The sequence below is a fragment of the Serratia sp. HNCC26DJ244 genome (genome assembly GCF_057180565.1).
The window spans coordinates 57,672-115,342 of sequence record NZ_JBXUGO010000003.1 but is presented as its reverse complement, the minus strand read 5'-3'; the positions used below and the strand labels follow the sequence as shown (position 1 = coordinate 115,342).

Genomic DNA, 57,671 nt, shown 5'->3' with positions numbered 1-57,671 from the left:
CAATACTCAGGGTAAATCACCCACCAAAAAGCAAAGGTTATAAATAATTCCATATGTATAAATATATCTGCGAGCACATCATTTATAATATATTTTAATAATCTACTCATATTCACATTGATTTAATTTTATTTGGTTATTGAGCATAAATTTGAGATAATTACTCTAACGGTAAAAATATAAATATCATTATTCCAAAACTGCATGATTTTCAAACTCGAACAGTATGATAGATTGCATCTCATAACCTGTTAGCGTATCTATCAATCATTTTTGTCATGATAAAAATCATTACGTATGACAAACTGTCAGATAACGCGATCAGTGTCACCCTCAATGGATTGGCGGCAAACCATAGGAAAAACAAAACAGGTAGCGCGTGAGATGATTCTTATCACAGTGTTACCTCTTAAAAAATAGTGTTCAAGACAGCCCAGGGGATTAATGAACCTCTTCCATGAGGTTCACCCTTCGGGCCAACGCAAGCGCTGTGCATAACGCTTTGCGTTTTGTCCTGCAACTCGAATTATTTAGTCTATAGCCTGTTTTTGGACGCCAGGCTGAGCTCTATTTAAATGGAATTGCAAAGAGACTGTTATTATCAAATAAAGGAAATCCAGCAGCCCCTTCACTTTTAAAGGTAACTTTCCAGCAGCCTTGATTATAAATATTAGCTTGTATATCTATAGGGTCACGACCACATTTTTCCACATCAAAGATGGCATTTGTTTGATCAGCCGGTCCACTTTGAGGGATGAAAATTAGGTTTTTACCGGTTAAATCAGATGGAATATCACTGCCTGATTGACCACCTAATGTTATAGCCGCAAGAAACTTCCCTGGTTCTTTAATTTCACCAGAAAATCCATCTGCCAAGCCTTCAACAACAGTGCTTTGCATAGCATAAATAGTTTCTTCCTTACTAAGACCAGAGGGTGAACCTATCACCTGGCCTACATCGGCTATTGGGCTTAAAGCTGTATCAGTTTGAATAGTAACAATGTCTCCCGCTTTTAAATTACGATCTGCGGTCCACATGAACACGCCTTCATTTAATGCAGGCTTGGCTTTTTTCCTATCCCAAAATGTATTTTTAACACTATAATAATCACGATCCGTAAAAATAATTCCCGTACCTCCGTTGATATCTTTCATCAACATAAATGCTATCGCATCTGGTGCTTCAGCATTAGCTGCTACAAACTGAATATCCCCAACCTCAAGTTTTGTTGGTTCACCCGCCGTAACGAAAGTACCAAGCTCCTTACCGTTAAAATCATTACCTGCACTATCTTTAACTAATGTATCTTCAATACGTAATGAGTACGATTTAGCGTTTTCAAGCTTTGTTGTTGGCCGAATGACTAAACGATTAAATACCACTGAAACTTCAGAGCTTTCATTATTGTAAGAAGAAAATAACTGATTGCCTTGATAGATTGCTAATTTACCATTGCCTAGAGTGACCCCTTCGTCAAAAATGAGCTCAATACGAGTATCCGTGTTAACGCCAACAACCCCATCGGCTGGGAATTGCTTGACTAAGTTAGGTGCTTGTTGGTCCTCTAACTGTTGGCCTACCTGCATATATGCCCCTTGAAACTGTTGTTCATTGGCAGGTAAATCTTTAGAAATAGCTGTTCGGCCTGGCCAAATAGTATCACCATTATCTAATAGAAACTGTAAATTATCTTCTTTGCTAACCGTCTGTACGATAGACTCAATACTGCCTTTATTTATCGCCCTTAACTGTTCCAAGTCATTATCAAGCATAATGGGTTGATCACTACCACCATACCATTTGAATAAGACAAAGTTTTGCTTCACTTCAGTAGTGGATAGACCTGAAGGACCACTAACAATAAGATAGTAGTCATCCCTACGTATAATATCCCGTACCCCTCGACCACCCAGGTTTAATTCAAAAGGCTCGCCAAATTGCGCTGTCGATGCTGTACCATTTATTAAATCTATGTAGTTAGTTACCGGTAATATCAGGGCCTTATTACGTGCTCGCTGATCCATCTGTGGAGCTCGAAATCCTAACAACAATGTATCTCCATTGATAGTAGCACCTTCAATCGAAAAACCACTGACACTTTCAGGTACACTACCCGCAGCAGCTGAGCGATTAAAGCCAAAATAGCCAACACCTTTCCCATGTATATTATTGTTATCCCAACTTATAAGATCTTGTTCTAACCCTGAGTATTTATTAATGTATTCAAATGTTGTTTCTGAGCCCGTACCTTTTACATTAACGGCAAACAGATGCCCACGATCCGCTACTGCCTCTCCACCATCTTGCTTGTTACTATGTGAACCAATAACCAATAATTTCCCAGGCTGATACCAAGCTAATGCTTCGACATCTAACTCTTTAGTCAACCCAGTCAATACGCTGTAATCCCACTCGTTAACAGCATTAATTGCTTGAGTAGACTCCGTGGTAGAACGCGGATAAACTCTCAAGACATTAGCTTCATCGTCTGCCACTATCATATAGTTACTGTCTAATGCTACTGCGCCAGATGCATCAGAACTACCAAATTCAGATGCGGCAGTATAAGTTGATATAACGACAGGTTCTTTTTTTTCTTTCTCTTCCGGGTCAGTCTTTTCTTTCTCTTCCGGATCGGTCTTTTCTTTCTCTTCCGGATCAGTCTTTTCTTTCTCTTCCGGATCGGTCTTTTCTTTCTCTTCGGGGTTTGTTTTTTCTTCAGACGTCTTTTCTTCTTCTGCCACAGAAATTGTTCTTGAACCACCGTCTGAATCACAAGCTGACAAAATTGAAATAATAAAGGCGAAAACAGTCATTTTTTTCAGTATGTTCATGTCTAACTCGCTTAATAAACTATACCCGTCATACTTCAAATTGCTTGGTTGTTGGCTGCATCCTTGCGCACCAGTCCCATAGTTGACTATGCTCTTGGCGCCCCTCGGACTTGCCGCCTATAGGCAAATCGAATTATTAAGGGGTCTTGGAATTTAAATTAGTTTTGCTATCAGGGTGATGAATTACCCCTGGCTGCTGATAATATCATAACTTGATAAGGGCTTTGCAATAACAAAAATTGAATAATTTCACTTAAAAAACGAAATCATAATTTCTTTTTGTTTCAATTCTATTTCATTTTAATTCTCCTCCCAAAATACTTCGCTTTGCTTACGCAAACTTGTTATCAGTGAAGATGTCGATTATGCCCTTCATACTTCGCAAGTACATACGAAAAAAACGCGATTCGGTTGACCTTGCACCAATAAAAATCCCACTCAGCATGTCACCGAGTGGGATCGATCACTCACTGTTATTAACGCAGGTCTGGTGTTGCGCCGCGCGCTGCGCGCAATTGCCTTTCCTGCTGTAGTGCTTGCAAATCTGCCGGGCGGACCAAGGTTAATGCCTTGGTTGGGCACACTTCGACGCACGCCGGGCCACCACTGCGGTCTTTGCACAGATCACATTTATTCGCCTGTACCTGTTGCTGACCGTTAGCGGTAGCGCAGACCACCACCTCCATCGCACCATAAGGGCAGACCGATACACAGCTTTTGCAGCCAATACAACGTAATTGCTGCACCTGAACACTGTCATCCTGATGGTAAATCGCACTATTAGGGCAAGCATTCAAACAAGGCGCCGCCTCACACTGGCGGCACAATATCGGCACACTGACATTATGCGTTTTGATTACCTTCAAGCGAGGATTAAAATTCTCTGCTGTCATTGGCAGTGAATCCTCATCGCTATGAGCCATAACGCAAGCGATCTCACAAGTGCGACAACCAATACAGAGCTTCATATCGGCGATAACAAATTGATTCATCCCGTCACTCCTTGGGCTGCATTACAGCACATTAAGATAATAACCAATGCTTTCCGCAGCTTTGCGCCCTTCAGCAATAGCGGTCACAATCAAGTCTGCCCCGCGCACAATGTCGCCACCTGCAAATATTTTGTGATTACTGGTTTGGTATGGATAGCCAGCCACCGTTGGCGCAACCACCCGCCCTTGCCGGTCCAGTTGCACATTATGCTCCGCCAGCCAGCCCATGCGGTGTGGACTAAAGCCAAAGGCCATGATCACTGCATCCGCAGGGACGATATGCTCAGACCCTGCCACAGGTACCGCCTGCCGACGGCCTTGACTATCTGGGGCCCCCATTTCGGTACGGCGCATCTGAATACCGCTCACGTTGCCTTCTTTATCAACCACAATACTCAGCGGTTGCAGGTTAAACATAAATTCCGCCCCCTCTTCGCGGGCATTTTTCACCTCCTTCTTCGAACCGGGCATACTCTTTTCATCACGGCGATAAGCGCAAATCACCTGCTCCGCACCATGGCGCAACGAGGTACGCACGCAGTCCATCGCGGTGTCACCACCACCCAGCACTACCACCCGTTTACCCGCCATATTGATGTAGGGGCTCTTCGGGTTGTCGTCATAGCCCATTAAGTGTTGGGTATTGGCAATCAGGAAAGGTAATGCCTCATAAACCCCCGGCGCATCTTCATTTTCCAGGCCGGAACGCATTGACTTATAAGTGCCTACGCCAAGGAACAGGGCATCGTAATCATTGAGCAATGTTTCCATCGAGATGTCTTTACCGATTTCGGTATTCAGCCGGAATTCCACCCCCATTGAGCTGAAAATTTCACGCCGTCTGACCATCACATCTTTGCTCAGCTTAAACGCCGGGATACCAAAGGTCAGCAGGCCACCAATTTCCGGGTAGCGATCAAACACCACTGGCTTGATGCCATTGCGTACCAGAATATCGGCACACCCTAAACCAGCAGGGCCGGCGCCAATAATCGCCACCCGCTTGCCGCTCTGTTTTACTGCGGACATATCTGGCCGCCAGCCCAGTTCAAAGGCGGTTTCGGTAATATAGCGTTCGATATTACCAATGGTGACGGCACCCCCATGGTCATTAAGGGTACAGGATTGTTCACACAACCTATCTTGTGGACAAACACGGCCACAGACCTCTGGCAAGCTACTGGTCTGGTGCGACAATTCTGCCGCTTCCCAAATGCGCCCTTGCTCCGCCAGTTTGATCCATTGCGGGATCTGGTTATGTAAAGGACAAGTCCAGGAGCAAATGCTCTGTTTGCCACAACTCAAACAACGCTCAGCCTGCTGCTCAACCTGCTGTTCATTAAATGGCTTATAGATCTCGGCAAAGGTGGTTTTACGTGCTTCAAGGGGAATTTTGCTGGCTTCCAGGCGTGGAGCACGCGGTTGTTGCAATAAATCGAGGATCGGTTTTGGCTGGGCACTGCCCCCCTGCTGTTTGGCACTGCTGCCAAACGGTTGGCCTGGTGTATTACAACCCGCAGCGCGCAAGCGCTTTTCCTGCTGCTGATCCGCCAGCATTTGCTGATCAACCAAGCGTAATGCGTGGGTCGGGCAGGCTTGCACACAGGACGGGCCATGATTGAGTTCATTACAGAGGTCGCACTTCTGCGCCTCGATTTTTTGATAGCTGTCCGCAAGCCGATGATTAGGCGGTTGCACGGTTTCAGTCACCACCGTCATCATGCCAAACGGGCAAGCCACCGCACAGGATTTACAGCCAATGCATTTTTCCTGGCTGACCAGTATGCTGCTGTTGCTTTGTACAATCGCCCCGGTCGGGCAAACATTGGCACAAGGTGCATCTTCGCAGTTATGACAAAACACCGCGGTATTGGCACTTGCCCCGCGAATGACTTTCACCCGTGGGGTAAAGTACTCCCGTTTACTGGGGTATTCCCCCTGGTTGTGCGCTGTGACACAAGCGACTTCACAGCTTCGGCAACCAATGCAAGCTTCAGATTCTGCAACGATAAATTGATTCATAGACATCCCTTCCAAACAAGCTGATTGGGAACAAACATCATTTGTTCAGGCTGGTGACCAATAACGTTGATTAACCAGAGGGTGCTAACGGGGCACCTGGCACAGAGGACCCGGGCTAAAAAGTGATTGAGTCACAATCTTAGTGATTGACGTTATACTCTTATATGGCTGGCGTAGGCAGGTATCAGTAAGATTATAACCTTGTTAATTTAATAGTCATATTTGGTGAGATTCCATGACATTTCGCATGAAAATGACATATCACCTCAATGGAAGTGACATATTGCACGAATAACATGTTATTCAATTGCCATTCACAGAACTCCCCTTGTCTGGTCTATGATTAAACAATATACACGTTGACACCCAAGGCGAGCACCATGGCAGAACAGAAGCGCGGATTCAGCAAACGCTACCCTTTGCATATCCAAATTGCTGCTCTTTTTACTTTGCTAATTGTCTCAATCGGCAGTGCAATCGTTTTCTTCAGCCATCAGCAACTGACTAAACTCACTGAAGCCAGCACCAACAGACAGAACCAGAAAGCCAGTGAGATCATTGCGGCGGAGTTAAATTCCATTACTGGCAGCATGAGGATGTCAGTCAATATTCTTGCTGGTACTCGCATCATGCAAGCGACGACACTTGAGCAACGAATCAATACCATTCCTTTGATGCTCTCGGTGCTGCAACAGAATGATTATGCCTATGCCATCTATAGCGCTTACCCCAATGGGGACTTTTTTATTCTGCGCCGTCTTACTGACGGTAACCGCACGTTATTCCAGGCACCAGACAATGCTAAATGGCTGGCGCAGAGTAACCGTTTTTTAGACAGTGAGCCGGAAACCAAGGCAATATTTTTAGATAGCAAGCAGCAGGTTATCATGACGAAAAACCTGCCGTTTAACCATTTTGACCCCCGGGAACGGCCTTGGTATCAACTTGCTGCCCAGGCACAAAATCTGGTGACCTCCCCTCTGTACACCTTTAAAGCTAGCGGTGAAACCGGCTTTACTTACAGCATACAGGATAAACATAGCGGTGCTATTATCGGCCTGGACGTTTCACTGGCGTCACTTTCCCTGTTTCTTGAACGCAATCTGCCACCCAATAGCCAAGCGGCGGTGATCAATTTTGCCAATGAAATTCTCGCCAGCCAGCCACCATTGAAACAGTTGGCCGCGAGCAGTAGTGAACAATTACGCGATATTGCCAAGATCCCGGTGTTACAAACGTTGCTCAGCACGCAGCAGGATGAACATAGCGGTAACAGCATCCTGTTTACTGCCCAAGGTCAAAGCTGGTATGGCTCGGTGATCAAACTTGATGATCACGATAAACACTACATGCTGGTCACCTCTACCCCATCGGCCTATCTGACCGCAGATGCTAACGCTATCCGTAACCGCTCAACGTTAATCGCCCTGAGTTTGCTGCTGCTCAGCCTGCTGCTGGTCTGGTATTTTTCATTACATATCTCCAGGCCACTGATCCGTTTGCGCCAAGATGCCGACGCGATCAGTAATTTGCATTTCGACGATCAGCCAGAAAAGCCGTCAGTAATTGAAGAAGTTGACGATTTACATAACGCCATGTCAAAAATGAAGCTGACACTAAAACAGTTTATCTCGATGGGTAGCCTGTTGTCGGTTAAAGATGACTTTCCGCAGCAGATGCAAGGGCTGCTTAATGAAACCAGTAAAATCGCCGCAATGAATGGGGGAATTGTTTTTTTATCTGACAAGGAGCTGGGCTATTTTTCCCCTATTGCGTTCAACTGGGCAGGTGAAAACCCGCATATATCAACCATCGCAGCGCTACAACTTGATCAGCAGCATTCAGGCCCGCTTGGGCAGATATTGTCTGGCCAAACCGTGGCTGGGGTATTTGATAATGATAACCTCCCCAGTCAATTGCTCAATTTTATGCAACCCCATTTACCCCTGCGCTATATCGCGGTGCCGATGCAAACGCATGAACAACAGTTGATGGGGTTCTTACTGCTATTTTGCCCCTATGAATTAAGCAACGAAGAAGAAAGCAGCAAAATACAGCTGGTCAACGCCCTGGTAGGGAGTTTGTCGGTGGCGATAGAAACCCAATATCTGTTGCAAGAGCAAAAAAATCTGTTGGCAGCCTTTATTGAGCTGATCGCCGGGGCGATTGACGCCAAAAGTGCCTATACCGGCGGCCATTGCCAACGGGTACCGGTAATTACCACTATGTTGGCTAAAGCCGCCGTTGAAACTAAAGCAGGGCCTTTTGCCGACTTTACGCTTTCGCCCAATGAATGGGAGGAATTACACATCGCCAGTTGGCTACATGACTGCGGGAAAATCACCACACCAGAAGCGGTGGTGGATAAAGCGACCAAGCTGGAGATGATTTATGACCGCATTCATGAAGTGCGTATGCGCTTTGAAGTTCTGAAGCGCGAAAAAGAGATTAACTACCTGCGCCAGCACGCGGTAATCACGGCAACACCCCAAGATGAGCAGCAGTTACATGATGAACTGCAGCAATTGGATGAGGATTTTTACTTTATTGCCCAATCTAATGTGGGTGGTGAATTTCTCTCTGACAGTGCAGTCGCCCGTATTCAACAAATTGCGCAATACTCTTGGACTCGCACCCTTGATGACAGTGCCGGTGTGGCGTTAGAAGAGCAGGCACGGAAAAAACGCCGCCCAGCAATCACCCTGCCGGTGCAGGAAAAACTACTGGCGGATAAAGAAGAACATGTCGTTTATCGGGATGACAAAAATCGCTTACCCGAGAGTTACAACTTCAAAGTAAAAGAGCCGACTTTATTGTATAACCACGGGGAGATTTATAACCTGAGTATCAGGAAAGGCACCCTGAATGAAGAAGAGCGTTACAAAATTAATGAGCACATTATCCAAACCATTGTGATGCTGAAAAAATTGCCGTTCCCGCACACCATGGCGAATGTTGCCACCATTGCGGGAGGGCACCATGAACGTATGGATGGCAAAGGTTACCCTTATCAATTGACCCGCCAGCAAATGATTATTCCAGCGCGCATAATGGCTATCGCCGACGTGTTTGAAGCCCTCACCGCCGCTGACCGACCTTACAAACCCGGCAAGCTATTGTCAGAATCACTCAACATCATGACTAATATGGCGAACGAAAACCATCTGGACCGCGAGTTGTTTATGCTCTTTTTACAATCGGGTGTTTGGTATGAGTACGCAAAATCCTATCTGCAGCCGGATAATATCGACCCTGTTGATATTACTGCGTTACTCAGCAAGCTAGGCCAAACGCAACAATAAAGGCCTAAGCCAGGTTCCTTAGGATGGGTGAGTTAAAAAACCACCTGAAAGCTTCAGCGCTTGCAGGTGGCTTTTCTCATTGCAGTCCATAACATGCGGGTCCGCTGGTCAATTATCGCTCCGTTTTAAACATGGGGATAACCTTACCGCTAAACGACACGTAGCGGCCCCGTAGGGCCGCAATATCGCGACTATTCGGGTCTAAAAACCTTAATCAATTTTGTACCGCACCTTCTGCATCTTCCGCATTATTGACATCATCTTCTTCTGGTTTTTTCTCTGGGTGATAACCATTGAAGTACAGATTCAGCACCACTGCCGCGACTGATGAAAGCAAAATGCCGCTATGTAACAGCGGTTGCAAAGACTGCGGCATCTGGTTAAAGAAATCACCTGCTACTACCGGGATCATGCCAAGCCCCAGACTGATAGCAACAATGTAGGCGTTATAACGGTTAGCGTTAAAGTTGACCCTGGCGAGGATTTTGATTCCGGTGGCTAAGACCATACCAAACATCACGATACCGGCCCCCCCTAATACAAACTGGGGAATGGAGGCCACAACAATAGACATTTTCGGGATCAGACCGAACAGTATCAAAATAACCCCGGCCATAACACATACCCAACGGCTGGAGACACGTGTGATACTGACTAAACCAATATTTTGTGAGAACGAGGTATGCGGAAAAGTATTAAAAATGCCACCGATGATAGTTCCTATACCATCAACCCGTAACCCACGTATTACATCTGGTTTGGTGGTCGGGCGGCCCACAATTTCACCCAACGCCATAAACATGCCCATCGACTCAATAAATACGATCAGCATCACGATCGTCAGGGTGACAATGGAAGCAGCATCAAAGGTTGGCCAACCAAAGGCAAAGGGGCGCACCACCGCAAACCAATCTGCATTGTCCAAACCGGCAAAACTGACCTCGCCCATAAAAAGCGCTACCACAAAACCAAAGGCGATACCCAACAGTACCGAAATATTAGAGATAAAGCCTTTACTGAAACGTGTGATAAGCAGAATAAAGACCAGCACCATTAACGAGACACCGATATAGGCAGGGTGACCATAATTGGGATTCCCCCGACCGCCAGCAGCCCAGTCAATCCCAACCCGCACGATACTTAGCCCAATAGAGGTGATCACTATTCCGGTAACCAATGTAGGGAACAGGCACATTAAGCGCCCCATAAGCGGCACCATTAATGTGGTGATTACACCAGCGGCAATGGTGGCGCCAAAAATACCCGTCAAACCGATGTTCGGGTTTGCCCCAATGGCCAACATGGGGGTCACGGCAGCGAAGGTCACCGACATAATGACCGGCAAACGGATACCTGCAAAGCGCCCAATACCAATACATTGCAACAGGGTCACAATGCCACAACAGAATAGATCGGAACTGATCAAATAGGCTATTTGCGCTTTATCCAACCCCAGACTGCCACCAATCATCAAGGGGACGGCGACTGCCCCTGCATACATGACGAGCACATGTTGCAGCCCCAAGGTAAATAAGTGTGCAAAGGGTAAAATCTCTTCTACTTTATCAATGGGTTTATCAACGGCTTGTTCAATCGCTTGCGTCTTTTGGTTCGGCAAAACGTCATTCATGTTGGTCATTAGACATCACTCCTTTACGGCCCAATTCAGGGTGTTCAACCTATGGGCTACGATTCGAGAGCGGACATACCCATCATCCTTCATGTTGCAATGCTGTTCACTGCGATACACTGCCCCTCCTGGACTTACCCTTTCGGGCCGCGGCCTCAGTGAAAATCTGCAACTTAAATAAACTTGGGTATATCCCTCCCTTACAATTGATGTACTCAACATCTGATCTTTTAACTCTTGCTGAAGGTCATAACCTGGCAGTGATTGAACAAAGCACCCAATTAACACGCTGCTGGATTCGTGCCAGAATCACACTAGGCTGTTCTCAGACTAGAAAAGTGTATGCATATTTTGTGCAAGGGAATGTGGCAACCTGGTGATATCAGGGAGAGATATAATTAAATGAGAAAGCCATCACAGATGGGTATTGATCAGTTTAGATATTATTAACATTATCTTTTGCTAAAAATAACATTTCCGGTTAGTCATGCATAAATAACACCCAACGCAATCGATTAAATTACCAATTTGATTCATTTTACATCAACTATCGTCTCAATTTGAGACAACTTAGTTGACATGGCACTCTTAAGCAGCAAAGGAAATATAAGTTATCAAGATATAATGTCGCCTACGAGACGTTGTTAGGCCTACAGAAAACTGTGTTTTTCTCTGACAAATTTGGGGATAGCGCAGACTGCCGGGTACTTGTTTGCAAGCCAACCAACGCAGACTCTAGCCGCTGACACTGCCAATGGCGACTCGGCAGTTATCATTATGGTATGTGATAGATTTGAATTTTATAGAGGTCGCGGAGTGCCAGCATATTGCCGGTTATCTCTCTACCAGCGTCATTGAACATTGCCACTGGCTTGGCTGCCCTGGCTGCTGCCCACAGTATCAAGCACTGCCACCCCCTCAGTACCCTTATCGTCGGTATTAAAGCGGCGTTTCCACAAAGCGAAATTGTGTGACATCAAATAACCCCATGCTGGTTAATTTCAACGCAGGAATCACCGGCAGTGAAAGAAAGGCCATCTGGATAAAGGGCTCATTAAGTTTAATGCCACATGCCAGGCAAGCCGCCTTAAGCTCAGTGATAGATTGAGCAATCTCTGTTGTTGATAGATCGCTCATCAAGCCAGCAATGGGTAACGCCAGATGGCTCTGGACCTGGTGATTATTCACTACACACAACCCCCCGCCATACTCAATCAATTGATTAATGGCCAGTGCCATCTCTTCTGGCCGATGACCAATCACCACCAGATTATGGCTATCATGACTCACACTGGCTGCCAGTGCGCCTTGTTGTAGCTCGAACCCCTGTAATAACCCCAAGGCTGGCGGATGATTTTTGCCATAGCGCTCTAACACCGCGATGCGGCAGATATCAGGCAGGCTAAACCTATCACCTAACCACTCCGCCTGCTGCTGATGGGTGATTAATTCATTGGGCACCACCTGGATAACTCGGTAGCGGTGGCCGGTGGTCAATGGCAGCGTCAACGCCGTGGCAGTGACCGGTTGCCGATCAATAGTATTCTGCAATGGCGGTTGAGTGAGCTGTTGACGTTGTTGGTGGGTAGATTGTAACTCTTCATTGTTCAGTCGCTCGCCCCTGATAATCACTTGGCGTATAGAAACTTGGTTGAGGTCATCCAGTAATACGATATCCGCCTGCTTGCCGGGTGCCAGCAGCCCCAGGCGTTTAAGGCCAAAATGCCGTGCCGCTGACCAACTGGCAACCCGATAAGCCACATGTGCAGGAATATGATGTTGATTGATCAAGCGATGGATCAGCGAATTAATATGGCCTTCGTGAGTAATCTCCCAAGGGTTGCGATCATCGGTACATAACATACATTGCGGGCTGTTAAATTCATTGATCAACGGTGCCAACGTATCCAGATTGCGGGCCACAGACCCTTCGCGGATCATCAACGCCATCCCCAGAGAGAGCTTTTCCCGGCCTTCTGCCCGCAGTAAGGTTTCATGGCAGTTCTCGATACCTGCGGCAATATAGCCATTGAGATCTTTACCGGTGAGCAGCGGGCAGTGACCATCCAGCGTCAAATCACGAAATGTGTCTAGCTTATCCAGTATCGCGCTATTTCCTGCAATCACGCCGGGGTAATCCATCATTTCTGCCAGCCCAAGCACATGGGGGTGGTCATGGTAGGCCTGCATTTGCTCCACCGGAAACTCTGCGCCGTTAATATCGCACCCCACCAGTGCCGGCACACAGGAGCTGATTTGAATAAACTGATTTTGCCTGGCCTGTTCTGCGCTGCGTAAAAACCACGCCAAGCCCGTTTGCCCCATCACATTGATGATTTCATGGGGATCACAAACAATGGTGGTAACTCCCAATGGTAACGTGGCACTTTCAAACGTCACTGGGGTCATCATGCTGGATTCAATATGCAGATGCGCATCGATAAACCCCGGCACTGCAATCGCATTATGTGCATCAATACGCTGAAGTGCTGCAGCCCCTTGATAGGCTGGGCCAATACCGGCAATGGTATTACCGCTGATAACAATCGGCCCCACTATTTCTCCACCGTTGATTAAATCGAGGATGCGGACATTTTCAATCATCATGTCGGCCACCGCTTCGCCACGGGAAACCGCCAACAAGCGACCGGTCTGCTCACGGGTGAGTGATTGTGTCTGTTTCGCCATCGACTTGTCCTTATTGATTGTTATCACCTATGATAAATGCAGTTATCATTTTGATATTTAATACATTTAACTCTTATCTAGTGTAGCCTGCAAAACGGATACCGTAGTGTGTGAGATGTCACTAATTGTTATTATCGGCAAAGAAAATGCCTGTAGGGTTTGAGTGCCAATTTTGAGGGTCAATATTGAAGGCCAATGTTGAAGGCCAATGTTGAAGGCAAATAGTGTTAAAACTTGATCTAACCGCTTCGCCCAGACAGCCAACGCTGGTTTGAATGTTTCTGTTCGACTCAATGATAGTCAAAAGATATGACTACGCACGATAAGCAACCATGATGAATTGTCATCGATTCGGAGCCTGATGAGAGACGTTCCTGTGACGCTCTTTAGCTAAGCAGATACCCATATTCAGTTCGTTTTTCAGATATTCCAACCAGTAAAAATTATTTAATATCAAGACATAAACAATAATAATACAAACCCATTACAGACCAATAATATTTGGCTAAAATGCATAACATTTTACTGTGCTACACTGTTTGATAGATTTAACACACCAAAGAAATATTTATGAATAAGAATGATGACACTGACTTGAACAAAGTAAAATGCTTGGAATGTGGCAAGTTTTTTGATTTTTTAGCACCACATGTCAATAGAGCCCACGAGATGACATTAATGCAATATCGCGAGAAATGGAAAATTCCCAGGCACCAGGCATTGGCCAGCATCACTCACCGAAGAAGATGCAGTGAGGTCACAAAAGAGCGTATAAGAAAGGGAGACTTAGTCCCTGATGAGCAAATCAGGCTGATGGCCATTGCCTACAAAAAATCTGACAGGAAAAATATCACCTCTTCACTTTTGAAGGAACGCTCTTCAGAAACCGCTCGTAAGCATCAAATCTGGAAATACTCCCCCGTCATCAAGACGATAAGTGAGGAACTGCGACAGCAAGCCATTCGTCGAATGCTGGCTAGGCCGGTATCAAAAGAGTGGGTAAAAGATATTGCCAAAGACCTCGGCATTTCAATCGGTCACCTCTATGAATTGGTTAAAAAAAACGCCCATAAATAGGCGGTAGTTTAGCGGTGTTGCATGGCGCTCGAGCATAATGGCATTTGACCTATTGAAAATAATAATCAATTAAACAAGTACCATACTCACTATCAATAACTTCCTGGCGGATAATATTGAATGGGTGGTCAATGTATTGCCCGTTACCGCCTTGATAAGCGCCCTACAGACCAGCAGAGACCATTACCCTCACGAAACCCATATACTCACAAAATCAATATGTTCACAAAATCAATCTTTTCACAAAATCAATGTACTCACGACATTCATGATGAAACATTTTATCTGTTGGCTGCCTAAATAGCCGCCAGCGCAACTGTTGCTAACTTCACTACGCTAATGCGACAGAACCCTTTTTCATGCTCTCCTCGATTTCTTTATACTTAAAAAGTATTAGCATCATACAAAAAAGGTGTTAGACGGCAAGCCCAGGTCAGATATATGGTCATAAACACCCTAAACTGCCAAGTTTGATACTGTAAAAATATGCTCAAGAGCATTGAAACCCTGCTGCTAGATGTCCCGGTAATCCGCCCTCATCAGCTTTCTGTCGCCACTGTCAATGTGCAAACCCTGGTCTTGGTGCACGTACTTTGTGACGACGATATCGAAGGCTGAGGAGAAGCCACTACCAACGGTGGCCTGAGTTATGGCGAAGAAAGCCCCGAAAGCGTCAAGGTCAATATTGATACCCATCTGGCTCCGCTACTGATAGGCACCGAGGCCAGCCAGGTAGCCCAAGCCATGGCCCAGTTACGCAAATCAGTACAGGGTAACCGTTTTGCCAAATGTGCGTTGGAAACCGCTTTGCTAGATGCACAAACACGGCGGCTGAAGACCCCGCTCAGTGAACTGCTGGGGGCGTGTGCGTGAGGCACTGCCAGTTGCATGGACTTTGGCCAGTGGCTATCCAGCCAGGCTGTAGCCGAGCATAAGATCTATTTTTAGCGTTTTGTTTCCAGTTAATTGATCAGATCCATGGAAGGGCCAAAGAACATACTCCCTATTTTTAAATATAATTTAATTATGCCAAGGAATATTTTATGCCTCCAGCAGAGATAAACAGCGTTGATATTACACCCATCATCGACCAGGCAAAATTTCAATCTATTCACCGTCTGACTATTTTTTGGTGCGCCTATATTATTATTTTTGATGGCTATGATTTAGCGGTATTGGGTGTGATCTTGCCGAAATTAATGGCCGAGTGGGGGTTAAGCGCAACACAAGCGGGACTATTAGGCAGCTATACCCTGGTAGGTATGATGGTCGGTGCACTTTCGTTGGGTTCTCTTTCTGACAAGATCGGTAAAAAGAAAGTCATTACCTTCTGTGTCATCACTTTCAGTTTATTTACTTTTTTATGTAGTTTTACCCTGAATGCCTCCCAATTTGGTTGGTGTCGCTTTATTGCAGGTATCGGGCTGGGTGGCGTTATGCCCAATGTAACTGCACTCACCAGCGAATATTCACCTAAAAACAAACGCAGTTTAATGGTGGGTTTGATGTTCAGTGGATACTCGATTGGCGGCATGTGGGCGGCGATCTTGGGTATTTACTTAATTCCTTTATTCGGCTGGCAATCGATATTTTATGTAGCTATTTTTCCGCTCCTGTTTTTACCCTGGATGATCAAACACCTGCCTGAATCAGCGGCTTTTTTAATCAAGACCAACCAGCATCGCCCTTTAAAAGAGATCCTGGAAAAAATAACCCCAAGCGCTCATTACCCATCAGGCACTCAGTTTTTCAGCCAATCCGTCATCAGCACCGATCAGGTAAAAATGACGCTGGGTGATCTGTTCAAAGATGGCAGAACATTAAGCACCCTGATGTTCTGGCTAGTGTTTTTTATGTCACTCTATGTGATCTATGGCATGACCTCCTGGCTGCCCAAACTGATGTTACAAGCGGGCTATCCTCTTGGCTCCAGCCTCTCTTTTCTGTTCACCTTACACTTGGGCACCATTGCCGGTGCCTTGAGCAGTTGTTGGCTGATGGATAAAATCAGTGGCAGAAGCGTCTTGCTCGGTTACTTTCTACTTGGCTCCGCGACCATTGCTCTGTTAGGTACTGAAAGCTCGATGGTTTTGCTGTACCTGCTGTTGGTGATCGCCGGAGCCAGCACCATTGGCACTCAAATTGCTGTCACCTCTTATGTGGCACGTTTTTACCCCAGTAGCATGACAGCGACGGGATTAGGATGGGGGCTGGGTATCAGGCGAATCGGTGCCATACTCGGCCCATTCGCTGGTGGGTTATTAATCGATATGAATTTATCGCTACAGCAGAATTTTATCGCCTTTGCCCTGCCCTCTTTGCTCGCGGCAGGCTGCATGCTATTTGTAAACCCGCGTTTGGCTGCTTCTTAAGAACAACTAGAAGCTAAACTGGCTAATGGCACCATCAGTGATAGTGAAGTATTCAGACTGCTTGACCTTATGGCAGAGGATATTATCAGCGATGCAAATCTGAAGGATGCTTGTACTGATGGAGCCAGCCCGGGCTGTATCAAGGAGATGAACCTGGCGCTTGCCGGCAAAGACAGCTATCTAGGTTATACCGAGTACCAGACGAGTGCGGAGGCCATGGCTCGCTTGAATTTTGATCAGTGTGCTAGTAGCGACCTTATTGAAATAGTCCTCAATGAGGAAGAGTTTAACGACCTATGGAATATCAGCCTGTCACCACCAATCACCAGTTCGCTGTTATCCCGCATCCAATCCGCTTTCGGGGGATTTTAAATACCCCCCATAATGAACAGCATCCTTAACAACTGCTCCTGCTCTATAGCCAAAATGCGTCGATTTGCTTGCTGTCAGCCACTGAGTGATGCATCGGTCAGTGGCTAACTTAAACAAACAGCGTTTGCGCTGGCCCGCAGGGTGAACGGGTTACCCAGCCAACACTCAAGTCACCTGCAAGATAACAGCGATATGCCGACAAAAGCCCGCAGATCTAGGCCATTCGCGTCTCTTTAACCGCGGGTTGCCAAAACACACTCGCCGCCAAACTAAGCACAATACTCGCCCCGATGTACAACAACACATTGTATGGCGTACTACCAAACATCCGTTCCAACAACTTCAAATAGGTCGGGGTCATCGCACCAAACAATACCACCGTCAGATTGTAAGGAATCGATATCGCCGTAGCACGTACTTGGATCGGAAATGATTCCGCAAGAAGAATCGGCACTGCGCCCCAGTGCAACCCCATACAAAAACCCAAAATAGCAAACCCGAACAACGCAAACCCGTAACTGGCATGCCCAAAGGAAAAGTAGAAAAACAGGCCAAAGAACGCCACTGCATACAACAGCACACTCACCTGCAATGTACGCTTTCGGCCAATGCTGTCAGAGAGAAAACCACCGCTCAACACCCCAAAGGCGGCGCATGCCGGTGCGGTTAAGGCCAGCCAAGTCCGCTGAATATCAGCAAGCCCCAGCAACGTTTGCACATAGCCTGGCAAATAGATGGTGACACCAAAAAACGAGACGGTGCCGACGGTAATAATGCCCATGCAACAGATAATCTGCCGGAGAATTGCCCGCTGCCTGAGAGTTTGCGACATCGAAAGAGGCGGTGAAACCTGCTGGACTGTCTGCTTGCTGGCTTCTTGGGTATAGCGCTTAAAGTCTGGCGATTCGCTCACATACTTATGCACGTAGTAGCCCAATGGCACCGTCAGGAAGCCAATCAAGAAAGGCAAACGCCACCACACTTCAATCACCGCATCTCTACCAACCAGATACAACAGGCTCAACGCCACAATATTGGCTAACACCGGCGACAGTGCTTGCGCCACCATTTGCATGCTGGCGTAAAAACCACGCCGCTCCGCAGGTGCATACTCCATCAGAAACGCTGTCGTGCTGGAAAACAGCCCCCCTACCGCCACTGCTTGTAGCAAGCGCATGGCGATCAGCAGTAATGGGGCGGCAATACCGATCTGCGCATAGGTCGGCAGTAAACCAATCGCCCCCGTAGTGAACCCCATGATTAACATCAGTAAAACAATAAGCGGTTTTCGCCCAATTTTATCCGCGTAAATCGACAGCAAGATCCCACCTAAAGGCCGGACCAAATAGCTGATGCCAAATACAAAATAGGCATAAATCTGCGATGTTAAAGTATCTTCTGCCGGGAAGAAGTGCCCGGCAAAGTAAATGGCAAAGAAGGCATAAACCGTAGAATCGTAAAACTCTAAAGCATTACTGGTAACCGACGACACCACCGCCCGCCGACGCGCCCCACGCTGTGCATCACATTTATCATCCATAAAAATCAGCCTTATAGGATCTGGTACGTCAAACGATTTTTAGCAATTGAGATCCAGTAGGCGACCCCGAGCGGAATAATCTCATCATCAAAATCATATTTTGGATGATGGCACATTGGGGTATCCCCCTGGCCAAGAAAGGCATACACCCCTTTAACGTGGTCCAAATAGCAGGAAAAGTCTTCTGAAGGCCCTTTTGGCGTATTCACCAAATAACTGGGATGCTCAGGCAGCAGCACATTTAGCCCCTGCACCGTTTCTGCCGCCAACAACGGATCATTGATCAACGGCGGGCAACCATTGCTAAACGTTATCCCTACCTCGCCACCATAGCCCTGCGCCAACGATTGAGCCAATGTCTGCATACGCTGCTTTACCAGTGCCCTGACATTTGTATCGTAAGTGCGAACCGTACCGGAAAGGGTCAAAGAATCTGGGATGATGTTAGGGGCGCTGCCCCCCTGGATAGTGCCAAAACTGATTGTTGCTGCCTGATGCGGGCTAACGTTACGGCTGACAATGGTTTGAATATCGCTAATCAAACGTGCGGCCATCACGATAGGGTCAATGGTCATTTCAGGCACCGCACCGTGGCCACCTTTTCCTTTAATCGTGATGTTAAAGGTATCACTCGCAGAAAGCGTCGCTTTCTGGTTAACGTGAAACTCCCCCTTGGGTACGCTGGGGTAATTGTGTAGGCCGTAGATCTCTTCAAAGGGGAAGCGCTGGAGCAGACCATCCGCCAGCATGGCTTGTGCCCCGGTTAAATCCTCCTCCGCAGGCTGGAAAATAAAGATCAGGGTCCCAGCAAAATGACGGTGCCGAGCCAAATATTTAGCGGCGCCCAACAGCATGGTGGTATGCCCATCATGGCCACAACCGTGAAAGCGGTTAGTCACCGTCGAAACATGCTGGCAAGCTGCCGGATCGTTCTCTTCGTGCATTATTAGCGCATCCATATCAGCACGAAAGGCAATACTCCTTCCTGAGCTTTCGCCGCGCAGCACACCAACCACCCCGGTTTGACCGATATTTTCATGCACCTCATCCAAGCCGCAGGCGCGTAAGTAATCCGCCACCAACCTAGCGGTACGCTGTTCCTCAAATGCTGCTTCGGGGTGGGCATGGATTTTTCTACGAATCTCAATTAACTCGCGTAAATCGATAGACTGAAGATCATACATGGCTATTTCCTTTTTTATGCCCGTTCCATAACGGCATTTGCATACCAAACGCCAAGGTACTTCATCTCGCAAACTGACCGCAACTGCTAAAGCCCGCAAGCCGACAAGTTATGGTTAAAGTGAGAAATATCTCTCAAACAAATTCAATGGGATGTGATCATCAGTGTGCCAGCAACACCGCGTTCACCCGTTGCATCCGATGGTTCTCCTACAGAGACACTGTTGACAACCATATTGCTGGAGCCCCCGCCATCTAGGTTGATGGATGAAGAAGCGCCAAGCCATGCCATTACTGCCGCTGTCTCTGGAATGGAAGTTCCTAAACTCACATTGGGTTGTCGTCCAGGGATTTCAACCAACAAAATAGTGCCGTCAGCGCCAACACCGATAGCGGTTCGCCCATTACGGGAGACTACCCAGCCTTCATACCATGTACTGGTATCAATCCCTGCCGAGGCAGCATTTGCGCTGCCATTAACTATGGGTGAAAACCCTTCGGCCCATGCGTTTTGTAGCAAATTACTCACCGACAACGTCGGGCCCGCTTCTACAATTGACATACCGGGGGCCAGAGTAATTTCCTTCCCATCAGAATAAACGCGGTCAACTACCGTCAATTTGGTGCCAGGGATTGCATGTTCGCGAAGCCATTTGGCACTATCACCCAGCCCTTGGAGTACATAGCCCCCTTGAGGCGCTGGCGTCCCTAATGTTTCATCTCCACCAACCACAGTATTTGTCGAATCAACCACCAGCTCATAAATATCCCCTTTGTAGCTAGCGTTGACCAAGGTATTTGACGATAGCCCACCGAGAAAGAGGGAGTCATACATCTTCAAATCATTGAAATTGTTACAAACATAATCGTGAGCTGATAGCGTTGTCGGGGTTTGCGCAGGGGTGCCGCAATTCACTACGGTTCCTAAAATTGGACGATTCTTATCTTTCACTTCAATGGATACACTCTGGTCGTCCGTTAAAATCGTCGATGAAGATAGCTTCTGCAATAGAGTGGCTTTCGGGTGCCCCTCACTGGTGGTGGTAATCATAACGCCTGGGCGCCCACCAGTAGCTGCAGCGATTAATTGCCCGTTCACCACTGTTGTACCTACAGGTGATCTTGGCGGCAACGGTGAACCAAATGGATTAATATTTGAGAAGTATCCTGCGTTCATTCCTGCTAATGCACCGACTCTCAACGCTGCAGCAGAGACAGTCTCCCCCGCTCCCCCCAGATTGTTGCCGCCGGGTAACTCATAGCTTAGTTTAGTGGTAGTTTTCGCAGGTTCGATAGCTAATATATTGATAATCCAGGGGCCTGTGGTGGTATTACCCGCGAGTGCAGTATTCTTTACTCGCGGCTTGTATTTGTTTGCTGTTGCTACACTGATTTGGGATGCCACTGCGTTAGCTTCATCCTGGGTGTTAAACCGGTCAACAGAAAGATAGTAGCCCAGCGTTGCACCAGAAGTATTCGTCCCCGCTGATTGATCGAGCCGTGTAGTAAAACCGGCAGCATTAATAGCATCAGCGTCCGCTTGTGCTGCAGCTGGCGTGGTATAAAAACCTATATTCACAGTCCAGTATTCGTCCGCGCTCAGTTCACCACGTTTGACCTGGTAATAGGTCACTCCGGCAGTGACTGGTTGGCTAGTGATGGTTTGAGACAGTCCGCTATAACCTAATGGCGCATCGTCTACAGGCATTTTCCAGGTAGATTGCGTTAGTTCTGTATTTGTACTTGTATTTGTATTATCACACCCTATTAAGAGCAATGAATTAAATAATGCAACCAGGGCGAAAGCGATAGGTCTTTTATTTAGAATACGCATTGTTTTCATTCCTATTCATATTTATAAACACGTCAAAACTCATGGTTATTTTTCCTTGTCGAACAATATCAAGCGAAAACATGTCTTTTATTCAATAAAATCAATAACAAAAACAATCACAAAATAGATCATAACTGTGACACTATTATGACCAATATAGAAGGCTCTGTCGCATTAAGATCTCGTCAGGTAACATGCTTTTTATCAAATGTGATCTGACCCTTAGCTATCCCCTGATATGAGCGAGGCATGGCACGCCTTATGAGGTGTGAACTCCGTTCTTGACCAACTAATTCCGAGCAGACAGCCTCCATGCTTAACCACGAAATAATCCTCAACCATATTGATGACATATTCGGACAGGACCTGCATGCCAAGCGAGGGACTGGAGCGAACGATCAAGGTCAATACCAGCAAAAGCGGAACGTATTCATTTTTCCGCCAGGGTGTCATCTACTATCAGCTACTGCCCAAAATGAAAGAAGCCTACGCGACGTTGCTAATGGAGAAATTTTCTTATTACCTGAGGCAGCATCGGTTATATACCCGCACACTTGGAATTATTTGAGTCTCTAAAAATGAGGGGATCATTAAGCCTCCGTGGTGGTTGTGCGGATAATCAGTTGGCCCTGTTGCGCAATGATGCTGACGGGTTGGCCCTTGTTAAACCTCAGCGCTTCCAGCCAACGATCCTTGATGATCAGTTGCGGTAACGGGTTCGGTCTGCCACCGTTGGGCGGTAGCCAACAATTCTCTTACAGGCTTGGGGTATGGCGGGTTCTGACTTATGATGTTGCGGCAGTGGCTCTTTAACAATGTAGAGAAAAGTGACGTAACGGGCTGAAAAAACACGTCTGGGCAAAAGTTGCCTGTGGAATTATCACGACAGAATACTGTGAAACTGCGATTTCAATAAGTAAATGGAAATCTGTATGAATGAAGTAATTATCGGGAAGAAGATTGGTGTTAGTGTGTCTGGTGTTGCCAATGACAGTATCACGAGTGTCATTTCAGGACAAAATCCGTTGTTGAGCATAGATGGTGATAGTTTTATGGCGGGGATAAGGGAGCTTAATAAAAAATAACATCTCCATCTCAGGAGTAGAAAAAGTGAAAATATTTCTGAGAAAGTTTATACTTTGGTGTTGGTGTGTACTAACGTATTATTTTTTATTTTTCCTTACTGGCTCAATTATACCTAATTTTATTGTGATTGCTTTTAGTTATTGGAATCATGTAACCAAAGGAGTTTCATTTGTTGCTGACTGGTCTATTTTTTTAGGCATAGTTGAGATTTCTGCCTTTGTTGGTTTTTTTGTAGGAATAGTTGTGGGGTCATACTCTTTTTATCTAAAAGTAAAGAAATACAAAGGCGGATTTTAATCACCCAGTGCTAAATTACTAGACTTTTTTAATTAGTTAGGGTGAATAATAACTATCTCAGTTTTGATCAGACTCGTGATTTTGATCAAGAGATGGTCACTTATAAGTCTACTGGAGATTGTACGGTTGTGTTCAGTCGCTATGTTTTAATGCTATGGATTAAGCATAGTAGCTCTCTCAGGAATAGGTGGTTCATCAATGCAAGAGTTAATAATCAATCATACATCATCAGATATAAAAGAGGATGGGGATAAATGAAAGCCACATTTTCTTCCTTGATCTTAATGATTTTTTATTTTGCTATTTCTTTCACAATTATGGTTCCGCTTGCCATGTGGGTAGCGGAAAAGAATGCATATTTTTCAATTGATGCAATTTTTCACTATGCAAAAATAGGTGTTTTTACTGGTGTTTTTACTGGTGTTTTTACTGGTGTTTTTACTGGTGTAGGGATATGGCTAATGTACCGCTTTAAAATATGACAAGTTAAGATTATGGTTAAAAGCCCTGTGATTACATGATGTTAATTCTTAGCTTGATGCTATTCCGGTTGAAAAGTCAAGGTGGAGTCATGGGCGTAGGAAAAGCATGGTGAAATATCAAGTTAATGCTTAAAGCGCTTGGAGGTTAGTATGATTTTCGGTGATCCATATCGTTTTGCCATCTGGGTAGAATATATTCCTCAGTGGGGTGACTGTCATAAGAATGGTTTTTTTTACTTTTTTGTAAATGGGAACATGTACCCAAGTGACATCAGAACATCAACACTTGAGGTTGATTTAAATGATATTATTGATGATGGGAATGCTCTTATTTCTCTGCCTTGCAATAATGAAGTTTTTAATGCATCAACAGGTTCGGCTTTTAATACCTTATTTAAACTGGCATACCCAGAATCGACACAGGAGAATGAATACCCTGAGCAATTGTTTGATTTTTGTGCTTCCCCAACAATTATTAACGAGTCTGGAGCATATTTTTTTGCCATTTCGAATGAAAACTTAGTGAGAGTCATTGGCGGGAAAATAAATGAGCTAGTTGATGAGAATGGTAGAAAAGTTTGGAAAAACATAGAGAACCCTCTCATTGAGGATATAATCATACCACGGGGTGAGATAAATGAAATAATTTCCAACTTGAAAGAATACTCAGGTTTTTTATTTTAGTTATCATATAAATTAACTCTTGCTAACTTTAGCTTCCCCCCTACAATTGGCATCGAGTTACATACACATCGAAAGTGATTTAAAGGATATCAGAAATGAACAATAGGAAAATAAATTTAAAAATTTTTACCTATTTAGTCGTATCTTTCATTGCTGTGATGATACTTCTGTTTTTTTTGTTAAATTTGATGTTCAGTAGCATTTACTTTTTCAAGACTGGAACTTTTAGTTTTACGTGGGATACAATAACAGATTGTTTTATATTAGGTATTGTGACTGGGCCTATTGCAGGAGCTGGGGTCTGGTTGATGCTTAGATTCAAGATGCGATAGAGAAAATCCCCGGTGCGACGGTGATGTCGGTTGTGCAGTCGATGATGGGAAAACTGTATAAAATGAAGCAAACTTTAACTAGGCTCACATATGGGACCATCATCGGGTAGCACTGATGATGGCAATGATTACTTTGAGAACAGTGAGTAAGTTAGTTTTGATGCGGAATAAAAGGATTGAAAGGTAAAGATGATATTTGGACAACCTTCTGAATTTGCTGTTTTTTATGAGGTTTTAGAAAAAACAGAAGATAATTACTGGAAGTATGGGCTTTTTAGTTTTTTTATCGAGGATGAAATATATCCATCTAAAGGCTCAAACTATACATTACATATGGCTATTGATTACTTAAAAGATAGCCAACAAGAAATAGATGCTTGCAAAAGCACCGGATTGGATTTATCAGAATGTGCTCAAGAGCTAATAACACAGTTGGCTCATTCGCATAGAATGCTTCTTGATAGTGATCCTGATGAACTGGAGTTGACTGACTCTGTAGCGCTAGGTTGTTTTTTAAGCCCTCTTGAAATATCCGATGCCGGCTTATATTTGTTTTATTATCCTAAGGATAATAACGAGGAATGTTTGATATATAGCCCAGATTATGGGCATACGGCTAAAAAAACCATTTTAAAGAAAGGCACTGTTCGTAGTGTGATTACTAAGCTTCCTAACAAAGAAGCGATCTAGAAGGCTCGAGTAGGATGAGCCCTCACTGCTCTGTTATCGCCATAGTTGCCCCACAAGGTCTACCCCTTAGCGAACCGCCCTGCTCCGTTTTATCCCCTTATTCAGTAATCCTTCACCAGTCAGGAACAATCGTTGTGCTACGCTGTCTATCTACCTGAACTTTTCCGTATTAGAGGTCAGCAATGAAAAATAACTGGATGCAGCAAATTCAATCGATTCTGGGCGATAAAGCTAATGCAATGGGCGGTGCCGAAGGTATCACCAAGTTGTTAGCCCCAACAGCACTAGGTGGAATAGTGGGCGCTCTGCTGGCTAATAAATCATCACGCAATATGGTTGGCAAATATGCTAAAAATGCGCTGATTATCGGCGGTAGTGCCGCTGTTGGTGCCGTGCTGTGGAATAAGTATAAACAGCGTGTGAAAGAGTCGCATGAAGAAGAACCGCAGTTTGGCTTGCAAAGCACCCCCAGCGATGTGCGCGCCAAACGTTTGGTGCAGTCATTAGTTTTTGCTGCAAAAAGCGATGGTCATATTGATGCCAATGAGCAGCAAGCCATCCAACAGAGCCTGGAACAATTGCAGCTTGGCAATGAAGCTCAGCAATGGGTGCAGCAGGCCATTGAGCAACCGCTGGATCCGAACCTGATTGCCAGTAGCGTGCAAAATGAAGATGAAGCGTTAGAAGTTTATTATCTCAGTTGCCTAGTGATTGATATCGACCATTTTATGGAACGCAGCTATCTGGATGCATTAGCCCAGTCGCTTAAAATTCCGGTGGATGTCCGCCAAGGGATTGAGGCCGATGTTAGTGCGAAAAGACGCGAATTAGAATAATGACGCTGGGGTGATACCGCTCTTTGTGAATTTGAACGCTGATATCACTCATATTTGCTAATCGTTCAACTCGCTGAAAATTACTTTATTTTTCCCGTTACCCAACCGTTCAAGATGTCGATTTAATCATCCTGAACATCAAGATAAAGGAATAACATCATGAAAAAGCTCGCTATTAGCGCTGTTATCTTTGCTTTATGCACCAGCACAGCTTTGGCTGCACAGCAAGGTGGGTTCTCTGGCCCGCAAAGTAATGCACAAACAGGTGGGTTTGTTGATCAGAGCAGTAACGTGACGACCGTTAGTAACGCCAGATCACAGCGTGATGGCACTTGGGTTACATTACGTGGCAATATCGTTGAGCGTCTCTCTGACGATAATTACACCTTCAAAGATGCCAGCGGCACCATTAAGGTCGATATTGACCACAAACTCTGGAATGGTGTCACCGTTACTCCACAAGATTTAATTGAGATCCGAGGTGAAGTCGATAGAGGCTTAAACCGAGTGGAGATTGATGTAGAACAGCTCAGAAAAGTGACCCCATAAGGTTATCCTGACGATTTGGCTGTTACTCCGCCAAGAGTAAGGTCAGAGCATCTATCTCGGCAATCCTATTCCCTGCCTGTGGTTAAACAGGCAGGGAATCTTGTTTTATACCCTCATATTGAGCTGCTGACACTTCATCATCCCTGTACGGTTTAACCTCATCCTTCTCCCTACGCCCTCAAGCCTTTTCGGCCGGGAGGATGCACCCCACCGCGCTGCAATATCTAATGCTAGGGCTTTACATATTGTTACTTCCTATTACGTAATTTATATATCCCCACGCAATCTCAAGAAGCAGCTAGGCAGCAAACGAGAAACTCCCGATGAGCTAACTCAAGTCAGTGATTCGGAGTAACCAGTGCAGCCAATAGCCCGGCGACTTGAAGGACGAGGGGTAGAGGGAACTTAGAATGCGTAAACTTACCTTTAATGCCCTACTCTTCGGTTCGCTGGTATTACTCAGCGGCTGTGATAACAATAACGACTCTAACAGTAACTTCAATGCAGATAAGAAGCAGGAAGAGTTACCCATTAATCAGGAACCCGTCGCCCATTTACCCAACGTCCCAGTCCCCGGTGAAGCTCGGGTGGCTGAGGGCAACCAAGTGGTGATCCATCTGGTTGATATCGCCGCCGTTACCAGCGGAATCGCCGGTGATAACAGCACGAAAAACCTGTTCCTGTGGAATAACAGCACCTGCGATGCACTGCAAGAACCGCTCCCTGGTTGGGATGACACCAGTAACACCCCCACAGGTAGCGATCAATACGGCCCATACTGGGTGTTGGATCTAAACAAAACAACCGGTTGCATCAACTTTATCCTGCGGGATGGTGTCAAAAAGCTGATTGATGCCGACATCCGCCTCACGTTCAGCGATTTCCCCGACCGTACCGTCTCGGTGATTGCGGGCAGCAATACCCTATACGACACCCGCGCCGAAGCTTTCCGCGCCGCCTTTGGTGTGGCACAGGCCAATGCACACTGGGTGGATAAACAGACCCTGCTATGGCCTGCCGGTAAAGATCAACCGTTTGTTCGTCTCTACTACAACCACAGCAGCAAAGTCGCCGCTAACAGCAATGGCGAATTCACCGACCGCTATTACTCGCTAACACCTACCACCCTCAGCGAAGAGACGCGCGTGCGCTTTCCCCACCTTGCCGATTATGCCGCCTTTAAGCTGCCGGGGAATGCCAATGTCGATGAATTGCTGACTGCTGAAACCATCGCTCTTGCTACCGACAAACAGGGGGTGATCACTTCAGCGACTCAGGTACAGACAGCCGGTGTGCTGGATGACCGCTTTGCTGCTGCCGCCGAAAAGCTGGAATATGGTGCTATGGTGAATGGTTCTGCGGTTACTTTCCGCCTGTGGGCACCGACTGCCCAGCAGGTAAAATTGGTGTTGTACGGCGCAGATAAAAAGGTGATAGGCAACCAGCCAATGACTCGAGATAGCGAGTCTGGTGCCTGGTCTTATCAGGGTGGCAGCGATCTCAAAGGGAGCTTCTATCGTTTCGCGCTCACCGTTTACCACCCGCAGTCACGCAAGGTGGAACAATATGAAGTCACCGACCCCTATTCCCATAGCCTATCAACCAACTCTGAGTACAGTCAGGTAGTCGACCTGAATGACAGCGATTTGAAACCCGAAGGCTGGGACAGCCTGAAGATGCCTCACCCGCAGGCGACTCAAGCTGATATTGCCCGCATGGTGATCCATGAGTCCCATATCCGTGACCTTTCTGCCTGGGACCAAACCGTGCCTGAAGCCATGCGCGGCAAGTATCTGGCGCTCACCGCAGAAGACAGCAATATGGTCAAGCACCTCAAGCAACTGGCGCAGTCGGGCGTGACTCACGTTGAATTGCTACCGATATTCGATCTGGCTACGGTTAACGAGTTCACCGATAAAGTGGCCGATCTGCCACAGCCTTTCAGCCATTTGTGTGAGTTGAACAGCGCCGTGCGGCAAAGCCGTTTTGCTGATTACTGCAGCAGTGCCTCGACCATTGGCGAAGTGCTGAACCAGCTCAAAGCGGATGATAGCCAAGATAATCCGCAAGTACAGGAATTGAACGGCTACGTATCACAGACCGACTCCTACAACTGGGGCTACGATCCTTTCCACTACACGGTGCCGGAAGGCTCCTACGCCACTAACCCGGAAGGGACACAGCGTATCAAAGAGTTCCGCACCCTGGTGCAGACCCTCAAGCAGCAGTTGGGCATGAACGTGATTATGGACGTGGTGTATAACCACACCAATGCTGCTGGCCCCAGCGACCGCACCTCGGTGCTGGATAAAATCGTGCCTTGGTATTATCAGCGCTTGAACGAGTCTAGCGGTAGCGTGGAATCGGCCACCTGCTGTTCCGATTCGTCACCGGAACACCGGATGTTCGCCAAGCTGATTGAAGACTCGCTGGTTGTCTGGAGCAGAGACTACAAGATTGATGCCTTCCGTTTCGATCTGATGGGTTATCATCCTAAAGCGCAGATCCTCGCGGCGCGTGAAAAAGTCAAAGCGGTCAATCCTAGCGTTTACTTCTTTGGCGAAGGCTGGAATTCCGGGCAGGATGATCGCTTTGAAATCGCCTCACAAATCAACCTGAAAGGCACTGGCATTGGTACCTTCTCTGACCGTCTGCGGGATGCAGTACGCGGCGGTGGCCCTTTTGATGAGAAAGAGGCTCTGCGGCAGAATCAGGGGCTGGGCAATGGCGCGGGCGTTTTGGCTAACGAGCAAACCCAACTGAGCGAAGATACCGTGCGTCATCTGGCGGATCTGACGCGCCTGGGGATGGCGGGTAATTTGGCCGAATTCCTGCTGTTCGACAAAGACGGTAACCTGAAGAAAGGCAGCGATATTGACTATAACGGTGCCATCGGTGGCTACGCCAGCGACCCTACTGAAATCGTCAATTATGTTTCCAAACACGACAACCAGGCGCTGTGGGACATAATCAGCTACAAGGCCGCCACCGAGGCAGATCTGGCCACCCGTGTGCGGATGCAGGCGGTTTCTCTGGCCACCACCTTGCTGGGCCAAGGGCTGGCGTTCGACCAGCAAGGTTCGGAACTGTTACGCTCCAAATCTTTTACCCGCGACTCCTATGACTCGGGTGACTGGTATAACCGCGTTGACTACAGCTATCAGGATAACAACTTCAACGTAGGTATGCCGCGTCAGAGTGTTGACGGCATAAACTACGAAATCATTAGCCTGGTAAAAGGGGCTGTTGCCGCGCCTGGCAACGCAGAAATCACGCAAATGACCGGGTTCTACCAGGAACTCACCCAGTTACGCCACGCCTCCCCATTGATCACCCTGGGCAGCGGCAGTGAAGTAATGAAGCGCGTTGATTTCCGCAATACTGGCGCAGCACAACAGTTAGGGTTGCTGGTAATGACCCTTGATGACGGCACCCAGGCTGGCCAGGATCTCGATCCACAAGCCGATGCGCTGGTGGTGGTGATCAACGCCGCCCCTGAAGCCAGAACCATCAGTGACTTTGTGGGTAACAACCTTCGCCTGAGCACTATCCAGCAGGACTTGGGCACCCACTCGCTGGCATCCGGTCTAGTTATCGCCGAGGATGGCCGCATTACCATCCCAGCGTGGTCGGTTGCCCTGCTGGTTAAGCCACAGGTATCGACCCAAGGCGCAGGTCTGCCTGTTAGTAGTAAGTAATTAGTAGTGAGCTGTCAGTAATAAGCAGTCAATAACCTGATTAACCTCACACCTTTCGCGGGTGTGAGGTTGCTCTGCCACGCAATCCGCAGGAAGGCGTTATTACTGCGTTGGTAATTCGAATGGCGGGAAGATGGCACAGCAAAAATACGACGTCATCTCGCTCTTGAGGTCGTAGATCATGTCGGCCATCTGCTGGGTGAAGTCATCAAATTCTTCACCATTAAGCTCATCGTTCTCTATTCCCTGATTATCAGCCTCGCCCGAGAACACTGGTAAGGAACCCACATTGAATCGTACCCTATACACCTTTGATATTTTTTTGTGCATCATCACCTATGACCTGTTTCGTATAATCAACAAAAACCCCTTAAGCTCCTTTCTTTGCATCAAAGGCGATGAAACAAACCTAGCTTGACATTTAACCAAAATAAACAGATTATTTCTGCATCATTGACTATGAATAGGTAAAAACGTGAAGCTCAAACAGATCGCAACCATCAATGCGGGCTATCCGTTTCGAGGAAAAATCCACGAAGTGGCGGGTTCTGCTGTGGTCGCGGTTCAGATGAAGGATGTTTCGCTAACCGAAGGGATTCGCTGGTCAGACTGCATTAAAACAGAGTTAACCGGAAAACGTGAACCCGACTATCTCACCGCAGGTGAAATTTTAGTGGCCGCTCGGGGCAGCCATAACTATGCCGTTCAGGTAGGCCAAGCTCTGAGTTCGACCGGCAAGCAAGCCGTAGCCGCGCCACACTTTTTTGTGATCAGCCTGAAAAAGAGAGGCATTCTACCGGAGTTTATGGTGTGGTTACTGAATCAGGCACCCGCTCAGCGTTATTTTGAGCAGAATGCCGAAGGCACGTTGACAAAGAGCATTCGCCGCAGTGTGTTGGAAGATGCCCCGGTGGTTGTTCCGCCTTTGGTAAAGCAGCGCGCGATTGTTGCTATGGCTGATACGCTGCGTGAAGAACAAAAGCTGATACAAAAATTGGTCAGTAATGGTGAGCGTATGATGAATACCATTGTTAAAGACCTATTCGAAAACAAGGAGGTAAACTTATGAATGACCAGCATCAACTATTCGAACAACTTAAACAAATTGATGAAAATGGAATGGAGTTCTGGTCAGCTAGGTCGATTTATAAGCTATTAAGCTACTCAGAATACCGGCACTTTCAACCTGTCATCACAAAAGCAAAAGAAGCTTGTCTAAATAGCGAACACGCTATAGAAGACCATTTCGAGGACATCCTCGCAATGGTCACCATTGGTTCAGGAGCACAGCGAGAAGTTCCAGATGTCAAACTGTCTCGTTATGCCTGCTATCTCGTTGTCCAAAATGGTGACCCAACAAAACCAGTGATTGCCGCTGGCCAAACCTACTTTGCCGTGCAGACCCGCCGACAAGAGCTGGCCGACGACCAGGTATTTCAACAACTTAAAGAAGAGCAGAAACGGCTTTTTCTGCGTAATGAGCTTAAAGAACATAACAAACAACTCGTCGAAGCGGCCCAACAGGCTGGAGTTGAGACGAATCTCGATTTCGCTATATTCCAAAACCACGGTTACAAAGGCTTATATGGTGGATTTGACCAAAAAGCCATCCACGCTCGAAAAGGACTAAAGAAAAACCAAAAGATTCTCGACCATATGGGCTCGACCGAACTGGCCGCGAATCTATTCCGTGCTACTCAAACAGAAGAAAAGCTACGCAGGGATAACGTCCAGAAAAAACAGCAGGCAAATCAAACCCATTTTGAAGTAGGCCAAAAGGTTCGCCAAACCATCGCAGAACTGGGCGGCACCATGCCGGAAAACCTGCCTACGCCAGAAACAAGCATCAAACAACTAACGTCGGCAGCAAAAACGTTGAGCGACAGTAACGATCAGGACACAAAATAATGAACAACAAGATCAATCAAGACAGCATCAACAAAGCGCTTTGGAACGCCTGTGACACCTTTCGTGGCACCATCAGCGCCGATACTTACAAAGACTTCATCCTAACCATGCTGTTCCTCAAGTACATCTCAGACGTATGGCAGGATCATTACGATGGCTATAAGGCCGAATACGGCGACGAGCCGGAACTCATTGAAGAGATGATGAAAAACGAGCGCTTTGTATTGCCCAAAACTGCCAGCTTCTATGCCCTTTACGAACGCCGTCACGAACCCGGTAACGGTGAGCGTATCGACCAGGCACTACACGCCATTGAAGAAGCCAACGGCACCAAACTGAAAGACGCCGGTAAAAGCGTTTTCCAAGACATCAGTTTTAATACCGACAAACTGGGTGAAGAAAAACAGAAGAACACCATTCTGCGTCACCTACTGGAAGACTTTGCCAAACCCGATCTGAACCTCAAGCCCAGCCGCGTTGGTACGCTGGATGTGATCGGTAACGCCTACGAATACCTGATCAAAAACTTCGCGGCCAGTGGTGGCCAGAAAGCCGGTGAGTTTTATACCCCGCCTGAAGTCAGTGACTTAATTGCTGAACTACTTGAGCCACAACCTGGCGATACTATTTGCGATCCTGCTTGCGGTTCTGCCTCACTGTTGATGAAGTGTGGCAGTAAAGTCCGCACAAACTTTGATAGTAAAAACTATGCGCTCTATGGTCAGGAAGCCATTGGCTCAACTTGGTCATTAGCCAAAATGAACATGTTTCTACACGGTGAAGACAACCACAAAATCGAATGGGGTGATACCATTCGTAATCCTAAGCTTCTGGATAAAAATGGCGACTTAATGCTGTTTGATATCGTGACCGCTAATCCACCATTCTCTTTGGATAAGTGGGGTCATGACGAAGCCGAGCACGACAAGTTCAGCCGCTTCCGCCGTGGCGTACCGCCGAAAACCAAAGGCGACTACGCCTTTATCCTTCATATGATCGAAACACTGAAGCCAAAGACAGGCAGAATGGGCGTTGTAGTGCCGCACGGCGTACTATTTCGTGGATCCAGCGAAGGCAAAATTCGCCAAAAATTGATTGATGAGAATTTACTGGATGCGGTGATTGGTCTGCCGGAGAAGCTGTTTTATGGTACTGGTATTCCTGCTGCGATTCTGATTTTCAAAAAAGAAAAGGTGGATAACAACGTCCTGTTTATCGATGCCTCACGGGATTTTAAACCTGGCAAAAACCAGAACCAGCTCAGTGAAGAGAATATTGCCAAGATCGTCGCTACCTACAAAGCGGGGGACAACGTTGATAAATACGCTTATCTCGCTAGCCTGAAAGAGATCCAAGAAAACGACTACAACCTCAATATTCCACGCTATGTTGATACCTTTGAAGAAGAGGAAGAAATTGACCTGATGGCGGTGCGAGCTGAGCGTGAGCAGTTGAAAGCGCAACTGACCGAGCTGGAAACCGAGATGGCCAAATATCTGGAGGAGTTGGGATATGGTGCCTAAGGATTGGAAAATTGGTTCACTGAGTGATCTTGCAGATACAGTTATGGGGTTTGCATTCAAAAGTACGGACTTTACGCCGAATGGGGTTCCTCTATTAAGAATGGGAAACCTCTATCAAAATACGCTTGATTTTGAACGTAGCCCTGTATTTCTTCCCGCTTCGTATCAAGATGAATACAAGCGATTCGTCGTAAAACCTGGTGACCTAGTCATGTCGATGACTGGCACAATGGGTAAGCGAGATTATGGATTCACGGTTGAAATTCCTAACAATGCGCCTGAGTCACTTCTAAACCAACGAGTGATGAAGTTCGTCCCTAAAGATAAGACCAGTACGGGTTTTCTACTCAATCTATTGAGAAGCGAAATAATATTATCGCGTCTCTATTCCTTCCCTGGCGGGACGAAGCAGGCAAATTTATCAGCCAAGCAAGTTCAGGACCTACTAGCACCAATACCTCCTTATACCGAACAAAAGAAAATCGCCAAAATACTATCCATTTGGGATAAGGCCATCACCACCACCGAACAACTGCTTGCCAACAGCCAGCAGCAGAAAAAAGCCCTGATGCAGCAACTGATCACCGGCAAAAAACGCCTAGGCCACCCAACTGGTAGCTACGATTTTAAACATACACGGTATGGCGATATTCCTAAAGATTGGGGATATCCGGCTATTAAAGATGTATGTACTCAGGTGTCTGAAAAAAATACAGGCTCTATCGACTATCCTGTTCTTTCATGCTCCAAGTACGATGGCTTTGTTGATTCACTCAAGTACTTTAATAAAAAGGTATTCAGCGATGACACCTCTGGCTATCGCCTGATTCATCGTGGCTGCTTTGGTTTCCCATCCAACCATATTGAAGAAGGCTCGATTGGCTTACAAAACCTCTATGACACAGGTATTGTGAGTCCGATTTATGTGGTATTTCGTGCAAAGCCAAGCAAGGTAGACAATGCCTATCTGTATGCAGTGCTTAAAACAGATCACTATAGGCAAATATTTGGTGCAGCTACAAATGCTTCCGTTGATCGTAGAGGAAGTCTTCGCTGGAAAGAGTTCAACCAAATTCACGTGCCATTACCATTGCTCGAAGAACAACAAAAAATCGCCGCAGTGCTTTCGACTGCCGATCAGGAAATCACCGCCCTGCAACAAAAGCTCGATGCCCTAAAGCAAGAGAAGAAAGCCCTGATGCAGCAGTTGTTAACGGGTAAACGTCGCGTGCTTATCGATAAGAAGGAATAGTTAAAATAATGGAAATCAGAAGTCCACTTATACATCTTGCATTGCTTGAGTCACTAAAGGCGAACAAAATATCTGATGAGATAGATCTATTTTTGCCGTTTATCGCCGTTACGTTGTCTGAGCTCCCAGGCGAAGAAGTCACACCAGTCCTTTTACAGGAAAAATTTACGCAGTCTTTTGGCATTACGCCGCCAATATCTGCAATACAAGTTTTCATGACTAGGGCAAAAAAAAGGAAACTACTTTACAGGGAAAATTACGTATTCATCCAAAATTGCGATCAAGTTGATAAGTGGAAAAATGGATATCATGAAAAAAAGGATGATATTGAAGCGTCCCTCGAAATATTGAGAAATGACTTCAAAACATTTGCAAAAGATCATTTTGATAAATCAATAACAGATAGTGAGTGCGACATTCTAATAACAGAGTTTGTTGAAAAAAACATATCATCTGTTGCAACCTACAATAGATTTGAAAAAGGCCAACTAAGGTCAAAGATAAAAAATACTGATCATGTTACAGCATCGTTTATAAGCCATATACATAAAACTAAATCATCTACACTTGATCACTTTTCAAGATTTGTCAAAGGCATGGTTTTAGCTAATTATCTCTGCCTAGCAGACAAGATTGGCAGCAAGAAAAAATTTAACTCGATTACAGCGTACCTCGACACACCAATTATTATTGGCATGCTCGGATTTAGTGGCAATCAAAAAAAGAAATCTGTAAATGAGTTTATTTCTCTCTTAAAGAAAGTCGGTATAGAATTGCGTCTATTTGATAAATCTCTTGATGAAGCCGAAATGCTTCTAGGTGCTTGGAGGGATGATTTAAGAAAGAAAAACTACGAAAAGTTTAACTCTAAGACGCTGGAATTACTCCGTTCACAAGGATATGACGCTGAGCGATTGGACACAGAAATAAAGCTTCTTAAATCTAGGATTGAGAAAGAAGGAATAACAGTTGTTTCTGGATTCAAAACCAACCCAAGATATCAGTGTGATGAAAAGGCATTAGAATCCGCAATATCGGCAAACTTTAAAGGTAGCAAAAATCTTGAGCATGACACTATATGTATCTCTCGAATATACAGCCTTAGAGAGGGAAAACTAATAAGTGACCTCAATCAAAAGATGGCTATTTTCGTTACGCCAAATACGGGCCTAGTGAACTATGCAAATGAATATTTCAAAAATGAAATACCAACAAAGAAATATATTCCACTAGTTGTCTCAGAGCAATGGATGACGGCTATCTTCTGGCTCAAGAATCCAGATATGTTTAGCACACTGCCAATGGATCAGATTATTGCTTCCGCGTATGGCCTATTATACACAGATGACCGATTCTGGAATTCATTTATTGATAAATTGCAATTACTTGAGATAAAAGGAAAAATCACTGAAGACGACTTTGCAATTGTCCGATGGGATTCGGATTTATTAGGTTTAATACATGATGTATCTGTTGATGTTGGTGAGGATTTCACAGAGAAAGATGTATTTGAAATAGTAGAAAAGATAAAGCAAAGGTATGCCCGAGAAAAAGACACTGAAATTTCACTGTTAAGGGATCAAAAGGAATCTGAAATTAATGAACTAGAGAGTAAAGTTGCTGCCAAAGAAAATCAGCTTAGCAATGTTCGAAAAATTTCCGATAACATCAGCATAGCAGTAGCTGCTTTATTCTGCTTTTTGTTGATTTTATGTGTTTTTTGGGCTACTTACACTAACTTACCCATTGAAATGGTAAATAACTCTATTATTCAGACCTATAAAAAAAGCTTTCTGGCAATTTCAGCATTATTCATTACTAGCATTTTCATCTTTATGGGCACAATGTTTGGATGGAACGTAATCACTGTTTATAAGTGGATAAAAAACAAAACCTCCAAATGTATATACGAATTACTTATTGGTTAATTAATTTTGCACCTCGGGTATCAGGGGTTGAAGAGAGACAACGAATGACACAATACACCCCCAAGTTTCAGGAAGAATACAGTGCCAAGTTACCAGCCCTGATGTTGTTGACCAACCTCGGGTGGTCGTTCCTCTCGCCTGAACTCGCGTTAGCTGCCCGTGGTGGTAAGGCTGATGAAGTGATTTTACGGCAGGTGCTGCGCGGTGAGCTTCAAAAGCGTACTTTTACCTTTGCCGGTAACAGCTATCCGCTATCTGAAAAGGCTATCGACAACCTGATTGCCGAGGTATGTAGCCCTGCACTAAACGAAGGCCTGTTAACGGCCAATGAGCGCCTGTACAACCACCTGCTGTATGGTATCTCCGTCACTGAGTTTGTCGATGGTAAAAAAGCTAACCCGACAGTTGCGCTGATTGACTGGCAAAAACCAGCCAATAACAGCTTTGTATTTACCGAAGAATTTACCGTTACCCGCTCGGGCGGTGTCGGCGCGTCATTTCAAGACAAGCGCAGACCTGATATCGTCTGCTTTGTAAATGGTATTCCTCTGGTAGTAATTGAGGCCAAGCGCCCGGATGGCAATGCGAATAAAGGCCCGACCATTGACGAAGGTATTTCGCAAAGCCTGCGTAACCAACGCCATGATGAAATCCCCTTATTGTTCACCTATAGCCAGATGTTGCTATCCATAAACGGCAACGAGGGACGCTATGGTACTTGTGGCACACCTGCCAAGTTTTGGGCCGTCTGGCGTGAAGAAGACATCTCTGATGCTGAGATGTACGCCATCAAAAACAAAAAGCTCAAAGACGAGCAACTGGTAAGCCTGTTCAGCCACCGCCCAGCAAAAGACTTGGATTGGTACCAGAGCCTGACCACTGCGGGTGAACTGGCGGTTACTGGCCAGGATCAACTGCTGATCAGCCTGTTAAGCCCTACCCGGCTACTGGAGATGATCCGTTACTTCACCCTATTCGATAAAAAGGCAGGCAAGATCGTCGCACGTTATCAGCAGGTGTTTGGTATCAAGCGACTGATTGAGCGCATCAATACCCGCAGCCTCACCGGTGGCCGTGAAGGTGGTGTGATCTGGCATACCACGGGTTCGGGTAAATCATTCACTATGGTGTTTTTAAGTAAGGCGCTGATCCTGCACGAAAGCCTAAAGCAATGCCGTATTGTGGTAGTGACTGACCGGGTAGACCTGGAAACCCAGCTTAGCAAAACCTTTGCCTCTGGCGGTGAGCTAGCAGGTAAAAAAGATAAAGAAGCGGCTATGGCCACCTCTGGTAAACGCCTAGCTGAACAGATTGGTAAAGGTACGGAGCGGATTATCTTCTCGTTGATCCAGAAGTTTAATACCGCTACCAAGATGCCGGAGTGTGTGAACCACAGCTCCGACATCATTGTGCTGATTGATGAAGGCCACCGCAGTCAGGGCGGTGAAAATCATATCCGTATGAAGCAGGCGCTGCCCAATGCCGCCTTTGTGGCCTTCACAGGTACGCCTCTGCTGAAAGACGACAAGACCACTAATAAGTTTGGCCCGATTGTGCACGCTTATACCATGCAACGCGCCTTGGAGGACCAGACAGTGACGCCGCTGCTGTACGAAGAGCGTATTCCCGATTTAGACGTGAATGAACGTGCCATCGACAGTTGGTTTGAGCGTATTACTGAGGAGCTTTCAGACGACCAAAAAGCCGACCTAAAGCGCAAGTTTGCCAAGAAAGGCCAGGTATACGGTGCGGATGACCGCATTCGTTTGATTGCCCTGGATATTGCCAACCACTTCGTAAAGAACATCGACGATGGTTTAAAAGGCCAGTTAGCCTGCGACAGCAAAGCCTCTGCCATCAAATACAAAAAGTATCTCGACGAAGCTGGCTTGTTTGAATCTGCCGTAGTGATGAGTCCGCCGGATAGTCGTGAAGGCAATACCGCTGTGGATGAAGCCACCACACCGGAAGTCACAAAATGGTGGAAGGATAATGTTGGCAGCCAGGATGAACAGGCTTACACCAAACACCTGATCGAGCGCTTCGATAAAGACGATTCACTGAAGATACTGGTCGTAGTCGATAAGCTGCTCACCGGCTTTGATGAGCCGAAAAACGCGGTGCTGTACATCGACAAACCACTGAAAGAACACAACCTGATCCAGGCGATTGCACGGATAAACCGACTGCATCCGAAAAAGAAATTCGGCTTGCTAATCGACTATCGCGGCATTCTGGCCGAACTGGATACCACCATTCAGAAATACCAGGATCTGGCCTCCCGTACTCAGGGCGGTTATGACATCAATGATATTGCGGGCCTCTACAACCAGATGAGTACCGAATACAAGCGCCTGCCACAGCTCTATAAACAACTATGGGCTATATTCGATGGAGTGAAAAACAAGAACGACATCGAGCAATTGCGTCAGGTTCTGGTTCCGAAGATTGAAGAACGCGATGGAGAGCTGGTCGATGTGAACCTGAAAGTACGTGAGGACTTCTATGAAGCCCTAACGGCCTTCGCCAGTTGCCTGAAGATAGCACTGCAATCAGCCACCTTCTTTGAAGATAAGAGCTTTAGCGACCAGGATCGCCGTCACTACAAAGAAACGGTGAAACAATTCTCCAGCTTGCGTCAATTGGTACAACAAGATGCTGGAGAAAAAATCGACTACGACGAATATTCCGAGCAAGTGAAAAAGCTGTTGGATAAGCATGTGGTAGGCGTAGAAATAAAAGAACCCGACGGTGTGTATGAAGTGGGTAAGATGGGCCAGAAGCAACAGCCGGAAGACTGGAGCGAGGACAAAACCCGCAACGAAACCGACATCATCAAAACCCGTGTTACACGGATGATTGAGCAAGAACTACGGGATGACCCCTACGCCCAGGAAGCCTTCTCTAAATTGCTGCGGCAAGCCATCGAAGAGGCTGAAAAACTATTCGACCATCCGCTGAAACAGTACATGCTGTTCTGTGAGTTTGAAGAGCAAGTACAGAACAGGCGCTTGAACGATATACCCGATGTGTTTGCCGGTAATCGCCATGCTCAGGCTTACTTTGGTGTATTCAAGACGGTGCTACCGGAAGCCTTAGCTGTGCTGGATCAGCAAGTTCAGGATAAGTGGGTTAAAGTCGCCTTTGAAATTGACCAGGCGGTAGAAACCTCTGTCGCGGAGAACTCCATCAACCCGCAAAATATCGAAGCAGAAATTCGTAAGAAGCTACTGCCTCGTATGTTCCAGGAATGCAAAGCCATTGGCGGCGGTATGGATCAGGCCAAAAAGATTGTTGAGATGATTGTTCAGATCACTCGTGTGGGCTTAAACGGTGCTTGAACGGGTATAACCAGATGAATGTGCCGATAAAACCTCAATCCACGAAAGCGGGCCAGACCATGAACTTCCGCTACGGTGACGAGCAGATTACTTTTGAGCGAGTTAAACGCCCGCAAGCCACTAGCAAAGTTTTGATAAAGGTTCATCCAGATTGCCGGGTAATAGTATCAGCCCCCGAGGATGCTAACAGCGAGGCGGTTTTATCTGCTGTTAAAAAACGTGGACGTTGGATATACGAGCAACTTAGAGACTTCCGCAAACAGTTTCAGTTTAACACCCCTCGCCAGTACATCAGCGGCGAGAGCCATTACTACCTGGGGAAACAGTATCTACTGAAAGTAATTGAAGCGCCTGAACAAGTTCAAGGCGTAAAAATGCTACGCGGCAAGCTGGAAGTTTCGGTACGAGTAAAGTCAACCGACAAGGTGAAAGAGCTACTAACTGGATGGTACAAAGCTAGGGCCAAGGAAACCTTCGCTAAGCGCCTCGAAGCAATGCTTGGGCAAACTCTATGGGTAAATGAACGGCCGCCGCTACGCATACTGACTATGCAAACCCAATGGGGTAGCTGTTCACCTAATGGCAGAATTACTCTGAACCCGCACTTGGTCAAAGCCCCCCGCGAGTGTATCGACTATGTAATTCTTCACGAACTTTGCCACATTGCCGAGCATAACCACAGCGAGCGGTTCTACCGCCTAATGAGCCAGGTAATGCCAAAGTGGGAAAATACCAAGGAAAAACTGGATGGGATGGTATCAGTTATTATGCCTTGAAACTTAATTAGTAGTAATAATTGATTATTAAATCCAAAGGAGCTGATAGGTAGCCATGTCCATGGGTTCTCTTTTTCTTATCAAAAATCATCGGCGCCCGAGCCTGAACCACAAAACCCTGACGAGGGGCAACCCCATCATGAATTGCTCTTTAGCCGAGCGTCCATCAATGTATGCAAAGTGGAATATTGAGGGGGATTATGTCATAAAATCAGCCTGGGTTAAGTATCCCATAGGCAAAATGTCTACCACATCGGTGTTCCTTCACACTGCCGGGATATTTGCCGGCAGTGGAACGGCAAATCATGCTAAGGGGATGTCTTTATAACAGGTATAAATAGTGAGCCCATGCTGGCGTGCAACGTCGATATCCCTATCGGCACCTTTAGAAGCGCCTTCAATGCGGTAAATGGCATCACATTTTGTAATAAGCCGGTGGGCAACCGGATAGATCATCGATTCGCCTATCTCATCGTCGATAGATTTAGAACCTGCCGCTCTCGCCAAAGGCAACGCCAGCCATTCGCCGATAACCGGAATGTGCCCTCGCTGGTATACCGCCAGTGCTGCGTTTTCCAACCGGGCGAGATTAGCATCAATAAGTTCTTGTTGGCCTCCCGTTCCACTACGGTATGGGCCTGCAATTAAAATCAGTTGTTTAGTCATTGGTACCTCAGAAAAACCCCTTCAGGGCTACGTGGTAAAGTAACATGATGGTTTTGCCATCAACGATCAGACCGCTTTCAACTGCGGCAAGCGCAGCGTCTAGGGGCAACTCAAGCACTTCAATATCCTCCCCTTCGGCCGCTATTCCACCGCCCGCACTTGCCTTGTCTTCCGCATGATATTCAGCAATGTAAAAGTAGAGCTTTTCCGTTACCGACCCCGGGCTCATGTAAGCTTCGAAAACTTTCTGAACGCAGGAAATGCGAAAGCCAGTTTCCTCTTCTACTTCCGCTTTTATGCGGCTTTCGGGGTCCATGTTGTCAAGAAGACCTGCTGCCGCCTCAATCAGATAGCCATCGTGACCATTGATGAACACGGGAAAACGAAACTGACGGGTGAGGATCACCGTTTTCCTGTTACGGTTGTATAGCAGTATCGTGGCCCCGTTACCCCGATCGTAAACCTCGCGGCTCTGACGCTGCCATTCACCGTTTCGCCGCTGAATATCAAAGGTGTATTTCTTTAGAGAATACCAATCATCGGACAGATCCTTGCTGTCGACGATCCGTATTTCTGCACGTTTTGGTTGCATAGTGGCTCCTCTGTACGTAGAGTTATCATCATAAACCGCACTTTCGTGCATAATCAAGATAAAACATGCAATATCAGGAACAGCCTCATGCTTACAAGTCAACGCAAACAACTCATCCTTGAACAGCTGCAGGTTGACGGGCAGGTTCTTTCGAAAGATCTGAGTATTCGATTTGACGTCTCAGAGGACACTATTCGGCGGGACTTACGCGAGCTTGCATCAGAAGGCCGTTTACAACGCGTGCACGGTGGCGCTTTGCCGTCATCATCAGCCATAGCGACATTTTCCGAGCGTAAATCCTTAAAAACAGAAGCTAAAAAGAAGATTGCCCAAAAAGGAGCTGAGCTGATTTCTTCAGGTCAGGTGGTGATTATTGATGGCGGAACCACCACGTCAGAACTCATTACCTATCTCCCAGACGACCTGTGCATCACTGTGGTGACACACAGCCCGAGCATTGCACTGGGGCTAATAGAGCATCCGTCCATCGAGGTGATTTTGATTGGCGGGCGACTGTACAAGCACTCCATTGTCACTGTCGGCGCGGCCACCATCGAAGGTATCGGTAACATTCATGCCGATATTTTCTTTATGGGTGTCACCGGCATTCATCCCGAGGCGGGATTAACCACCGGTGACTATGAAGAAGCGTGCATCAAACGTGCATTTTCCGGCAGAGCTGCGGAAACGATCGTGTTGGCCTCCGCCGAGAAGATCAATACTGCGTCACCATTTGTTATTGGCGACATTGGGTTAATCAATATGGTGGTGGTTGATAACGACACCGAAGAAAGTTGGGTCCGTAGTATTGAAGAAAAAGGCGTCACAGTGATTAAAGCGTGACTTCAAGTCACCGCTGGCTGGTGTATCGCAAGAATGGCTTGAGGGATTGATCAGCATGGGGAAAACCGGCGTAGCGCCAGGTTCATCTTCGCCAACTTGGAGATATAATGAAAGCCGAAACAATAAGTTACTTGAAACAGAATGCGGCCAAACTCGATTTGAGCGAGCCTCTGATCGTGACGCAAAACGGCCGCCCTGCTTACGTTATTGAATCCTATGACGATCGAGTTCGTCGGGATGAAAGCATTGCGTTACTTAAACTGATGACGTTATCTGAAAAAGACATCGAGTTAGGCCGCACGTATACACGTGAACAACTTCTGGATGCGCTTTAATGGCCGTGTGTGACGTCACTTTTATCCCAAAAACAGCATATCGCCAGCCTGTTGTTCAATCGAATTCTGGAATGGCTGTAGGACGTTCGGTTGTGTCGCATTAACCAAGAGAGGACGAAAAAACAGAGGGAGCCTAAACCGTCAGAAATCATCTATGCCAGGTGGCGAAACGACTGGATGCTGAAGTAGAGGCGTATCCTGACACACTTTTTGGCGCTCCCCGTGACTGGGGGAAACAGCCCAGACCGGGAAAACCTATCGTGGTCGGCATTGATGGGGGTTATATCCGCAACAGGGATGACAGAAAACACAACTTCGAAATCATTGCCGGTAAACCCAGTGGTAGTGCACCCTGCGGCAACCGAAAAGACATCATGATTGGCATACGCACCTTGGAACGTAGCAACAGACGCATCACCCACGTCGCTCAAACTCATTAGTATAATTTTTTTGTTGATTTTTTGTTAATCCGCTACTACATTTTACCTGCGGGCCCAGCAACAAATTGAAATCATTTTAGCTGCCGGTGGTTGCACCAAGCCCGTCCTTTCTTCCCTTTGTTTTGCCGTTCCCCCACGTATAAGTAGTTATCTTCTTCATCGTTCTAGGATGTTGATGATTTTTAGCCAATTGTATAGACAAAATGCGTCGAGTTGACTGATAAGATAGGTTGCCTTTCAATGCTGCTTGCTGGGCGCTAAAAGCGTCAGGGCGCATACAACAGAGGAAAGGAATACGTGCGGGGGCAAATGACAGGATCCCCCCACCTGTTAATCATTTTCGTAACACGCCGTCCCAAACATCTATCGAACATATTTATTGTGGCCAGAAACGCTAAACGTGACAGTCATAAGGCTTAGCCTACTCTTACCGCTGCAAACCACTGAACAAAATTCCAGCATTTGATTAGCAAAGGAACTGTTTTATCATGTCTGATAACAACTCGCGAAAGTTTCGCGATCATCTTATCGGCGTAGCAACGGAACCCAGATTAAGCTGTTCTGTGGAGGTTGGAGTGTAGCGCGTATTCTGATGACCAATTGGATTATGATCAATCACATGGTGGTACGTAAATGGAAACGTTTAAGAGCAAACTAAAAATTCATAGTGAACATGTCAAAAATGTAGGAATACATTGCGCAACCGAGGAAACAACAAAGCAAGCTCTCATACTTCCTTTTCTAGATGTTCTTGGATTTAGCCCGTACGACCCGCAAAAAGTAAAAGCAGAATATGGTGCTGACTTCCCTGGCGCAAAAGCAAATGAACGTGTTGACTATGCTCTTTTTTGCCAAGGATTACCGGTCATGTTTATTGAGGCTAAAGGATATAATGAAAAAATAGAGAATCATTGCCCTCAGCTTTCAAGATATTTTAACTCAACGCCTGAAGTGACAATATCAGCCATAACCAATGGGTTAGAATGGAGGTTTTTCACTGATTTAAAAGAAAAAAACATTATGGACCAAACTCCATTCCTAAGGATAAGGATGGATGAAGTTACAGAATCAGACGCAGAGCAATTATTCAGATTTAGGCATGATAAATTTAAACCCGAAGCATTAAGAACCCTAGCCGAAGAAAGCGTATTCCTTTCTGCCTTTACAAAAACAATTAGCTCAAGTTTAAGAGATGTTGATCCAGAATTTGTCAGATATGTTGCTAGCCGGTCAAATGTAGAGAGGCAACTTAACCAGCGGTTCCTTGAAAATATAACACCACTCGTAAAACAAGCCGTTGAGCGTTCAGTTAGTGCTATGGTTGTATCAGGATTGTCTGGAGCCAGGAGTCAATTTGATGATATTATTGATGAAAAGCATATCGATAATAATAGTGATACTGAAATGCATGGGGATATCATAGATCCAGATAATCCAAATGTAATTACTACTGCGAATGAACGAGTCTTATTCGACAAAATAGCATCAATAGTTGGCAATGGTGTTGACATTCACTTTAAAGATACTGAAACGTACTTCAACGTCCTCTATCAAGGCAAAGCCAATAGGTGGATCGTCAGATACTTCGATAAAAAAACGAAACCATCAATACAACTGCCAATTGAATTGAATGAAATAGCTGTAAATGAAGTTTTAAGAGCTCGCCTCGAGTGTGACTCGTCAAGAATTTATATCGATAAGCCTGAAGACATACTACGCATATCGGGATTAATTCTTGATTCATATGAATATGTTAAAAATGATGAAAATTTCAGGAAAAAGAGGCAGTAGAGCCTGAGAGGAGCCGGTGAACAACTCTTGCATTTGCCTGTACATAAAATTGTGTACAGGCTTATTCATCATCACTTAATAGTATTCGGTTTTGTAAATCATATTGAACTTTTTAATCTCTCCGTTAGCCTCAGTAACCACTATGTCACACTTAACCGGATTATAGTGATCATCATAAACACATTTTTTCTCTACTGTATCACTTGTTTTATCCTCAGAAACTGAATGAAGTGTTTGATCAAAGCTTTTCTTTTTATTCTCACTTCTAGAAAACATTCGCGTACTTTTTGGGTTAACAGAATCTATTTTGGCAGGTAGCCCGTCATCATCGTATTGGTAAAAATCAATATATTCATAACCCTGATCGAATGTCGTTACCTTTGAAATAAGCCCATCTTTATTATATTCATACTTTGAGACTTCAGTATCAACAAGCCGACATTCCTTATTTACATTTGCTATTTTCTGTTTACTTTCAACATCAACTAAATAATCACCTTCTATCATAAAATCTTCATGTAATTCAAAGAATATGATATTGGCCTTCAGTGATTGCACACAGCCATTTTTTGATAAAACACCTGAAACCTCACTAAGTAATTCACCATCATCCTTAACCAATTTTTGATTAAACGATTTTATATTTCCCCGTAGTGAATCAAAGTTATGTTGTGTAGCAAAATTTGTCAATATGGGAGAATATCGCTCTGGTTCTTTCTCTAAATCACACCCAACGAGTAATAGTGAAAACATCGCACCTATAGTAGCTTTAATCTTCATAATCGAGTCCTATCATCATTATAATGATGTTATGCTATCATTTATTATCAATTGCTGTCCAATGGGGTGATTCCTCGGCTAGCTTTATTTTAATACGTTAGTGTAGAGTCCCTGTATAGGTGAGTGTTAGAGGCTACATTCAAGTTTATTACTATAAAAAATTTAATGTGTTGATTTGTAAATGCACTCATCGTATCGTTAAAGCACTTTAATCTGAGTGTGAAAGATCTTACTCATGGATGGAGCAACTAAATGAATATTGATGCATTTGCTTTTGGCACAACCGACTGGAGTAAAATCGAAAGAGTCGAGCACCCAGGGGAAACCGGCAGTGCTTATTGGCGCACCCAATTCTTTGGTGAAAAGCCGAATCAAATCCGGGTACGAATGGTTGAATATACCCCTGGCTACCTTGCCGATCATTGGTGCCAAAAAGGACATATCCTTTTCTGCCTGGAAGGTGAGCTAGAAACAATGCTCGAAGATGGTCGTAAGTTCATTTTAACTGCGGGGATGAGTTATCAGGTTGGTGATAATGCGGAGCCACATCAGTCCAGAACGACCACAGGCGCAAAACTCTTTATTGTGGATTGACACCTATGCTGGGGTGATTGCTTCTGGCCGTTTCTGGCCCGTCATGACCTCAAATGTCATGACAAACCTATGAATCTCGCCACAAATGAGTCTTGTGGTGCGAGAAGCTAAAAATGATGAGATAAAATGAAAATGTATAAGATTGTGCTATTACTGGTTATTGGCCTGATGAGTGGTTCTGCTGTTGCGGTACCAGCATCATTTATTACGAAATACTATGAAGCTAGCGCCAATCAAGAGGAAGGAAGATGGTTACAATCAAAAGCACCGGGGTTTATCTATAATGTTTGCCTTGATAAGCCGCTATCCGCGCAACAAAGTATCGTGGTGATGTGCGGTAATGGTGATGAAGATAATAATTATGGTGCTAGTGCAGGCTATTTTGATATTTGGTTCCTTGATGGCGATAAACCTGTAGCGCACAGTTTAATGATCCAAAGTGCAGGACGCCATGGTATTTCGGGTGATGCAGTGGCAGTGTTAGTGGGTAAAAATAGATGGGCAGTAGTATTACAATCGGGTCTTTCGCTTCAGGGATATACCCAAGAATTCAATTCCTTCTATGTAAAGTCTGGAGACAAGGTGATTAACGTGGCGACTTTTCCCAGTTATTCAGATAATTTGGGGGCTTGCGACAGTGAGGATTCAGAAGATAGTACATCTCCCTGTGTGGAGAATGAGCTAAAGAATCAATTTCAGTTTATCGAAAGCGATAGTGATTTCTTCACTATGAAGATCACCTCAAAAGGTAAGTCTTGGGGGAAAAAGATAGAACAGGAGTACCTGATAGACTTTGATCACAAAAAAATGGTTTATCCCATTCCTGAAGAGTTGCAGATTGATAATTGATGATCTGACTTGTCCATGACGATATTATTTTATTTCTCGCTATAACGTGGTAGCACTGCTGTAAATCTCCATGACCGGTATCAGTGTTGTAAGGCGTGCCATGCCTCACTCATATGAGGGGATAGCTAAGACATAAAGCATATAACCATCACGATAGAGAAAAACCCACTCGTGCATCGGTAAATTCAGTATATCCGTAAATTTTGATTATTTCATCAACATATTGTCGCCATTGTTTCCCTGCCCTGTAGAGACTTATGGCATTCGTTATATTATCGATATGTAATTCCTTGGCCAAAAAATCCGTCACTGCATCGAGTATATTTTTGAACAGCTCAGGAAATCATCCCAAATAACGAACAGTACATAGCTGAACAGCAAATCCCTGGCGATTGTGGCCGCCTCTTTTTTGACGAAATATGCTGATGATCAAAATCATCCAGATGAAAATAACGAGCCAACATATCCTTTGTCGGTTCACCCTGATAATTACCATAACTTTCACGCTATTCTGCTGAAAGAAAATTAACAGGCACGGGATACCATCCTTAGCAAAAATGCAATTATTCAGATTGAATTTGGACTGGTGAATAGCCCAGATGCGTTTAACCTGGCTTGCGCTGCACCCAGCCAGGATGGCTGTACGCTCAATGGTCAAACCTGACTGACGAAGCGTGATAATACGCTCGTGGGTCGTAAGGTCAGCTTTTCGACCAGAATATTTGCCAGCGGCTTTGGCGAGCTGAACACCCTGGCGTTACGTTGAACGCCGTAATTCATAATCATCACGGGCTGTTGCAGAGCAAGCTTCAACAACATTTCCTGAACAGATTCAAGCACAATACGGGATACACCATCGCTTTCGGAAGCCAGCTCTGATAAATCCGCGATACCGAGAATGACCAACCTGGCACCTTTTCGCCTAATGGAGGCAATAAGATTTTCAGCTTCAAGGAGGGGCTAGCGCCATGGTCAGCCAAACCAAAGTAGTGTTAGAGATTGCTAAACTTTCCCGGAGATTTTGAGAGGGATCGTAGCTGGCATCCATTGCCTGATGTTTAGGCAACCCCTGATAGCTTCACTTGCAAGGCAGTGTTGCAGAAGGCTTAAAATTAAAACGAACGTTTTTTTTTGCATTCTTATGCAAAAAATGCATATAAAAAATATTTATCTTTATTTAATATCGTGTTACGTTTATGTTGAATTTAACAATAAAAAAACATTTGTTCACTTTGTTACGTTATTGTACTTTTATTGCGAACATGAGGTGTTGTATGAGAGTCATTGATTCGCAGGCAGATGATGAGTTAACTCAGATTGCGTTTTTTTGGGCAGTATCCTGGAAATATCCACAGTGGGTTGCGGTCAAAGATCCCGACCATGAGCTCAGCTACGGCGAGCTTAGAGACTGGATGCTCAGGATTGTTCAGGTCCTGAAGGATGAAGGTGTTCACGCTGGTGACCGGATTGCAATAGAGCTGCCACCAGGTGCCGGGTTAATCGCCTCTATTCTGGCGGTTCAGTTCATTGGTGCTGCTTATGTACCGCTAGACCGTAATGCGCCAGTAGCGCGCAATAGTCTGATACTGAATGATTCTCAGCCTAGCATGATTATCAATGAGAGCGGGCATTCAAACTTTGCGGGCTTTCAGGCGAAAAGCCTATACCAGATGCTATCGGTATCTGTTATTGCGGATTCATTACTGAATGCGGCCGTTCCGGAAGGCCTGGCATATATTATCTATACTTCGGGGTCGACAGGTAACCCGAAAGGTGTTCCGATCACCCATGCTAATTTGCGTGCTCTCTTTCGTGCAACGGAGCCTGTGTTTAAGTTTAACGAAGATGATTCCACTGTGCTTTTTCATTCCTATGCTTTTGATTTTTCAGTATGGGAAATGTGGTCAGTTTTAGCTTATGGTGGAAAGCTTGTCATTCCAGATAATGAAACACGTTTGACCCCTGGTAAACTGGCACAGCTCGTTCACGATCAAAAAATTACTTTACTTAACCAAACGCCAGGCGCTTTTTCCGTTAATGCCCCCTGGCTCTGTCAATTCCCGAATAGCTCATTGGCTTTACGGTTTGTTGTTTTTGGTGGCGAAAGGCTTAATTTTCAGATGCTCAAACAATGGCAGCAGCATTTTGGGCTGACGTCTCCTTTACTGGTCAATATGTACGGCATTACCGAAACGACTGTTCATTCAAGTTGGCATATTATCAGTAATGATGATCTGGAACGCTCTGAGTCGATTATCGGTGAATTATTACCTGGATTCGATTACCTCATTCGGCCTCTTGATGATAGTAATCAGCAATCAGGCTATGGCGAATTGCTTCTCTGTGGTCCGCAAGTCACTCCGGGGTACCTGAACCAGAATAATGAGACCAATGGTAAATTTATTTTAGCAGGAAAAAATAATAATACCGAGCGGTATTATTGTACAGGGGATCTTGTTCAATATAATTTTGCAGGTAAGTTAGTTTATATGGGGCGTTGCGATCAGCAGGTAAAAATAAATGGTTATCGCATCGAAATTGGTGAGATTGAGTCTGTGCTTGCAAGGTGCGAATCTATTATCGATATTTCTGTCATAACGTCTCATTCAGAAACTCTAGGCCATCATTTGGTTTGTTGTTTTGCTTCACCTGACAATAAAACATCTGTTATTGAACAGCTACATAAATTGGCGAAGGAGTTATTGCCATTTTATATGCGACCTATTCGCTATCGCGGTTTTGATGCTATACCGAAAACCATTAATGGAAAAATCGATAAAAAACACCTGAAAATTTCTGTGGAGTAAATTATGAACGCAGTTAATATAGATGATGTCAATAAAGAACAGGAAAAAGTGCTTGCATTGCAAAAATATATTGCATGGCTGCACGATATTTTAGAAAAACCAGTCAGCGCTGAAGATAATTTCCTTGATATTGGTGGGCATTCCATGATTGCCATTGCACTTAATGAGCGTGTACGAAATGAATTCAATTTAACGTTATCCATGGAGCGTCTATATAACAGCACGCTTAGCGAAACATTTTACAGCATTAAATAAAATCAATCACTCACTGGAGATTACTATGTCAAACAAAATTCATTTATCTGAAGAGCAAATTGCCAGCTTCCATAAAAATGGTTATATCGGTCCAATTACTATTTATTCTCCAGAAGAAATGGCTGAAATTTGGAATGCCGTTCGTCGGCAATTACCAGATCGTTCTAATGCTGCTTACCCTTCAGACTCTTACGGTGCGGCAACAAATATATCTAATTACGATCGCCATCTTGATATCAATAAACTAAGCCAGCATGTCACTAATCCCAAAATTGTGGCTCCGGTATCAGATATTCTTGGGGATGACGTTTTGTGCTGGCGTACAGAGTTCTTCCCTAAATACCCTGGTGATGAGGGTACTGATTGGCATCAGGCTGATACATTTGCCAACGCCAGTGGAAAACCGCAAATTCTTTGGCCAGGAGAAACTGAAGATCAGTTTGGCAAAGGGACCTTAACAGTCTGGACTACCTTTACTGATGCAACCATTGAGAACGGTTGTCTGGAAATTATGCCTGGTACCCATCATAAAATGAATTATGATGAAAATAAATCAATGCAATACCAAAGTGATATTATCAATAATATTGAAAAGGAAGGTAAGAGCCGTGGGTTCTTTGGTTATGATTATCGTGACCTGCAAATAGATCCTGACTGGCATCCAGATGAAAAACAGGCCGTCCCGTTGGAAATGAAAGCCGGTCAATGCGTCATCTTTTGGTCAACGTTAATGCATGCCTCCTATCCTAATATCTCTGATAAGATTTATCGGATGGGATTTGCTACCCGCTACGCACCCAGTTTTGTAGATATTTATCCTAATACCGATCATGTGCATGAGTACGGCGGTAATATCCCATTGGATAAATTTGGCTGCGTGATTGTTGCTGGCCAAAGTCGTAATGCTAATAACCGTATAGCAACCCATAATTTGCTCGGGAATCAATTCACTCCTCTTTCTTTATAAAATAAGGATTATCGCTATGCAACAAAACCAGTGTTATCTGGAGGACACTTATCGCTTTAATATATTAAGCGATGTCATTGCTACCGGTGCTGATGAAGGAGGACAATGGATTGCCCTACAGGATAATATTTTTCATCCGCAAGGAGGCGGGCAGCCCGCAGATCTCGGGTGGGTTAACGACATCCCGGTGGTGGTAAAAAAACAGGAGTCAGGCTTAGTGGTCCTTTATCCGCAGTCTCCTTTTTCGCCACCGCTAGAAACAAAAGTTTCTTCAGTTGTATCGGCAGATGCCCGTGCTTACCATGCCGCACTGCATACTGCCGGGCATTTACTGAATTGGGAAATGCGTCAGTTCGGATGGATGGCTGTCCGGGGGCACCATTTCCCCGGTGAGTCGCGGGTGGAGTTTAGCGCCATTGATGCTTCAGCTATTCCTGCCGACCGCCTGTATGCGGCTGAAATTGAGCGCATTATTTGCCAGCTTCTGCAGAAGGGGGCGGAAATCCGCAGTTGGTTCGAGGGTTCTACCCGGTTATGCCAGATTAACCAATCAGAGGCTATGCCTTGTGCCGGGACGCACACGGATGATCTGGCAAAAATTAGCTCATTTAGCATTAAAGCGATAAAGTTTAAAAAGGGTACGCTGCGGATAAGCTATGATGCCGGGCATCTCCCGCTAAAGGAATGTCATGTCTAATTATTCTATTCTGGCGCCACGCAGCCGACTTTGGATAATTGACCTGGGGTTATTGACCGTTGCCCTCTCATGGGGGGCAAGTTATTCCTTGATGCAACTTATTATCTACGCAGGGGTCTCCGTCCCCTTGTTTTTAATGCTGAGGTTCGCGCTGGCTGTTCCCTTTATGTTTGTTGGCACTCGTGTCAGATTAAACAGCTTCACTCGCGGTGAAGTGATTAATGGGATTGTGTTTGGTGTGCTTCTTTATGCGATTCTGACATTTGAAACGTTTGGCGTTAAACACACTTCTGCTGCTAATGCGGGTTTCCTGATTGCATTATCAGTGGTGTTAGTTCCCTTTTTTGAACGTTTTATCGGCAAGAGAAAACAAAGCAAATTCATCTATTTCACCTGTTTTATGTCTCTTGCAGGTGGCGGCATGTTGAGCCTTACCGCCAATGGTAATATTGAGTTCAATCAAGGCGATATTCTTATCTTATCGGCTGCATTGATTCGCGGTTTTCAGATATTTCTGTTTGGTCGGCAGACCGCTGGTAAGGATTACTCGCTAATCAATATCACATTGATCGAATTACTGGTTGTCGCTGCCCTTGGGCTAGTTACTATTGTGCTGACCGAACCCACAGCGTTGCAATATATTCCCGAAATATCTATTTCGACATGGGGGTTGATTCTCTTTCTGAGTCTGCTGGCGACGGCATTTGCATTCCTAATGCAATTATATGCCGCTAAAATAACCAGTCCGACGCGCGTCGGGTTGATCTTGTCTCTCGAACCGGCCTTTGCAGCTATGTTTGCCATAGCCATCATGGGGGAAACCCTTAGTTTGCTGCAAGCAGTAGGGGGCGGAGTCATTATATGTGCGGCTCTGTTGGGGCGTATTGTTGAAGGGAAGCGCTATGAATGAACTGCCACATATCGCTATGTTTCATCATGCCGGAGGGAATGCTGCCGCTCTTAATGTGCTGGAAAAGCATTTTTCAAACTTCAATGTGAGTAAGTTTGAAATGCCTGGCCGTGGACGCCGCCGTCAGGAGGCGTTGCTAACTGATATCAATCAGGTGATTAAGGATTTTTGCCCACAATTGCCGCGCCATTGTCCGATAATTTTTATGGGCCATAGTCTCGGCGCCTACATCGCTTATGTGATGGCAAAAAAATACCGTTTCTATGATGCTCGACAGAAAAGTATGCTCGTGGTGATTGGGAATGAGCCAATCCATTGTCGTAAATTTTTTGATTTTACTGAATCCAGTGAAATATCAAAAGATTCATTACTTAATTTTGCTAATAATCTCGGGCAATTACCTGACTGGCTGCAGCGAGAGCCCATTTTGCTGGCGCAATTTTTGCAGGTGCTATCTGCTGATTTGCAGGTTGCTAATTCTATCAGCGAAGAAGATAGCGCTGCACTTGATGATATCCCAGTATTAGCCTTTTACGGAAGAGAAGACCCATTATTTCCTTCTCCACCGGAACAATGGCAAGAATGTACCCTCCAGCCATTCAGGCTGGAGGATATCTCTGGGGGGCATTTTATTTCAGAGGCACAGGCTCATGAGATTAGCGAGCTAACAATGCATTTTATACGGGAGAATAAGGTCTTTAATATTTAAATGGAGTGGGCAGGAGAGGGGTAACACAGTAATGCCGCTAACCTGCTAAATTAACCTTGGGTACTGTAAGACATGATAACCGTCGCACTTACAGCATCATCTGCACAAATATAGGCATGTTTAACATCACCTGAGAAGGCATAAAAATCCCCAGAGTGAAGAATAATGCTTTCACTGTCAGATATTTTCAGAAGTAATGTGCCAAGGTGGACGATGATATGTTCATGCGTCCCGGAAACATGAGCTGGGCTGTTGATAACCACACCTGGTTTCATTTGTAAATGCCATATTTCGGTGATATTCCCCTGGCCGATGCGAAACTTCATTACCTGGGAATAATCACCTTTGTAGTCAGCATTTTTTTCAATATAGGGATAGCGCTCATTATTATTACCGAGCAGATCTCCTAAAGTAAGTCTTAGTGCGCTGGCGATAGAATCCAGTGTATCTACGCGAGGATTAGAGCCGCCTGATTCTAGCGTGGACAGCGTAGCTTTGGAGACGCCGGAAAGTTTTGCCAGCTCATTAAGTGAAAGATTTCGAGCTATTCGTAACTGTTTTACGTTATTACCAATGTTGGTGTACGTTTTTTTTAAGCGTTCGTCCTGTTGTGCATTACTCATCTTTAAATCTTCACTGTCGGGATAAAATTGGTAGCATATTAACATTTAAGGAAGAAAATAGCTTTAAAAGTGACACATGAATTTAAACGCGGATTATCAATCTGATTTTTCTCATTTTTTAATGTATAAGAGGTTGAAATGTTACTGAGTGACTGTATTAAAATTATGGTTTCTGGCATATTGTTGCTTGTAATGCCCGGCCCAACCAATACTGTCCTCCTTTTCTCAGGCTACGCCAGTGGTATCAGGCCAAGTATAAAAATGATCATTGCCGAATGGGGGGGGTACTTTTGTGCAATCACCTTTTGGGGCATTATTGTGAGTGTTTTAGCTCAACACGGCACGTTTTTACTCGGTATTATTAAATTATTATCAGCATTCTATGTTGCCTGGCTGGCCGTTAAAGTCTGGGGTTTTTCATTACAGACTCTACCGGCAAAAATTGAAATGAAAACCATATTTATTACCACTTTGTTTAACCCTAAATCATTCGTCTTTGCGACATATATCATTCCTGCAATTGCCTTCAGAGAGCTTCAGGCTTTCACTGCCGCAATGCTGAGTGTTTTTGTCGCGCTGTTGCCTCTCTCTTTTATATGGGTTGCCTGTGGGAAAGGGATAGCCCGACAAGGCCTGCAGCAATCACGATTATGGCCAGTGTTTTTTTATCGTGGGCTATCGCTGGCGATGGCGAGCTTCGCTGCTTCTATGGTTTACCATTCCGTCGCAATCTGACACGTAAGTCTGCGGAGCAGCCATGAAAATTTGCTGGTATCAAACAAAACAGATAATGAAAGTCTTACCCGATTACATCCATTTCACCGTATTTCGTTTCGCCTGGAATGGCGCGTTGGAAGATGCTTTTCGAATTTATGATGTACCGGTCCCGCGCCAGTTGGCGAACGCGATAGAACAACGTCAGGCTGAATATCTTGCTGGACGAATTGGCGCTCAAAAATTACTACAGCATTTCGATACCACGCTACGCGCGCCGCTGATGGCGGATAATCGAGCGCCCTCCTGGCCTTCTTCCTATCGTGGAGCAATTTCCCACGATCGCGATTTTGCTTCTGCCGCCGTTATCAAAATGCACCATGGCCGGGTCGGGATAGATATTGAATCGCTCTCGCCGAAGATAGCTCTCGATACGATAAGCCAGTGCATTGCCTCTGCCCGGGAAATTGACATATTGGCCAACACCAGCGATTTGCTTTTGGACCACATCCTGCTGTTGCTTTTTTCCGCTAAAGAAAGTGCCTATAAGGCTTTTCCGCGTGAACATCAACAGCATCTGGATTTTCACAGTGTTGAACTGCGTGATATTGATCCCCACTTGCAGCAGCTTACATTTAGCCTGACGCATACGCTTAATCATGAATACGAGGCGGGGTTTAGCTTTTATGGTTGGTATGACATTGTGGCAGATCGCGTTCTGACCATTGTTCATTTACATTCAGTCCCGTTGCTAGGCCTGGGCTGTGGAGGCCAATGGAACGCCCCCTGACAAGAGTCCTGCGGGCTGCTGTTCAGCATAGTTTAGATTTGTAGTTCATTGATTAATAAATTAATTACTATTTATGTAGTCTTCCTTCATCGTTTTCACGAACCGCTCTGCCATTCCGTTACTTTGCGGGCTGCTCACCGCTGTTGTACACGGTTCCAGATTCAACTCTCTGGCGAGCTCGGTATTAGTTGAGATCATACCCAGAAGGCGTGCCATGCCTCGCTCATATGAGGCGATAGCTAAGCAGTGCAACCACCGTTGGAATTGCTGCTCAATGTGGCAATTCCCTTGCTCGTTATATTTTACATCGCTAATGCGCTAACCCTGCCATGTTTAACGATAGTAATAAACTGACCGTTGCCCGATGGGTATTATGTGGTTTTTTTAACGTTATCTTGCACGATGTTGATCAAATAGAAATAGGTAAGTAAAATCCGCTCTTTCGGATAAAGAAAATGTCTGTCGCCGACTCACTTCTCGCTTTCTCTTTAGCAGCATTATTTCTTACCCTCACTCCTGGTCTTGATACTGCGCTCATCCTTCGGACAGCCTGCGCCGAAGGGGGAAAGAAAGCTTTTCAGGCTGCTCTTGGAATTGATACCGGCTGTTTCATCTGGGGTGCGCTTGTCGCACTCGGGCTTGGGGCCCTGCTTGCGGTTTCAGAGCTTGCTTATACAATTCTGAAGGTCTGCGGGGCGGTCTATCTTTGCTGGTTAGGCTTACAACTTCTGATGCGCCCGCGCTCGTCATTCAGTGAGAATGATGGCCATACATCTTCAAACGGAAACTGGTTTGTGAAAGGGATGCTGGGAAATGTACTCAATCCAAAGATGGGCATTTTTTATGTGTCGTTTTTACCTCAGTTCATCCCTGCCGGGCACTCCCCGTTAATCTGGACATTTATACTTGTCAGCATTCATGTCCTGATCGGAACCCTATGGTCAGTCACCCTTATTATCTCCACACAGCTTGCATCCGGCATACTGAAAAAAAGCCATGTCATCAAAGTCATGGATCGTGCAACTGGTGGGCTCTTTTTATGCTTTGCAGCTAGGCTTGCTTTCAGCTCGCGATAAGTGGC

General features: G+C 45.5%; 49 protein-coding genes and 4 pseudogenes. 36 read left to right on the top strand and 17 right to left on the bottom strand.

The annotated features are described in order from the left end of the window. Window positions 1-567: 567 nt before the first annotated feature. The 3 genes from AC2A06_RS03595 to aegA all read right to left on the bottom strand — a co-directional run bounded on the left by AC2A06_RS03595 (window position 568) and on the right by aegA (window position 5,849). Window positions 568-2,835 (bottom strand): DUF3616 domain-containing protein, encoded by a 2,268-nt coding sequence (locus tag AC2A06_RS03595; RefSeq protein WP_484379384.1) that lies wholly within the window; start codon window positions 2,833-2,835, stop codon window positions 568-570. A 476-nt stretch (window positions 2,836-3,311) separates the two neighbouring features. Next, window positions 3,312-3,827: a 4Fe-4S dicluster domain-containing protein gene (locus tag AC2A06_RS03590; protein ID WP_484379383.1), complete on the bottom strand. Its 516-nt coding sequence runs from the start codon at window positions 3,825-3,827 to the stop codon at window positions 3,312-3,314. Window positions 3,828-3,848: 21 nt separating this feature from the next. Beyond that, window positions 3,849-5,849 (bottom strand): formate-dependent uric acid utilization protein AegA, encoded by a 2,001-nt coding sequence (aegA, locus tag AC2A06_RS03585; protein ID WP_023491731.1) that lies wholly within the window; start codon window positions 5,847-5,849, stop codon window positions 3,849-3,851. Window positions 5,850-6,229: 380 nt separating this feature from the next. Between aegA and AC2A06_RS03580 the strand changes: the two genes are divergently transcribed. Continuing rightward, window positions 6,230-9,151, top strand: a complete 2,922-nt coding sequence (locus AC2A06_RS03580; RefSeq protein ID WP_484379382.1) for an HD domain-containing phosphohydrolase — start codon at window positions 6,230-6,232, stop codon at window positions 9,149-9,151. 214 nt (window positions 9,152-9,365) lie between these two features. On the opposite strand, the gene AC2A06_RS03575 is transcribed toward AC2A06_RS03580, so the two are convergent. Further along, window positions 9,366-10,781, bottom strand: a complete 1,416-nt coding sequence (locus AC2A06_RS03575) for a nucleobase:cation symporter-2 family protein (RefSeq protein WP_051791212.1) — start codon at window positions 10,779-10,781, stop codon at window positions 9,366-9,368. 939 nt (window positions 10,782-11,720) lie between these two features. Beyond that, on the bottom strand, window positions 11,721-13,469 hold the full coding sequence (adeD, locus tag AC2A06_RS03570; protein WP_484379381.1) for an adenine deaminase: 1,749 nt from the start codon (window positions 13,467-13,469) through the stop codon (window positions 11,721-11,723). A gap of 570 nt (window positions 13,470-14,039) precedes the next feature. Between adeD and AC2A06_RS03565 the strand changes: the two genes are divergently transcribed. The 4 genes and pseudogenes from AC2A06_RS03565 to AC2A06_RS03550 all read left to right on the top strand — a co-directional run bounded on the left by AC2A06_RS03565 (window position 14,040) and on the right by AC2A06_RS03550 (window position 17,290). Then, window positions 14,040-14,546 carry a MucR family transcriptional regulator gene (locus AC2A06_RS03565; protein ID WP_484379380.1) on the top strand — a complete coding sequence of 169 codons (507 nt, stop codon included), beginning with the start codon at window positions 14,040-14,042 and terminating at the stop codon, window positions 14,544-14,546. A 486-nt stretch (window positions 14,547-15,032) separates the two neighbouring features. Then, window positions 15,033-15,419: pseudogene (locus tag AC2A06_RS03560) on the top strand (hypothetical protein). A 170-nt stretch (window positions 15,420-15,589) separates the two neighbouring features. Beyond that, window positions 15,590-16,918: an MFS transporter gene (locus AC2A06_RS03555; protein ID WP_484379379.1), complete on the top strand. Its 1,329-nt coding sequence runs from the start codon at window positions 15,590-15,592 to the stop codon at window positions 16,916-16,918. A gap of 18 nt (window positions 16,919-16,936) precedes the next feature. After that, window positions 16,937-17,290, top strand: coding sequence for a DUF6862 domain-containing protein (locus AC2A06_RS03550; protein WP_484379486.1), 354 nt, complete (start codon window positions 16,937-16,939; stop codon window positions 17,288-17,290). A 214-nt stretch (window positions 17,291-17,504) separates the two neighbouring features. Here AC2A06_RS03550 and AC2A06_RS03545 read toward each other — a convergent pair whose 3' ends face one another. The 3 genes from AC2A06_RS03545 to AC2A06_RS03535 all read right to left on the bottom strand — a co-directional run bounded on the left by AC2A06_RS03545 (window position 17,505) and on the right by AC2A06_RS03535 (window position 21,846). Next, on the bottom strand, window positions 17,505-18,830 hold the full coding sequence (locus AC2A06_RS03545; RefSeq protein WP_484379378.1) for an MFS transporter: 1,326 nt from the start codon (window positions 18,828-18,830) through the stop codon (window positions 17,505-17,507). 11 nt (window positions 18,831-18,841) lie between these two features. Beyond that, entirely contained in the window at window positions 18,842-20,014 is a 1,173-nt protein-coding gene (locus AC2A06_RS03540) for an amidohydrolase (protein WP_484379377.1), read from the bottom strand. Between the two features lie 143 nt (window positions 20,015-20,157). Beyond that, window positions 20,158-21,846 (bottom strand): phosphodiester glycosidase family protein, encoded by a 1,689-nt coding sequence (locus tag AC2A06_RS03535; protein ID WP_484379376.1) that lies wholly within the window; start codon window positions 21,844-21,846, stop codon window positions 20,158-20,160. Between the two features lie 376 nt (window positions 21,847-22,222). Here AC2A06_RS03535 and AC2A06_RS03530 point away from each other — a divergent pair. Then, window positions 22,223-22,414 (top strand): annotated as a pseudogene (locus tag AC2A06_RS03530) (IS4-like element ISAs18 family transposase); the annotation flags it as partial. 22 nt (window positions 22,415-22,436) lie between these two features. Here AC2A06_RS03530 and AC2A06_RS03525 read toward each other — a convergent pair. Next, window positions 22,437-22,618, bottom strand: a pseudogene (locus AC2A06_RS03525) (SymE family type I addiction module toxin). Window positions 22,619-22,778: 160 nt separating this feature from the next. On the opposite strand from AC2A06_RS03525, the gene AC2A06_RS03520 reads away from it, so the two are divergent. The 8 genes from AC2A06_RS03520 to pulA all read left to right on the top strand — a co-directional run bounded on the left by AC2A06_RS03520 (window position 22,779) and on the right by pulA (window position 30,500). Further along, window positions 22,779-22,931: a hypothetical protein gene (locus AC2A06_RS03520; RefSeq protein WP_484379375.1), complete on the top strand. Its 153-nt coding sequence runs from the start codon at window positions 22,779-22,781 to the stop codon at window positions 22,929-22,931. A gap of 25 nt (window positions 22,932-22,956) precedes the next feature. Then, a complete protein-coding gene (locus AC2A06_RS03515; protein ID WP_484379374.1) occupies window positions 22,957-23,229 on the top strand; it encodes a hypothetical protein in 273 nt (90 codons plus the stop codon). Between the two features lie 254 nt (window positions 23,230-23,483). After that, window positions 23,484-23,711: a hypothetical protein gene (locus tag AC2A06_RS03510; RefSeq protein ID WP_484379373.1), complete on the top strand. Its 228-nt coding sequence runs from the start codon at window positions 23,484-23,486 to the stop codon at window positions 23,709-23,711. 150 nt (window positions 23,712-23,861) lie between these two features. Continuing rightward, a complete protein-coding gene (locus tag AC2A06_RS03505; protein WP_484379372.1) occupies window positions 23,862-24,395 on the top strand; it encodes an immunity 42 family protein in 534 nt (177 codons plus the stop codon). A 521-nt stretch (window positions 24,396-24,916) separates the two neighbouring features. Further along, window positions 24,917-25,417, top strand: a complete 501-nt coding sequence (locus tag AC2A06_RS03500) for an immunity 42 family protein (RefSeq protein ID WP_484379371.1) — start codon at window positions 24,917-24,919, stop codon at window positions 25,415-25,417. 182 nt (window positions 25,418-25,599) lie between these two features. Continuing rightward, complete coding sequence (locus AC2A06_RS03495; protein WP_473197895.1) at window positions 25,600-26,253, top strand: tellurite resistance TerB family protein; 654 nt, start codon at window positions 25,600-25,602, stop codon at window positions 26,251-26,253. A gap of 159 nt (window positions 26,254-26,412) precedes the next feature. Continuing rightward, window positions 26,413-26,802: a YgiW/YdeI family stress tolerance OB fold protein gene (locus tag AC2A06_RS03490; protein ID WP_473197896.1), complete on the top strand. Its 390-nt coding sequence runs from the start codon at window positions 26,413-26,415 to the stop codon at window positions 26,800-26,802. A 410-nt stretch (window positions 26,803-27,212) separates the two neighbouring features. Continuing rightward, window positions 27,213-30,500 carry a pullulanase-type alpha-1,6-glucosidase gene (gene pulA, locus AC2A06_RS03485; protein WP_484379370.1) on the top strand — a complete coding sequence of 1,096 codons (3,288 nt, stop codon included), beginning with the start codon at window positions 27,213-27,215 and terminating at the stop codon, window positions 30,498-30,500. A 102-nt stretch (window positions 30,501-30,602) separates the two neighbouring features. Here pulA and AC2A06_RS03480 read toward each other — a convergent pair whose 3' ends face one another. Continuing rightward, the gene (locus AC2A06_RS03480) at window positions 30,603-30,833 is read right to left on the bottom strand and encodes a hypothetical protein (protein WP_484379491.1); all 231 of its coding nucleotides are present in this window, start codon (window positions 30,831-30,833) and stop codon (window positions 30,603-30,605) included. A 142-nt stretch (window positions 30,834-30,975) separates the two neighbouring features. Here AC2A06_RS03480 and AC2A06_RS03475 point away from each other — a divergent pair, with 142 nt between their 5' ends. From AC2A06_RS03475 to AC2A06_RS03445, 7 genes are read left to right on the top strand one after another with little or no spacing between them, the layout of a single operon-like run. Beyond that, a complete protein-coding gene (locus AC2A06_RS03475; RefSeq protein ID WP_484379369.1) occupies window positions 30,976-31,569 on the top strand; it encodes a restriction endonuclease subunit S domain-containing protein in 594 nt (197 codons plus the stop codon). After that, the gene (gene dinD, locus AC2A06_RS03470; RefSeq protein WP_484379368.1) at window positions 31,566-32,408 is read left to right on the top strand and encodes a DNA damage-inducible protein D; all 843 of its coding nucleotides are present in this window, start codon (window positions 31,566-31,568) and stop codon (window positions 32,406-32,408) included. The genes AC2A06_RS03475 and dinD overlap by 4 nt, the downstream gene beginning before the upstream one ends. Further along, window positions 32,408-33,931 carry a type I restriction-modification system subunit M gene (locus tag AC2A06_RS03465; RefSeq protein WP_484379367.1) on the top strand — a complete coding sequence of 508 codons (1,524 nt, stop codon included), beginning with the start codon at window positions 32,408-32,410 and terminating at the stop codon, window positions 33,929-33,931. The genes dinD and AC2A06_RS03465 overlap by 1 nt, the downstream gene beginning before the upstream one ends. Next, window positions 33,921-35,183, top strand: a complete 1,263-nt coding sequence (locus AC2A06_RS03460; RefSeq protein WP_484379366.1) for a restriction endonuclease subunit S — start codon at window positions 33,921-33,923, stop codon at window positions 35,181-35,183. Before AC2A06_RS03465 ends, AC2A06_RS03460 begins: the two co-directional genes overlap by 11 nt. A gap of 8 nt (window positions 35,184-35,191) precedes the next feature. Then, window positions 35,192-37,111: a hypothetical protein gene (locus tag AC2A06_RS03455; RefSeq protein ID WP_484379365.1), complete on the top strand. Its 1,920-nt coding sequence runs from the start codon at window positions 35,192-35,194 to the stop codon at window positions 37,109-37,111. A 44-nt stretch (window positions 37,112-37,155) separates the two neighbouring features. Further along, window positions 37,156-40,452: a type I restriction endonuclease subunit R gene (locus tag AC2A06_RS03450; protein WP_484379364.1), complete on the top strand. Its 3,297-nt coding sequence runs from the start codon at window positions 37,156-37,158 to the stop codon at window positions 40,450-40,452. A 14-nt stretch (window positions 40,453-40,466) separates the two neighbouring features. Further along, a complete protein-coding gene (locus AC2A06_RS03445) occupies window positions 40,467-41,228 on the top strand; it encodes a M48 family metallopeptidase (RefSeq protein WP_484379363.1) in 762 nt (253 codons plus the stop codon). Window positions 41,229-41,531: 303 nt separating this feature from the next. Here the strand turns inward: AC2A06_RS03445 and AC2A06_RS03440 are convergent, their stop codons facing one another. Further along, complete coding sequence (locus AC2A06_RS03440) at window positions 41,532-41,894, bottom strand: DUF4406 domain-containing protein (RefSeq protein WP_023491750.1); 363 nt, start codon at window positions 41,892-41,894, stop codon at window positions 41,532-41,534. A gap of 7 nt (window positions 41,895-41,901) precedes the next feature. Continuing rightward, on the bottom strand, window positions 41,902-42,486 hold the full coding sequence (locus AC2A06_RS03435) for a GDP-mannose pyrophosphatase (RefSeq protein WP_484379362.1): 585 nt from the start codon (window positions 42,484-42,486) through the stop codon (window positions 41,902-41,904). Window positions 42,487-42,573: 87 nt separating this feature from the next. Here AC2A06_RS03435 and AC2A06_RS03430 point away from each other — a divergent pair, with 87 nt between their 5' ends. The 4 genes and pseudogenes from AC2A06_RS03430 (at window position 42,574) to AC2A06_RS03415 (ending at window position 45,895) form a co-directional block, all read left to right on the top strand. Continuing rightward, entirely contained in the window at window positions 42,574-43,329 is a 756-nt protein-coding gene (locus AC2A06_RS03430; protein ID WP_484379361.1) for a DeoR/GlpR family DNA-binding transcription regulator, read from the top strand. Between the two features lie 107 nt (window positions 43,330-43,436). Continuing rightward, complete coding sequence (locus AC2A06_RS03425; RefSeq protein WP_484379360.1) at window positions 43,437-43,664, top strand: type II toxin-antitoxin system Phd/YefM family antitoxin; 228 nt, start codon at window positions 43,437-43,439, stop codon at window positions 43,662-43,664. A gap of 137 nt (window positions 43,665-43,801) precedes the next feature. Beyond that, window positions 43,802-43,999 (top strand): annotated as a pseudogene (locus AC2A06_RS03420) (ISKra4 family transposase); the annotation flags it as partial. Window positions 44,000-44,737: 738 nt separating this feature from the next. Then, entirely contained in the window at window positions 44,738-45,895 is a 1,158-nt protein-coding gene (locus AC2A06_RS03415) for a type I restriction endonuclease (RefSeq protein ID WP_473197903.1), read from the top strand. 75 nt (window positions 45,896-45,970) lie between these two features. On the opposite strand, the gene AC2A06_RS03410 is transcribed toward AC2A06_RS03415, so the two are convergent. Next, entirely contained in the window at window positions 45,971-46,675 is a 705-nt protein-coding gene (locus tag AC2A06_RS03410) for a YnfC family lipoprotein (protein WP_484379359.1), read from the bottom strand. Between the two features lie 252 nt (window positions 46,676-46,927). Here AC2A06_RS03410 and AC2A06_RS03405 point away from each other — a divergent pair, with 252 nt between their 5' ends. Both AC2A06_RS03405 and AC2A06_RS03400 read left to right on the top strand, forming a co-directional pair. After that, window positions 46,928-47,269 (top strand): DHCW motif cupin fold protein, encoded by a 342-nt coding sequence (locus AC2A06_RS03405; protein WP_473197904.1) that lies wholly within the window; start codon window positions 46,928-46,930, stop codon window positions 47,267-47,269. Window positions 47,270-47,395: 126 nt separating this feature from the next. Continuing rightward, complete coding sequence (locus tag AC2A06_RS03400) at window positions 47,396-48,118, top strand: hypothetical protein (RefSeq protein WP_484379358.1); 723 nt, start codon at window positions 47,396-47,398, stop codon at window positions 48,116-48,118. A gap of 148 nt (window positions 48,119-48,266) precedes the next feature. Here the strand turns inward: AC2A06_RS03400 and AC2A06_RS03395 are convergent, their stop codons facing one another. The 3 genes from AC2A06_RS03395 to AC2A06_RS03385 are packed head-to-tail and all read right to left on the bottom strand — an operon-like array spanning window position 48,267 to window position 49,024. Then, the gene (locus tag AC2A06_RS03395; protein WP_484379357.1) at window positions 48,267-48,428 is read right to left on the bottom strand and encodes a hypothetical protein; all 162 of its coding nucleotides are present in this window, start codon (window positions 48,426-48,428) and stop codon (window positions 48,267-48,269) included. 33 nt (window positions 48,429-48,461) lie between these two features. Continuing rightward, window positions 48,462-48,776, bottom strand: coding sequence for a hypothetical protein (locus tag AC2A06_RS03390; protein ID WP_484379356.1), 315 nt, complete (start codon window positions 48,774-48,776; stop codon window positions 48,462-48,464). Continuing rightward, window positions 48,773-49,024 carry a hypothetical protein gene (locus tag AC2A06_RS03385; RefSeq protein WP_484379355.1) on the bottom strand — a complete coding sequence of 84 codons (252 nt, stop codon included), beginning with the start codon at window positions 49,022-49,024 and terminating at the stop codon, window positions 48,773-48,775. The genes AC2A06_RS03390 and AC2A06_RS03385 overlap by 4 nt, the downstream gene beginning before the upstream one ends. Window positions 49,025-49,392: 368 nt before the next feature. Here AC2A06_RS03385 and AC2A06_RS03380 point away from each other — a divergent pair, with 368 nt between their 5' ends. The 6 genes from AC2A06_RS03380 to AC2A06_RS03355 are packed head-to-tail and all read left to right on the top strand — an operon-like array spanning window position 49,393 to window position 54,463. Beyond that, window positions 49,393-50,925 carry an amino acid adenylation domain-containing protein gene (locus tag AC2A06_RS03380; protein ID WP_484379354.1) on the top strand — a complete coding sequence of 511 codons (1,533 nt, stop codon included), beginning with the start codon at window positions 49,393-49,395 and terminating at the stop codon, window positions 50,923-50,925. A gap of 3 nt (window positions 50,926-50,928) precedes the next feature. After that, window positions 50,929-51,180, top strand: a complete 252-nt coding sequence (locus AC2A06_RS03375) for an acyl carrier protein (RefSeq protein ID WP_484379353.1) — start codon at window positions 50,929-50,931, stop codon at window positions 51,178-51,180. A gap of 25 nt (window positions 51,181-51,205) precedes the next feature. Then, a complete protein-coding gene (locus AC2A06_RS03370; RefSeq protein ID WP_484379352.1) occupies window positions 51,206-52,147 on the top strand; it encodes a chlorinating enzyme in 942 nt (313 codons plus the stop codon). 16 nt (window positions 52,148-52,163) lie between these two features. Continuing rightward, window positions 52,164-52,844 (top strand): hypothetical protein, encoded by a 681-nt coding sequence (locus AC2A06_RS03365; protein ID WP_484379351.1) that lies wholly within the window; start codon window positions 52,164-52,166, stop codon window positions 52,842-52,844. Beyond that, complete coding sequence (locus AC2A06_RS03360; RefSeq protein ID WP_484379350.1) at window positions 52,837-53,754, top strand: DMT family transporter; 918 nt, start codon at window positions 52,837-52,839, stop codon at window positions 53,752-53,754. The genes AC2A06_RS03365 and AC2A06_RS03360 overlap by 8 nt, the downstream gene beginning before the upstream one ends. After that, complete coding sequence (locus tag AC2A06_RS03355) at window positions 53,747-54,463, top strand: thioesterase II family protein (RefSeq protein WP_484379349.1); 717 nt, start codon at window positions 53,747-53,749, stop codon at window positions 54,461-54,463. The genes AC2A06_RS03360 and AC2A06_RS03355 overlap by 8 nt, the downstream gene beginning before the upstream one ends. A gap of 50 nt (window positions 54,464-54,513) precedes the next feature. Here AC2A06_RS03355 and AC2A06_RS03350 read toward each other — a convergent pair whose 3' ends face one another. After that, entirely contained in the window at window positions 54,514-55,086 is a 573-nt protein-coding gene (locus tag AC2A06_RS03350) for a helix-turn-helix domain-containing protein (RefSeq protein ID WP_484379348.1), read from the bottom strand. A 138-nt stretch (window positions 55,087-55,224) separates the two neighbouring features. Between AC2A06_RS03350 and AC2A06_RS03345 the strand changes: the two genes are divergently transcribed. The 3 genes from AC2A06_RS03345 to AC2A06_RS03335 all read left to right on the top strand — a co-directional run bounded on the left by AC2A06_RS03345 (window position 55,225) and on the right by AC2A06_RS03335 (window position 57,666). Next, window positions 55,225-55,821 carry a LysE family translocator gene (locus tag AC2A06_RS03345; protein ID WP_484379347.1) on the top strand — a complete coding sequence of 199 codons (597 nt, stop codon included), beginning with the start codon at window positions 55,225-55,227 and terminating at the stop codon, window positions 55,819-55,821. Window positions 55,822-55,843: 22 nt separating this feature from the next. Continuing rightward, window positions 55,844-56,590 (top strand): 4'-phosphopantetheinyl transferase family protein, encoded by a 747-nt coding sequence (locus tag AC2A06_RS03340; protein WP_484379346.1) that lies wholly within the window; start codon window positions 55,844-55,846, stop codon window positions 56,588-56,590. A gap of 455 nt (window positions 56,591-57,045) precedes the next feature. Then, entirely contained in the window at window positions 57,046-57,666 is a 621-nt protein-coding gene (locus AC2A06_RS03335; RefSeq protein ID WP_484379345.1) for a LysE family translocator, read from the top strand. The last annotated feature ends 5 nt before the right edge of the window (window positions 57,667-57,671 follow it).

Bases quoted from the DNA above. Each gene is read 5' to 3' on its own strand.
- AC2A06_RS03375 (WP_484379353.1), top strand. From the start codon at position 50,929: ATGAACGCAGTTAATATAGATGATGTCAATAAAGAACAGGAAAAAGTG.
- AC2A06_RS03415 (WP_473197903.1), top strand. From the start codon at position 44,738: ATGGAAACGTTTAAGAGCAAACTAAAAATTCATAGTGAACATGTCAAA.
- AC2A06_RS03345 (WP_484379347.1), top strand. From the start codon at position 55,225: ATGTTACTGAGTGACTGTATTAAAATTATGGTTTCTGGCATATTGTTG.
- AC2A06_RS03480 (WP_484379491.1), bottom strand. From the start codon at position 30,833: ATGATGCACAAAAAAATATCAAAGGTGTATAGGGTACGATTCAATGTG.
- AC2A06_RS03495 (WP_473197895.1), top strand. From the start codon at position 25,600: ATGAAAAATAACTGGATGCAGCAAATTCAATCGATTCTGGGCGATAAA.
- AC2A06_RS03590 (WP_484379383.1), bottom strand. From the start codon at position 3,827: ATGAATCAATTTGTTATCGCCGATATGAAGCTCTGTATTGGTTGTCGC.
- AC2A06_RS03510 (WP_484379373.1), top strand. From the start codon at position 23,484: ATGAAAGCCACATTTTCTTCCTTGATCTTAATGATTTTTTATTTTGCT.
- AC2A06_RS03430 (WP_484379361.1), top strand. From the start codon at position 42,574: ATGCTTACAAGTCAACGCAAACAACTCATCCTTGAACAGCTGCAGGTT.
- AC2A06_RS03400 (WP_484379358.1), top strand. From the start codon at position 47,396: ATGAAAATGTATAAGATTGTGCTATTACTGGTTATTGGCCTGATGAGT.
- AC2A06_RS03555 (WP_484379379.1), top strand. From the start codon at position 15,590: ATGCCTCCAGCAGAGATAAACAGCGTTGATATTACACCCATCATCGAC.
- AC2A06_RS03520 (WP_484379375.1), top strand. From the start codon at position 22,779: ATGAATGAAGTAATTATCGGGAAGAAGATTGGTGTTAGTGTGTCTGGT.
- AC2A06_RS03365 (WP_484379351.1), top strand. From the start codon at position 52,164: ATGCAACAAAACCAGTGTTATCTGGAGGACACTTATCGCTTTAATATA.
- AC2A06_RS03370 (WP_484379352.1), top strand. From the start codon at position 51,206: ATGTCAAACAAAATTCATTTATCTGAAGAGCAAATTGCCAGCTTCCAT.
- AC2A06_RS03405 (WP_473197904.1), top strand. From the start codon at position 46,928: ATGAATATTGATGCATTTGCTTTTGGCACAACCGACTGGAGTAAAATC.
- AC2A06_RS03535 (WP_484379376.1), bottom strand. From the start codon at position 21,846: ATGCGTATTCTAAATAAAAGACCTATCGCTTTCGCCCTGGTTGCATTA.
- AC2A06_RS03450 (WP_484379364.1), top strand. From the start codon at position 37,156: ATGACACAATACACCCCCAAGTTTCAGGAAGAATACAGTGCCAAGTTA.
- AC2A06_RS03540 (WP_484379377.1), bottom strand. From the start codon at position 20,014: ATGTATGATCTTCAGTCTATCGATTTACGCGAGTTAATTGAGATTCGT.
- AC2A06_RS03505 (WP_484379372.1), top strand. From the start codon at position 23,862: ATGATTTTCGGTGATCCATATCGTTTTGCCATCTGGGTAGAATATATT.
- AC2A06_RS03340 (WP_484379346.1), top strand. From the start codon at position 55,844: ATGAAAATTTGCTGGTATCAAACAAAACAGATAATGAAAGTCTTACCC.
- AC2A06_RS03565 (WP_484379380.1), top strand. From the start codon at position 14,040: ATGAATAAGAATGATGACACTGACTTGAACAAAGTAAAATGCTTGGAA.
- AC2A06_RS03435 (WP_484379362.1), bottom strand. From the start codon at position 42,486: ATGCAACCAAAACGTGCAGAAATACGGATCGTCGACAGCAAGGATCTG.
- AC2A06_RS03350 (WP_484379348.1), bottom strand. From the start codon at position 55,086: ATGAGTAATGCACAACAGGACGAACGCTTAAAAAAAACGTACACCAAC.
- pulA (WP_484379370.1), top strand. From the start codon at position 27,213: ATGCGTAAACTTACCTTTAATGCCCTACTCTTCGGTTCGCTGGTATTA.
- AC2A06_RS03465 (WP_484379367.1), top strand. From the start codon at position 32,408: ATGAACAACAAGATCAATCAAGACAGCATCAACAAAGCGCTTTGGAAC.
- AC2A06_RS03580 (WP_484379382.1), top strand. From the start codon at position 6,230: ATGGCAGAACAGAAGCGCGGATTCAGCAAACGCTACCCTTTGCATATC.
- AC2A06_RS03575 (WP_051791212.1), bottom strand. From the start codon at position 10,781: ATGAATGACGTTTTGCCGAACCAAAAGACGCAAGCGATTGAACAAGCC.
- AC2A06_RS03440 (WP_023491750.1), bottom strand. From the start codon at position 41,894: ATGACTAAACAACTGATTTTAATTGCAGGCCCATACCGTAGTGGAACG.
- AC2A06_RS03355 (WP_484379349.1), top strand. From the start codon at position 53,747: ATGAATGAACTGCCACATATCGCTATGTTTCATCATGCCGGAGGGAAT.
- AC2A06_RS03360 (WP_484379350.1), top strand. From the start codon at position 52,837: ATGTCTAATTATTCTATTCTGGCGCCACGCAGCCGACTTTGGATAATT.
- AC2A06_RS03380 (WP_484379354.1), top strand. From the start codon at position 49,393: ATGAGAGTCATTGATTCGCAGGCAGATGATGAGTTAACTCAGATTGCG.
- AC2A06_RS03595 (WP_484379384.1), bottom strand. From the start codon at position 2,835: ATGAACATACTGAAAAAAATGACTGTTTTCGCCTTTATTATTTCAATT.
- AC2A06_RS03455 (WP_484379365.1), top strand. From the start codon at position 35,192: ATGGAAATCAGAAGTCCACTTATACATCTTGCATTGCTTGAGTCACTA.
- AC2A06_RS03460 (WP_484379366.1), top strand. From the start codon at position 33,921: ATGGTGCCTAAGGATTGGAAAATTGGTTCACTGAGTGATCTTGCAGAT.
- AC2A06_RS03545 (WP_484379378.1), bottom strand. From the start codon at position 18,830: ATGGATGATAAATGTGATGCACAGCGTGGGGCGCGTCGGCGGGCGGTG.
- AC2A06_RS03500 (WP_484379371.1), top strand. From the start codon at position 24,917: ATGATATTTGGACAACCTTCTGAATTTGCTGTTTTTTATGAGGTTTTA.
- AC2A06_RS03410 (WP_484379359.1), bottom strand. From the start codon at position 46,675: ATGAAGATTAAAGCTACTATAGGTGCGATGTTTTCACTATTACTCGTT.
- dinD (WP_484379368.1), top strand. From the start codon at position 31,566: ATGAATGACCAGCATCAACTATTCGAACAACTTAAACAAATTGATGAA.
- AC2A06_RS03335 (WP_484379345.1), top strand. From the start codon at position 57,046: ATGTCTGTCGCCGACTCACTTCTCGCTTTCTCTTTAGCAGCATTATTT.
- adeD (WP_484379381.1), bottom strand. From the start codon at position 13,469: ATGGCGAAACAGACACAATCACTCACCCGTGAGCAGACCGGTCGCTTG.
- AC2A06_RS03445 (WP_484379363.1), top strand. From the start codon at position 40,467: ATGAATGTGCCGATAAAACCTCAATCCACGAAAGCGGGCCAGACCATG.
- AC2A06_RS03425 (WP_484379360.1), top strand. From the start codon at position 43,437: ATGAAAGCCGAAACAATAAGTTACTTGAAACAGAATGCGGCCAAACTC.
- AC2A06_RS03490 (WP_473197896.1), top strand. From the start codon at position 26,413: ATGAAAAAGCTCGCTATTAGCGCTGTTATCTTTGCTTTATGCACCAGC.
- aegA (WP_023491731.1), bottom strand. From the start codon at position 5,849: ATGAATCAATTTATCGTTGCAGAATCTGAAGCTTGCATTGGTTGCCGA.